Here is a 54,870-nt window from a genome sequence, read left to right as displayed (position 1 = left end):
GCGGTGTACGTCGTCAGTTTGTCGCCCGCCGGGACCTGTTTGCGGTTCTCCGTCCAGACCATCAGCTCGCTGACGCCCTTGCCGTCGCCCACGCCGTTCAGCCAGAGGTCGTACGCCACGTCGTAGACGCCGATGCCCGGACCGCGGCCGGCGAACGTCGACTTGATCACCGAATAGTCGTTGAACGGCTTCCCGTTCTGGTCGGCGATGTCCTTGTGCACGTTCGGATAGGTTTTCACCGACGTCGAATCCGGCTGGACGGAATCGACGTACCAGTTGTCGTACGCGCAGGCGCGCAGTGTTTCCGGACCCGCCTCGCCCGCGTTCCACATGTTGTTGTGGACGTAGTAGCCGCCATCCGACCAGCCGCCGTCAGGGTCGCTCGTCGTGAACTCCGGGCTGCCGCAGTTGCGTGCCGGGGTCACCGACGGCGGGGCCGGCGTGGGGGTCGGTGTCGGCGTAATAGCAGGTCGGGACGTCGACGACGGCACCGAAGTCGCGGGCGCGAGCGACGCGCTGGACGTCGGCGGCAGTGGTGGAGCCGCGCCGGCGACCGGCGTGGCGCCGTCGTGGCCGCAGCCCGCGAGCAGCAGCAAGGGAATGACCAACAACGCGGTTCTTCGTCGCATTTTCCCGCCCCACGGCCAGAATCAGGCAGAACATTAACACGGAAATCCGGAGAATCAGCCGGGTTCCAGGTCACGGGATGTGATCGGACGGCCCGGGAGTTCGGTTCCCGGCTGCGCGCTGAGGCCGTCGATCATGATGCCGACGCAGCGGCGGGCCGCCATTTCGGCGACGTCCGCGGTCTTCGCGCGCATCTGGCGCAGCAGCGTCGCGAACAGGATCGCGATGTCGCCGGCGCCGACGTCGTCGCGGAGCTTGCCCTCGGCCTGTGCGCCGTGCACGAGCCGGTCCACCACCGACAGGATCTCGTCCCGCAGCAGCCGGACCTGCGGATCGTTCTTCAGGATCACCAGCGCCCGGTGCGACACCATCGCCAGCTGGATGCTCAGCTGCAGCTCCACCGACTGCCGCAGCAGCCGCTCGAGCGCGCGCCACGACGACGTCTCCTCGGCTTCGATCCGCTTCGCGTCGATCAGCACCTGCTCGAAGTTGTCCATCGCGACCGCGCGCACCAGCGCGTCCCGGTCCGGGAAGCGCCGGTAGAGCGTGCCCACGCCGACGCCGGCGGCGCGGGCGATCTCCTCCATCGGCACCTCGGGACCGGACACGGCGAAGATGCTCTTCGCGGCGGCCAGGATCTGGTCGCGGTTGCGCCGCGCGTCCGCCCGCAGGGTGGTCTCGGGGTCTGCCGTCATGCCGTTCGCTCCTCGCTGAATCGCGCGGAGTGATTCTCGCACGGTCAGGCGGCCACGCACTGGCTCCGCAACCAGTCACCCGTTAGCTAGTGGACGACTTCCCTCCGCTTCGGTACGTTGGGACGTAGAACCGGAATGTAATCCTCCGCATACGTTACGTCCGCTTTAGGGGGCCCGAAATGACCGAAGTCGCTGAACCCACCACGAAGGACGAAGTCTTCCCGCTGGAACGCACCTGCCCGTTCGCGCCGCCGGCGGCCTACGGGAAGCTGCGCGCGGCGGGCCCGGTCCAGCGCGTCGAGCTGCAGTCCGGCCAGGAGGCCTGGGCCATCACCCGGCTCGAGGACGTCCGGCAGATGCTCACCGACCCGCGGTTCAGCTCCGACCGGTTCAACCCCGGCTTCCCGTTCCTGACCAAGCAGGGGCGGCCGGTCCGCCGGAGCAACTTCACCGCGTCGCTGATCAACATGGACCCGCCCGAGCACGGGCCGGCCCGCCGCGAGGTCGTGGGCGAATTCACCGTCCGCCGGATGAAGGCGCTCGAGCCGCGCATCCAGCAGATCGTCGACGAGCACATCGACGCGATCCTGGCCGGCCCGAAGCCCGCCGACCTCGTCACCGCGCTCTCGCTGCCGGTGCCGTCGCTGGTCATCTGCGAGCTGCTCGGTGTGCCCTACGGCGACCACGAGTTCTTCCAGGTCCGCAGCTCGACGCTGCTCAACCGGGACGTCGACCAGGAGGTCCGGGTCCAGGCCGTCGACGAGCTGCAGGAGTACCTGGACCAGCTCGTCGGCAAGAAGGAAGCCGACCCGACCGACGACCTGCTCGGCCGCCAGGTCCTCAAGCAGCGCGAGGAGCACGGCGACGTCGACCACGACTCGCTGGTCTCGCTGGCGTTCCTGCTGCTCATCGCCGGACACGAGACGACGGCTAACATGATCTCGCTGGGCACGGTCGCGCTGCTGGAGAACCCGGACCAGCTCGAGATCATCAAGAACGACCCCGGCAAGACGCTCGACGCCGTCGAGGAGCTGCTGCGGTACTTCACGATCGCGGAGTTCGCGACCTCGCGCGTCGCCACCGAGGACGTCGAGATCGGCGGGCAGCTGATCCGCGCCGGCGAAGGCGTGCTCGGCCTCAGCTACTCCGGCAACCGCGACGAAGCCGCGTTCGAGAACGCCGACGAGCTCGACCTCGAGCGCGGCGCGCGCCACCACGTCGCCTTCGGCTTCGGCCCGCACCAGTGCCTCGGCCAGAACCTGGCCCGGATGGAACTGCAGATCGTGTTCGACACGCTCTTCCGCCGCCTCCCGGAGCTGAAGCTGGCCGCGCCGGTCGACCAGCTGCCGTTCAAGCACGACTCGTCCATCTTCGGGCTCTACTGCCTGCCCGTGACCTGGTGAGGACGCCATGACCACCGTCGAAGAGCCCGTCCACGAGTTTCCGATGACCCGCACGTGCCCGTTCGCGCCGCCGCCGGCGTACGAGGAGATCCGCGAGGAGGACGCCGTCTCGCGGGTCCGGCTGCCCGACGGCGGCCAGGCCTGGGTGGTCACCCGGCTCGAGGACGTCCGGACGGTGCTGAACAACCGGCGCTTCAGCGCCGACCGGCAGCACCCGGACTTCCCGCAGCTGGTCAAGGGCGGGTTCCGGCGCCAAGGCGACGAGCGCACCATGATCACCATGGACGCGCCGGAGCACGGGCCGGCCCGCAAGGCCGTGCTGGGCGAGTTCACCGTCCGCCGGATGGAGGCGCTACGGCCGCGGATCCAGCAGATCGTCGACGAGCGGATCGACGCGCTGCTGGCCGGGCCGAAGCCCGGTGACCTGGTGGAAGCGCTTTCGCTGCCGGTGCCGTCGCTGGTGATCTGCGAGATGCTCGGCGTCCCGTACGGCGACCACGACTTCTTCCAGGAACACACGGCGAAGCTGATCAAGCGCTCGACGTCGCCGGAGGACCGGCGGGCGGCGTTCGACACCATCCGCGGGTACATGGCCGACCTCATCGCGACGAAGGAGGCGAACCCGCCGGACGACCTGCTCGGGCGGCAGATCGTCAAGCTGCGCGAAGACGGCACCTACCGGCGGGAGCAGCTGGCCGCGACCGGGTTCCTGCTGCTGGTGGCCGGGCACGAGACGACGGCGAACATGATTTCGCTGTCCACCGTGGCGTTCCTGCGCAACCCCGGGCAGCTCGCGGTGATCAAGGACGACCCGGGCAAGACGCTCGACGCGGTCGAGGAGATGCTGCGCTACTGGACGATCGTGGACGCGGCCACCGCGCGCCTCTGCGTCGAGGACGTCGAGGTCGGCGGCCAGCTGATCCGGGCGGGCGAGGGCGTGCTGGCGCTGGGCTATTCGGCCAACCGCGATCCGCGCGCGTTCGAGAACGCCGACGAGCTGGACATCGAGCGCGGCGCACGCCACCACGTCGCCTTCGGCTTCGGGCCGCACCAGTGCCTCGGCCAGAACCTGGCCCGGATGGAACTGCAGATCGTGTTCGACACGCTCTTCCGCCGGATCCCGTCGCTGGCGCTGGGCGCGGACGTCGACGACCTGCCGTTCAAGGACGACGCGAACATCTACGGCCTGTACCGGCTGCCGGTGACCTGGTAGAGATCGACCGGACGGCCCTCCCACCACAGGAGAAGAACCATGAAGATCATCGCGGACACCGGCAAGTGCGTCGGCGCCGGTCAGTGCGTGCTCACCGAGCCCGAACTGTTCGACCAGAGCGAGGACGACGGCACGGTCATCGTGCTGAACGAGACGCCCGAGGGCGAACTGGTCGAGAAGGCCCGCGAAGCGGTGCACGTCTGCCCCAGCCAGGCCCTCTCGCTGCAGGAGTGACGTGGCCCGGTCGTGAGTGTTGAGGGCGGTTCCAACCGCCCTCAACACTCACGACGGAGGTATCCACATCGGTCTTGGTCATCCACAGATTTGCCGCGCGTGTCCGATCGGACGCCGAGGACCGTTCGGCCATCTCACAGCTCCCGCACCACCGCTACCGGGCCGCGATCCGGCGCGGGCTCGACCTGGTGCGCAACGGTTTGATGTCCGCACTCGATGTCCCGGTCCTTCGGCGGCAGCAGCGCCGCCGACTTGCCCGACCCCGACGGCCCGACCAGCACCAGAAAACTCACCGTCCGGCACCGCGAGGTCGAGACCGTCGACGGCGCGAACTACTTCACCGCTCCCATCGACAGCCCGCGGACGAGGTGGTTCTGCGCGATCCAGCCGACGATCATCACCGGCAGCGAGGCCAGCAGCGCGGCGGCGGAAAGCTGGGCCCAGTACAGGCCCTCACTGGTGATGAACCCGACGAGGAACACCGGCACCGTGCCGGCCCGCGCCGCCGTCAGGTTGACCGCGTAGAAGAACTCGGTCCAGGAGAAGATGACGCAGATCAGCGCGGTCGCCGCGATCCCGGGCGCGACCACCGGCATGATGATCTTGCGCAGCAACGTCGGCAGGTTCGCGCCGTCGATCCGCCCGGCCTCGATCATCTCGTGCGGCACTTCCAGGAAGAACGACCGCATCATCCAGATGGCCAGCGGCAGGTTCATCGACGTGTACAGGATGACCAGCGCCCACACCGTGTCCAGCAGCTCGGTGTTCTGGGAAATGATGTACAGCGGGATGATCGCCGCCACGATCGGCAGCATCTTCGTCGAGAGGAAGAAGCCGAGCGCGTTCGACGTCTTCTTCACCGGCGCCAGCGACAGCGCGTACGCCGCCGGGATGCCCAGGAGGAGCACCAGCACCGTCGAAAGCACGGTGACGAACGCGGAGTTCGACACGTAGGGCAGGAACCCGCCTTTCAGCACGTTGGCGATCTGGTCGAACGTCGGGCTGAAGAACAGCTTCGGCGGATCGGTGTAGGCGTCGGACTCCTGCTTGAACGCCGTGAGGATCATCCACAGCAGCGGGAAGACGAACAGGATCGCGATGATCCACGTGACGACGGTGAGCGAACGGGGGCCGGCCTTGCCGCGGGCGAGCGTGGTCACTTGATGCCTCCATCCACCGAGAACGTGCGGAACATCAAGCGCAGCGCGAAAGTCGCGACGATCATCGTCAGGATCACCACGACCACGCCCATCGCCGACGACTGGCCGACGTCGAAGCCTTCGAACGCGCGCTGGTAGATGTAGTACGGCAGGTTCGTGCTCGCGGTACCCGGACCGCCCTGCGTCATCAGGAAGATCGCGTCGAAGCTGTTCACGATGTAGATCGCGCCCAGCAGCGTCGCCAGCTGCAGGAACCGGGACAGGTGCGGCAGCGTGATGGACACGAACGTCCGCCACCGGCTGGCACCGTCCACAGAGGCCGCTTCCAAGACGTCCTTGGGCTGGCTCTGCAGGCCAGCGAGGATGAGCAGCATCATGAACGGCGTCCACTGCCAGACGATCTGCGCCATCACCGACGCCAGCGGGAACTCCGAAAGCCAGTCGACGTCGGTGCCGAAGACGAAGTGCAGCAACCCGTAGGTCGGGTCGAACATCGTCGTCTTCCACAGCAGCGCGCCGGCCGCGGGCAGGATCAGGAACGGCGTGATCAGCAACGTCCGGACCACGCCGCGGCCGAAGAACTTCCGGTCGAGCAGGATCGCCAGGCCGAGGCCCAGCAGCAGCGCGACCAGCACGCACACCACCGTCAGCACCACGGTGTTGAGCAGCGCGACCAGGAACGTCGTGTCGCTGAAGACGTCGATGTAGTTGTCGAGACCGACGAAGTGCCGCGAACCCGGGCGGACCAGGTTCCACGACTGGAACGAGTAGAACACGGTGAGCAGGAACGGAAGCTGCGTCACCGCGATGACGAAGACCAGCGCGGGCAGCAGCGGCAGCCGCCGCTTGGCCGCGGTGCTCAGGCCGCGCTTCTCCACGGCCTTCGCGTGAGCCTGGGACTTGGGCGTGTCGACCGAGAGCGTGGACATCACTGCACCGCCTTGTAGGAGTCGCCCACGGTCCGGGCGTAGTCCTGGGACTGCTTCAGCGCGTCGTCGACCGACTCGCGCCCGGCGATCGCCGCCGACAGCTGCTGGCTCACCCGGGTGCCCAGGTCCTGGAACTCGGGGATGCCGACGAACTGGATGCCGGGGTAGGGCACCGGGTTCGCCATGGCCTTCTGCTGGTTCGCGTCCGCGATCCCGTCCAATGTGGGCTTCGCGTACGCCGCGGCCGCTTTGGCGTAGTCCGGGATGTCGTAAGTGGACTGACGCACACCCGGCGGGACGCGGTTCCAGCCGTAGGTCGCCCCGACCTTCCGCACGTACGCCTTGTCGGTCATCCAGGCCATGAACTTCCAGGCCGCGTCCTTGTCCTCGGCGACCTTCGGGATGCCGAGCGCCCAGGTGTAGAGCCAGCCGCTGGCCTGGGTCTTGACCACCGGCGCCGGCGCGTACCCGGACTTGCCGACGATCTTGCTGCTCGACGGGTCCTCGTTCGTGCCCGCCATGACCGTGGCGTCGTACCACATCGCGGCCTGGCCTTGCGTGTACCGCGTGCCGCACTCGGAGAACCCGGCGCTGGAGGCGCCGACCTCACCGTGGTCGCGGATCAGGCCGACGTAGAAGTTCGCGGCTTCCTCGAACTCCGGCGACGTCAGCTTGGCGTTCCAGTCCTTGTCGAAGTACTGGGCGCCGAAGGTGTTGGCCACCGTGCTGAACGGCGCGAGGCTCTCCCCCCAGCCGGGCTTGCCGCGCAGGCAGATACCGGCGACGCCGTCGGCCTTGTCGTCGAGCTTCGCGGCGAAGTCGGCGACCTGCTGCCACGTCGGTTTGACCGGCATGGTCAGCCCGGCCTTCTCGAAGAGGTCCTTGCGGTAGGCCAGGAACGACGACTCGCCGTAGAACGGCACGGCGTACATCTGGTTCTCATACGACAGCGACTGCTTGATGCTGGGGATGAAGTCGCCTTCGTCGTAGCCCTGGGTGGCCGCCATGTGCGGTTCGAGGTTCTCGAGCCAGCCGTTGGCCGCCCACTGCGGGGCCTCGTAGTTGCTGATCATGACGACGTCGAACTCGCCGCCCTCGGTGGCCGTCGACGCGGTGATCTTGGCGCGGGCCTGGTTTTCCGGCAGCGAAACGAACTTGAGGTTGATGCCCGTCGCCTTCTCGAACTCCGGCGCGAGCGAAATCGCGTCCTTCATCTGCGGGTTCGACACGATCGCGATGACGAGCGTGGAGCCGCCGGTGCCGACCGAGCCGGCACCCGCGCACCCCGTGGCCACCAGCGTCGTCGCGGCGAGGAGGGTGAGCAGCTTACGCACGGCCACCTCCGGGGAGTACCTGGACCTTGAGGCCCGCGCCGCTGCGCATCTTGGCCAGCGCGTCCGGGTACTGCTCGAGCGGCAGCCGGTCGGTGAGCAGCTCTCCGGTGTCGATCGCGCCGTCCGCGACGAGGTCGAGCGCGACGCCGTAGCTGTCGAGCACGGCCATCGAGCCGACGATGGTGATCTCGTCGTTGTAGATGCGGAACGGCGAGAGCGCGACGCGGGCTTCGGCCGGTGCGACGCCGAAGACGAGCAGCCGGCCACCGCGTCGGGTGGCGTCGAACGCCGCTTCGATGGCGGGCGCGGCGCCGGTGCAGTCGACGGCGACGTCGAACTTCTCGTCGTTCAGCTCGCCGACGTCCGCCGCGGTGGCGACGGCGCCGAGCCGGGACGCGCGCGGCAGCCGCTCGGCGTTGCGGTCGACCACCGTGACGTGCGCGCCGGCCCGCTGCAGCAGCTGCTGCATGATCAGGCCCATCGTGCCGGCCCCGACGACGAGGAAGCGCTCTCCGGCTTCGACCCCGACCCGGCGCACGCCGTGCACCGCGCAGGAAACAGGTTCGACCAGCGCGCCCTGTTCCCAGGTCATCGCGTCGGGCATGCGGTAGCAGTTCGCCGACGGGACGGCGACGTACTCGGCGAAGGCGCCGTCGACGGTGTCGCCGGTGGCGTTCCAGTTGGCGCAGAGGTTGCCGTGGCCGGAGCGGCACGGGCCGCAGTAGCCGCAGAACAGCGAGGGGTCGACGGCCACGCGGTCGCCGACCTGCCAGCCGCCCGGCACGTCCGAGCCGAGTTCGACGATCTCCCCGGCGAACTCGTGACCGGGGACGATCGGGTACGGGGTGGGCGGGAAGTGCCCGTCCGCGATGTGCAGGTCGGTCCCGCAGATCCCGCAGGCCCCGACCTTGACGACCACCTCGCGTTCCCGCGGCTTCGGATCGGGCACCTCACCGACCCTGATCTCGCCGGGCCGGTCGATGATGGCGGCACGCATGCCTAGCCCCTTTCCTCGCGCTCATATGAGCGGCAGTGACCTATGGCGTCGAGAACATGTGAAGGCATTACAGGTCTGACGTGTGTGATTCGTCAACCTTTTGCAGGAATTTCTGACTATAGTGCTCATATGAGCACGTCCAACAAACCGGTGGCCTTGACCGAAGCCATGCTGCTGGCGACCGTCGCCCGGCGCTTCTACGTGCAGGGACGTTCCAAGCTGGAGATCGCCGACGAGTTCGGTGTCAGCCGGTTCAAGGTCGCGCGGATGCTCGACACCGCCAGGGAGTCCGGGCTCGTTCGAGTGGAGTTCTCACTGCCCGCGCCGGTCGACCTCGCCCTGTCCGACGAGGTGCGCTCGGCGTACGGCCTGCAGCGAGCCCTCGTTCTCGAACGCTCAACCGAGCGAGAACCGCGAGAGGTCGTCCGCGCGAAGATCGGGGCGCTGGCCGCCCGGCTGCTGGAAGAGATCGCCACTCCGTCCGACGTCATCGGGTTGTCGTGGGCGCGCTCGGTCAACGCGATGACCGAGGCGATCCGGAAGCTGCCGCGCTGCCCGGTCGTCCAGCTGTGCGGGGTGCAGGCGGGGGTGGACATGCGCGGCCGCTCGGTGGAGACGGTCAGCCGCGTGACGAGCGTGTCCGGCGGCGACGCCTACCCGATCTTCGGCCCGCTGGTGCTGCCCGACCGGCGCACGACGGAGACGTTGCGGCGCCAGCCCGGGATCGCGGAAACGTTCGGGCAGTTCCGGAACCTCACCAAAGCCGTGGTCAGCATCGGGGCGTGGCAGCCCGGCGAGTCGACGGTGTACGACGCGCTGGACGAGGCCGAGCGCGCGGCGATCGCGGCCCGCGGGGCGACGGCGGAGGTGGCCGCGCGGCTGTTCGACGCGGCCGGGAACGCGTTGTCCACCGGGCTGGCGCACCACGTGCTGGCGATCAGCCACGAGGAGCTGATGGCGGTGCCGGAGGTGATCGCGCTGGGCTACAGCAAGCCGAAGGCGGCGGCGGTGGACGCGGTGCTGCGGTCCGGGATGGCGTCGACGCTGATCACCGACGCGGCCGCCGCGGTCCCCCTCCTGGCCCTGGCCGCGAAGAACCCGGTCGCGACCACCTGAGGCGTACGGCCGCCGCGGGTTCGTACTCCGCCGGGAGTACGCGCGGCCTCCCGGGCTCCGGGGCGAAACCCGGGTCGCGCCCGATGTGCCGTGGTCGCCGGTTCGGCGAGCCTGAACGGCGTGAAGACTTCTCCCCGCTGGCGCCAGGCCGTCGTCTGGCTGCACGTCGTGTCGTCCGTCGCCTGGATGAGCCAGGCCCTCGCCTTGGTCGTGCTGACCGCCACGGGCGCGCCCGCGATGGCGGAGCGGCTCGACACCGTGCTGCTCGCGCCGATGGCGAACGCCTCCGCGTTCACCGGCCTCCTGCTCGCCGGCGCGACCGCGTGGGGCTACTTCCGGCACTGGTGGGTGCTCACGAAGTTCGTCCTGACACTGGTGCAGCTCTACGCCGGAATCTTCCTGCTCTCCCCCGCGCTGCACGGATCCGCGGACACCGGCGCGGTCGCCTGGCCGCAGATCGCGGGGGCGGCGGCGATGGCGAGCGCGCTGGCGTTCCAGGCGTGGCTTTCGGTCGCGAAGCCGGGCCGCAAGACGCCGTGGTCGCCGGCCGCGAAACCGCCGACCGCGCCGACGTGGGTGTTCGTGGCCGGGGTCGCCGCGCCGGTTTTCGATGTCGTCGCGGGGCTCTTGCTCGGCTACCCGTTGCCCGCGTTGTCCCTGGTCATGCTGATCGCGCTCGGTTTTGAGCGGCGACGACGGCGTCGCCGTGCTCGGCAGCCCACCGCCCGAAGCCCTCGATCGGCGCCAGGAAGCTCGTGCCCAGCGACGTAAGCGCGTACGCGCCTTCGCGGCGCTCGACGAGCCCGTCGGACTCCAGGCGCCGCACGGCTTCGGTGAGCACCTTGGCGCTGATCCCGCCGATCTCGCGCCGCAGGTCGGCGTGCCGGCGCGGGCCGTGGCGCAGCGCCCACAGCACCACCGGGTTCCAGGTGTTGGCGACCAGGTCGAACGCGAGCCGCGTCCGGCAGTCGGCGAGGAAGTCCATGGTTACCGTTCGGTTCCTTCCCGGGTTCCTACCGTCGTGCTGGTACCAGCCAAGCACAAGGAGGACGCATGCGGATCGGGATCTTCGGCACGGGCGGGATGGCGGACGCGCTCGGCACGCAGTGGGCGAGGGCCGGCCACGAGCTTCGGGTGAGCGGCCGGTCCGACCCCGCCGCGTTGGCGGCGCGACTCGGCGCTTCCCCCGGTTCTTGGCGCGAGACGGCGGAGTTCGCCGACGTGCTGCTCCTGGCGGTGCCGTCGTCCGCGGTCGGCGAGGTCGTCGCGGCGGCGGGTCCCCTGGCCGGGAAGGTGCTGGTGGACTGCACCAACGACCCGGCGCTGACCGGGGCACCGGTGGCGGCGCGGATCGCCACGGACGCCCACGTGGTGAAGGCGTTCAACCTCGCCCACGTCGACGTCTGGCGGATGACACCCCCGGTGTTCGGCGGCCGCCCGCTGTCGGTTCCGTTGTGCGGCGACGACCCGGCTGCGCTGGAAGCGGTGAGCACGCTGGTGCGGGACGTCGGCGCGAAGCCGGTGGTCGCGGGTGGTCTGGACCGCGCGGCCCTGCTGGAGGCCACCGCGGCGTTCGCCATCGGGCTGTGGTTCGCGGGCGAAGACGCCCAGGCGATCCTGACCCCGGTGGGGTGAGGGCCAGGAGGAACAGCCGGCATCGACGAACTCGACGCCAGGAGGCGAAACATTTCCGGTCCCGGACGCGACCTAGGACTCGACGAATCGTCAGCCGAGGGGCGGCCGGGCAGGATGATCATTCAATGGTGCGTCAAAGGGGTTCACCTGCCCAGCGACCACGAAGCCAAACAGGTGATCGACAAGGGATGCGGTCTGCTCTGCAACTGGTGGCGAAGAGTCGACGAGATCAGCCCACCGGAGATCAGGGACAAGCTCACGCCGGCGAACTTGGACCGGCACGTCAATCATTTCGACGAAATCGACCCCTCGACCGGGAGTCCCTTCTCAGAGCACAGCCCGTTCATCTCGCTCTCCGCGGGCACGGTCGAACGGGACGTCTTGACCACGACGAACCTCGTGCACCGCGCCCGCAAGACGGCGCTCGATTTCGGCACCCAGTCCGGTCGACATGACTTCGCATACCTCTACACCTGTTGGGTCATCTTGGCGCCGCGCAGCGCGGTGGGAATAGAAGGAGTGGCCGAGGAGATCCGTGATCTCAACGCTTATCGACGATACTCGGCCTACCAAACCGAGGGCGAGGTAACTGCCAAGATCATCGTGCCCGACAACCAGATCAGCCATTGTGAAAAATGGGAGCTTCACCGTAAGAGGAAGCTGTTCGTCAAGGCCTGGACCTGGCGCAACCCGCGATTCACCCCACCGGAGGTCTTGACGAACGTCCGGGAGCTGATCTGAGTGTCACTTGAACACCTAGAACACCTCGGGCTCGATCCGGAGCAGGTTCGCAGGACGGCACAGTTCCATGAAGCCTACGCGAGGACCGCGGAGTTCGAACTCGAGTCCGCATACCCGGCGAATTCGTCGAAAGATCGCTCGCGGGAGGACGACCTCACGTTTATTCTGATCGCCGATGCGGCGAGCGCGTGGCGCGAAGCCGGACAGTGGGCACTGCTCTTGGATCCGGCGAAGGCGCGTCAGCTCCTCCAGCGTTCCGGGAACCTCTTCCGCCGGCTGGGCCAGGCTTTCGGAATGTACCTCGGGTTGGTGGCCACGGGACAGGGTCAAGACGCGGACCGCGGTGTTCTGGCTCAAGCCGTCATACAGGCGTCCGGACTGCGAACCAAAAGAACCGAAACCAGAGGGGTTCCCGGGCCACTGCCCGGCATCCACCTTCAGCAACAACAGCAGGCGTACCTGGTACTGACTGCCGGTGCCGTCGCGAGCAGGGCGGAGACCTTGCAAGCGAGGGTGGAAGATGATCCTCTCACTGAACCTCTCATCGGCATGCTCACCTCCTCTCCACACCGCTCTGGTGTACTGCCCGTGGGCAGTCTCGGCACCCCGATCCACCGCTTCTGGTCGGTGGCCGGACGGTTGCTCCGAGGCGGTCCCGAAGACGTCTACGAAATCGCCCGGCACGTGGTCGCCATGTGCCGGGCGTACGAAGAGACGATCAGCCTCGCCCGGACCAACACCTACCTGTGGGGGCACGGAGCGGCTCCAGTGGACATCGCCGACCTGGACATCGGTGGGATCGCCGCGTTGACGAGCAGGACTTTCGGCCGGGACACCCTGCTGAGCGCGTTGGCCGACGTGCCGGACGGGCGTGGCCTCAGCCCCATCGGTCGCGTGCCGATCGAACTGGGCGCCGCCCTGGCCGGTGGCTCCGACGACAGTTTCGGGAGGCAATAGCGGTGGACACGAAACTCGTCCTTGCTGGTCATCGGCTTGGTCCTGGTGATCGGCGTGCTTACCCTCCTCTGGCGCGGGCAGCACGGCCGCGAGCACAGCACCCTCAGGGTCTCGCTCGGGGAAATCTTCAAAATGGACCTCAGCCTTTCACCCGTGAACACGGCAAAGGCCGAAGAGGCGGCGCTGGAAGCCGCCAAGGACAAGGGGCGGGGAGCCGTCCGGCCCGATCTGGCCTCGATCGGCACGACGAGCGTGCTCGCCCGGGTCCTGTGGGTCGACGACGTTCCGGACAACAACGTGTACGAGACGATCGCCCTCGAACGCATCGGCAAGCTCGTCACCGTCGCGACGTCGACAGAGGCCGCACGCACCTACCTGACGCACCTGGAATTCGCCATCGTCGTCACCGACCTCACCCGCGCCGGGGACCCGAGGGCCTGTCAGGAGTTCCTCCGAGAGACAAGAGCAGCTGGGAACACAATCCCCGTCGTCGTCTACACCTTAGACGCCGCCGCGGTCTCGGAGTAATTGCTCGCGGCAGAAGCCAACGCCGTGGTCGACCTACCGGAAGAGCTGGTCAAAGCGGCGAAGTCGCTTGCTATGGGGCAACGCTCCAGCTGAGCGCAGAGACCGTGTTCGATGGCGGCAACGAAGATCCGGCCGGCGCGGACCGCGTAGCTCAGCCCACGGCGTCGACGTTCCCCGCGGCCAGGTCCGGTGCCCGCGCCTGCAGCGGCGCCCCGCCGCGGGGTACCAGCGTCACCTCGCCCGAACCGAGGTCCGTCACCACCGTGCTCAACGTCAGCAGCTCGTCGCCGCCGGTCGCGGTGCGGTGGACGTCGTTCGTCAACGTCGAGACCAGCCACTTCGCGTCCGGGGACGTCGGGGCCAGGTGCGCGCACACCTCCGCGCGGTCGAGGCTCTCCTCCCCCGCGACGTCCAGGTGCGGTAGCTGGCGGAAGTGGTTGGTGTGCCAGGAAAGCCCACTGGTCACAGTGGACACCGCGGTGTCGTGGCCCGCCTTCTCCACCACCGTCACCGCCGGCGCGCCCAGCCGGCCCATCGTGTAGGCGAAGCCGCCCGCCGAAGCGTGGGAACGCAACAGGGAAACCGCTTCCGGCACCGAAGTCGCGCGCTGGGCCGTGCGGGCCACGAAGTGGCGGCCGGCGCACGGCGACGGCGTCACCACGCTCACGCTGTCGATGCCCCACACCAGTCCGTGCGTCGTCAGCGTGAACGTGTTCGACGGCAGGAAACCCGGGTACCACCAGACGCACACGCCGGGCTCGCCGTCGAGCAGCAGCGTCAGCAGGCGGCCGATGCCGTCGAACACCGGGGCGCCGTCCTCGTTGTGGCCGAGCAGCGACGGCGAACCCGCCCACGCGAGGTCCGTGCAGCCGGTGCCGTCGCCCGCGCCGAGGTCGCCGCGCAGGTTGGCCAGCAGCAGGTCGTCGAACGGGACGCCCGCGCCCGCGGCCAGCGCCGTCAGCTCGGCGTACGCGTCCGGGTGCTCGACCTGCGACGCCGCTTCGATCGCCCGGAACCGCACCGGCGACCGGCGGGCCCGCGCGGCGACCGGCCACGACGGCAGTCCGTCGAGGACGGTCCGGATGTCGTCGGCGGCGTACGCCCCCAGCTCGCGGAAAGCGGCTTCCCGGGGCCCCCGGACGATCGTCCAGCGCACGTCGCCGATCCGGTGCTCCCGCACTGTCGCCACCATGTGCTCACGATGACTGAGAGGTCGGGAATCCGCAACGATCGGTGCCATCCGGGGCTTCGCCCCGGGCCGGGGGCTTCGCCACCCGGAACCCCCGAAAGCGTCAGTGGGCCCCTACCGCAATCACCCGGAGCACCGCGGACCCAGCCTCGTCCGACGCGGCCAGGTCCACTTCGGCGCTGATGCCCCAGTCGTGGTCGCCGGCCGGGTCGTCGAAGATCTGCCGCACCTTCCAGACGTCCGGCTGCTGCTCGATCAGCAGCAGGGCCGGGCCGCGCGCGTCCGGGCCGGTGCCGAGCGAGTCGTACTCCTCGAAGTAGTCCTCGATGGCTTCCTGCCACGCGTCGGCGTCCCAGCCCGAAGCCGCGTCCAGCTCGCCGAGCGGGAACCACGCCCGCCGCCCGAACAGCTCGACGCGGCGGAACAGCTCGTTGCGCACCAGGACGCGGAACGCGCGCTCGTTGCGCGTGACGGCCGGGGGTTCGGACGGCGGCCGCGTCGACACCGGGCCCTCTTCGTCCGGGTGCCGCAGGGCTTCCCACTCGTCCAGCAGGCTCGAGTCGACCTGCCGGACCAGCTCGCCGAGCCACTCGATGAGGTCCTGCAGCGGCTCGGTCTTCGCCTCGTCCGGAACCGTGTGGCGCAGCGAGTCGTAGACGTCCGTGAGGTAGCGCAGCACCAGCCCTTCCGACCGGGCGAGCTGGTAGAAACCGATGTACTCGACGAAGTTCATCGCGCGCTCGTACATGTCGCGCACCACGGACTTCGGCGAGAGCTCGTAGTCGTCGACCCACGGGTGGCCCTGGCGGTAGCTGTGGAACGCGCCCTGCAGCAGCTCTTCCAGCGGCTTCGGGTAGCTGACGTTCTCGAGCAGCTCCATCCGCTCGTCGTACTCGATGCCCTCGGCCTTCATCGCGTTCACGGCCTCGCCGCGCGCCTTGAACTGCTGCTGCGACAGCACCGGCCGCGGGTTGTCCACAGTGGATTCCACGGTGGACACGACGTCGAGCGGGTAGCTCGGCGAGTCCAGTTCGAACAGGTCGATCGCGGCCAGCGCGAACGGCGAAAGCGGCTGGTTGAGCGCGAAGTCGAACTGCAGGTCGACGGTGAGCCGGATGATCCGGCCCTGCTCGTCCGGCTCGTCCAGCCGTTCGACGACGCCGGCGGCGAGCAGTGCGCGGTAGATCGCGATGGCGCGCAGGATCAGCTTGCGCTGCGACGCGCGGTCCTCGTGGTTGTCCTCCAGGAGGTGCCGCATCGAGTCGAAGGCGTTGCCCGGCCGCGAAATCACGTTGAGCAGCATCGAGTGCGTGACCTTGAAGCTGGACGTCAGCGGCTCGGGCTCGGCCGCGATCAGCCGGTCGAACGTGCTCTCGGTCCAGTTGACGAAGCCCTCCGGCGCCTTCTTCCGGACGATCTTCTTTTTCTTCTTCGGGTCGTCGCCCGCCTTCTCCAGCGCCTTCGCGTTCTCGACGACGTGGTCGGGCGCCTGCACGACGACGTAGCCGTCGGTGTCGTAGCCCGCGCGCCCGGCGCGGCCGGCGATCTGGTGGAACTCGCGCGCCTTGAGGTGGCGCTGGCGGACGCCGTCGTACTTGGTCAGCGCGGAGAAGACCACCGTCCGGATCGGCACGTTGATGCCGACGCCGAGGGTGTCGGTCCCGCAGATCACCTTGAGCAGCCCCGACTGGGCCAAGGTCTCGACCAGCCGGCGGTACTTCGGCAGCATCCCGGCGTGGTGCACGCCGATGCCGTGGCGGACCAGCCGCGAGAGCGTCTTGCCGAAGCCGGCGGCGAACCGGAAGTCGCCGATCAGCTCGGCGATGGACTCCTTTTCGGCCTTGGTGGTGACGTTGATGCTCATCAGCGTCTGCGCCCGCTCGATGGCCGCGGCCTGCGAGAAGTGCACGACGTACACCGGCGCCTGACCGCCGTGGAGCAGCTCCGACATGGTCTCGTGCAACGGCGTCAGCGCGTACCGGAAGGTCAGCGGCACCGGGCGCTGGGCCGACGTGACGACGGCCGTCGGCTTGCCGGTGCGGCGGGTGAGGTCCTTTTCGAAGAAGGACACGTCGCCCAACGTCGCCGACATCAGGACGAACTGGGCCTTCGGCAGCTCGAGCAGCGGCACCTGCCACGCCCAGCCGCGGTCGGGCTCGGAGTAGAAGTGGAACTCGTCGGCGACGACCTGCCCGACCGGCGCTTCGGCGCCGAAGCGCAACGCGATGTTCGCCAGGATTTCGGCCGTGCAGCAGATGATCGGGGCGTCGGGGTTGACGCTGGAGTCACCCGTCATCATCCCGACGTTGTCGGCGCCGAAGATCTCGATGAGCTGGAAGAACTTCTCCGAGACGAGGGCCTTGATGGGCGCGGTGTAGTAGCTGCGGCGGCCCTGGGCGAGCGCGGTGAAGTGCGCCCCGACGGCGACGAGGCTCTTCCCGGAGCCGGTCGGCGTCGAGAGGATGACGTTCGATCCGGAGACGACCTCCATCACCGCCTCCTCCTGCGCCGGGTACAGCTCGATGCCCCGATCGGCCGTCCAGGTCGTGAACGCTTCGAACAGGGCGTCGGGGTCGGGATCCGCAGGCAGGAGGTCTGTGAGAGTCATCAGGGGTCCATCGTGCCATCCGCTCGTCGCAAAGTCGGCAGGGGCGATCGCATCACGAGTGGTAAACCCGTAGGCTTCGCGTTACCGCGCTTCGACCGGCAGATACGGTGTCGCGCGCACACGGGCGGTACTCCGGAGGGCTTAGGAATGGCACAGGACATCATCCCGATCGAACTCGGGCTGCCACAAGGCGACGTCGTCACCTTGTGGGCCCCGCGCTGGCGGGAAGACGGCGAGGAGTGGGAAGCGTTCCTCGGCGACGAGGACGACCTGTACGCCTTCCCGGACGCCGCGCACCTGGCCGCCTTCGTCCGCACGTCCGAGCGGCACGACCTGCTCGACCACCCGGCGTGGGACGCGGTGCCGTCGCTGAACGTGCCCGAGCTGATCCCGGACGAGGACCACACGTACGACCTCGTCGGCGTGCCCGAGCTCGTCGCCGAGGAGCCGGACGTCTGGCACATCGCCGAGCTGGCCGAGATCGTCGGCATCGTGCGCTCGCTCGCCGACGTCTGCGACCTCGAAGAGGTCCACGAGATCCTCGACTCGACCGAGGGCTTCTCGCTGCTCGACCAGGGCACCCTCCCGTTCACCGGGAGCGTCGGCGTGCAGGTGTGGAACGACCTGTCCGAGACGGTGTCGACGAAGTGGGACACCGTGCTGGACGCGATCGACGGCCTGGTGACGGCGCCGGACGTCGACGAGAAGGTGCTGGAGCAGACCGCCGAGGAGCTGGCGGCGTTCCACGAGGAGTCCGCCGAGGCCGAGGCCGGCGCGGAGGGCGAAGAGGACCTCGAGGCGATCGACGCCGCGGACTCGGACGACGAGGACGACGACGAAGACGAGGAAGAGGGCCCGGTCGGCTTCTGGGCCGAGGTCGGCATCGACCCGATCAAGATCATCACCTCCGGCGCGGAGTACTACACGCTGCGCTGCTACCTCGACGACACCCCGGTCTTCCTCGGCAGCGAGGGCGAGATCGACGTGTTCACGTCCGAGAAGGCGCTGGCGCGGGCCCTGGCCGACGGCAAGGACCTGGCCGACACGGACCTCGCCGACGTGTCCACGTGGGACGAGGTGCTGGCGAAGGCCACGGCCGGCGAGCTCGAGATCGAGGTCGACGCGGAGAACACGTACGTGTTGACCGGCCTCGACGCGGACATCGCGGAGGGCCCGGAGGCGATCGACCCGACGCAGCTGGAGCTGGCGGTCGAGCTGATCACGGACGCGGCCGACTGGGCGGGCGACGAGAGCGTCGAAACGGCGCTGGCGTCGAACGAAAGCCTGGGCTGGCTGGTGTCGTTCGTGCTCCGCCCGGACCCGACGCGCCTCGAGCCGAGCGCGCCGTTCGACGCCGAGCAGAGCGCTTGGCGCAAGCTCGTCGAGACGTTCGAGAACCGCCTGACGGTGGCTTGATCTTTCACTCCGGAGGCCGCTTCCCCGCTGGTTCGGGGAGGCGGCCTTCGTCGTGTCCGGGGGTGCCCGGATGTCATGAAAGGGTCGTTCATGACGTCGCCGCCCGGACGCGAAGCAGCGGTCCACAGGCCCAGCCGGTTGTGGACAACCTGGGTCGGCCCGGCCGTGGACGGCCGGTTTTCGTCAGTGGCCGCCGATACGCTGGAGACGGGGGGCGCCCCCGCGGGCGGGTGTCAGGACTCGTGGTGCTCCGCGCGGACCGGGACCACCGCCACCGCCAGGGCCGGGAAGATCGCCGCCACGCAGAACGCCAGTGCGTAGCGGCTGTCGCCGATCACCAGGCCCAGCAGGGGCGGGGTCAGCGAGGCCGCGATGTTCTGGCCCGTGTTCTGCGTGCCCATCGCGCGGCCCGACCAGGCCAGGCCCGCCAGCTCGGCCGAGGCCGTGAAGCCCAGGCCGTTGTCGGCCACCGTGATGATCCCCGCCAGCGCCAGTGCCAGCAGCACCAGCCAGAGCCACGAGACGTCGCCCAGTGCCACCAGCAGCATCACCGCGCAGCTCAGCACCGCCAGCTGCCGCATCGGGCGCAGGCGGCTGCCGACGCGGTCGGACCACCAGCCCGAGCCGAGGCGGCCCAGCGCGCCCAGCACCTGGACCACCGCCAGGTACCAGCCCGCCGACAGCGCGCTCCAGTGCTGCACCGACACCAGGTACACCGGCGCGAACGCCGACACCGCGAACTGCGGGACCACCAGCAGCGCGCTCGCCCCGTGCACCCGCCACAGCGTCGCGTGCCGGTACGGCGAAGGCGGCTTGACCCCGCCGGCCGCCCGAGGGGGCCGGGGCGGGTCCGTCACCAGCCACGCCACCAGCAGCGCGACGACGATCGCGAGCCCGGCCGGCAGCAGCACGGCCGCGCGGAACCCGAAGTGCGCGGCCAGCGGCGGCAGCCCCAGCGCCGCGACGCCGACGCCGAGCGGCTGGGCCGTCTGGCGGATCCCCATCGCGACGCCGCGCTCGGACTTCGCGAACCAGCCCATCACCACGCGGCCGCTCGCCGCGTTCACCGAGGCCGTGCACGCACCGGCCGCGAGGAACACCCCAAAGAGCAGCCCGACCGAGTGATCACCGACTCCGGCGTACACCAGGAGTAACCCCGAGGCACCCAGTCCGAGAGCCATGATCAGGCGCTCTCCGTAACGGTCCGCAGCCGCGCCCCACACGATCAGGGTGAACAACAGCCCGATGCTCGGGGCCGCGACGACCGTGCCGGCCTCCGCCAGCGTGAGCCCCTCCCCCGCGCGCATGGCGGGGACCAGGAACGGGAGGCCGTAGAGGAACGAGCAGCTCGCGGTCTGCGCGGCGAGGCCGAGCGCGAGGATGAGCCACCGCCGTGAACTCGCCTGCACCCGCTCCACCGAGCCGTCCACGACCTGCGCCATCTTCGCCACCGTCCCAAATACCGGGAAAGAATTCCTACATGGTGAACGATAGTTGGCATGGCTAAGGATCGCAACCACCGTTCGGCGGCCGCGGTCCTCCCGGCGCGCGGGTCAGGCCAGCGCGGCGTACCCGGGCTTGATGACGCCGTCGATCAGCGCGATCCGCGCGTCGAAATCGATGAACGCGGATTTCATCGCGTTGATGGTGAACCAGCGGAAGTCGTCCAGGCCATACCCGAAGGACTCGTGCAGCGCGGCGAATTCGCTGGTCATCGTGCATCCGCTCATCAGCCGGTTGTCCGTGTTCACGGTCACCCGGAAGCGCAGCTTGGCGAGCAGGCCGATCGGGTGCTCGGCGATCGAGCGGACCGTGCCTGTTTGGACGTTCGACGTCGGGCAGATCTCCAGGGGGATGCGGCGGTCGCGGACATACGCGGCCAACCGTCCAAGGTGGACCGTGCCGTCCGCGTCGGTCTTGATGTCCTCGGCGATGCGCACGCCGTGCCCGAGCCGCTCGGCGCCGCAGTGCTGAATCGCCTCCCAAATGGACGGCAAACCGAACGCTTCGCCGGCGTGAATGGTGAAATGCGCATTGTTCTGGCGCAGGTATTCGAACGCGTCGAGATTGCGGGTCGGGGGAAATCCGTCTTCCGGGCCCGCGATGTCGAACCCGGCGACGCCGGCGTCGCGGTAGCGGACGGCGAGGTCGGCGATCTCGAGGGCGCGGGCGTGCTGGCGCATCGCGCAGAGCAACGTCGCGACGCGGATGCTGCCGCCGTTCGCGGCCACGCGGCGAGTGCCCTCCGTGAACCCCGCTTGGACGGCCTCGACCACCGCATCGAGTGACAGACCGCGTTCGACGAACAACTCCGGTGCGTAGCGCACCTCGGCGTAGACGACGCCGTCGGCGGCCAGGTCCTCGACCGCTTCCGCGGCGACCCTGACCAGCGCATCCTCCGTCTGCATCACCCCGCAGGTGTGCGCGAAGGTCTCGAGGTAGGACACGAGCGACCCGGAATCGGCCGCCCGGCGGAACCAGCTGCCCAGCTCGGCCGGGTCGCTGGTGGGCAGTCCGGTATAGCCGGTTCGCTCGGCCAGTTCGGCGACGGTGGCCGGGCGGAGACCGCCGTCCAGGTGGTCGTGCAGCAGCACCTTGGGCGCGCGGCGGAGCGTCTCGCCGGTCAGAACAGGGCTTTCGTCAGGCATCCCCCAACGGTAACCTCGTTGTCATTCCCCTACATGGCCGTAACCCTCAGCCTCGGGCTAACCCTGAGCGTCGAGGATCGGGCAACGAATCGGCCATCCGGGGGCAGCCTCCGCAATAGGCTCTTCACGGGGGCCATACAGACAGCAATTTTTGCAATCGATAAGCTTCGTGGCACGTCCCTCCATTTCCCCGCCGACGAAGGACACAGCAGTGACCACTGACAACCACATTGCCGCGGCCCCGTCCTTCGACCGGATGCGCAACATGCTGGTGCGCGCGGCCGAAGTGCGTGAGAGCGAGCAGCAGCAGATCTTCGACGCGCTCGACGACATCTACGCCCGCCTCGCGCCGGTGGACTCGCTGGGCGCGGTCCGCAAGCGGCTGTCCGAGCTCCCCGACCGCACCGAGGTCGGCGTGCTGGCCGAGCGCCTCGACGAGACGATGTCCCGGCTCGAGGCCCAGGACAACGCCCTCTCGGCGCTGACCCGCGCGGTGGAGAGCATCGTCGACAAGCTGGCCAAGCCGTTCGCGCAGCTCGACGGCAGGCTCGACGGCATGGCGGCGCGCCTCGAGGGCGTCGGCGGCCGGATGGACGGGCTCGAAGACAAGCTCCAGAACATCCACCGCCGGCTCGACGAGCTGGGCGGCCACCTGGACAAGCAGGACGCGAAGCTCGACTCGATCCCGCAGTCGGTCACCGGCCCGGTCCGCGAGCGGATCGAGCAGGCCGAGCACACGCTGCGCGAGCGCGTCGACGGCTCCGACCACGAGCTGCGGGGCAAGGTCGACGAGCTCAGCCGCGTCACGCAGGAGCGCGTCGGCGAGCTGGGCCGCACCACGCACGAGCGGATCGACGCGAACACCGAGGCGCTCAAGGTCGCGCTGACCGAGACCGGCGAGATGATCGACGCCTCGGACCGCCTGGAGAACCTGGGCAACCGCCTCGAAACGGTCACCACCCGCCTCGACGACCTGGCCGGCCGCCTCGACAAGGTGGAGGACGGCTTCCTCTCCGGCATCGGCGACCTCGACGGCGCGCTCAAGGCCGGGCTGTCCAAGGTCGAGGGCACGCTGTCCAAGCAGCCGGACACCGACTCGGTGGACACGCTGGTCCGCAAGAGCAACGACGAGAGCGTCCGCCGCATCGGCGGCCAGCTCGACGAGGCGATGGCGACGTTCGCGGAGCTGATGCTCGGCGGCGGCCCGGCCGTCCAGCAGATCGCCCCGCCGCCGCCGGCCCCGCGCCAGCCGCGTCGCACCTCCCGCAACGGCCGCGCCCCGAAGCCGGCCGACGTCAAGGCCAAGACGGGCGAAGGCGCCGAAGAAGCCACGGAGTAACCCAGCCCCACGAAGAGGCCCCCACCGGTCCGCCGGCGGGGGCCTCTTACGTTCCGAAACGCCACTTTCCCTACGAAAGCTCCGCTTCGGGCCGGGCCAGAGCCGCACTTTCACGTGAAAGTGCGGCTTGGGTCCGGGCCGGAGGCGGAGCTTTCGTAGGGAAAGATGCGCGAGGGTCACTCGGGTGGGTGATCATCTTCGCGATGGTTGTCACACCGTGCCGCGGATCGTCTCCCGCACGATCGGCTCCGGCGCCGACGCGGCCGATGCGACCGCGAAGCAGCCTTCCAGCGCTGACAAGGCCGCCGGGACCGCTTCCGGGGTGTCCGTGTGCAGTTCCAGCAGCGGCTCACCCTCGGTGACCGCGTCGCCGGGCTTGGCCAGGCACAGCACGCCCGCCGCCGCCTGGACCGGGTCCTCCTTGCGGGCCCGGCCCGCGCCCAGCCGCCAGGCCGCGACGCCCACCGCGTACGCGTCCAGGGATGCCAGCACGCCCGAAGCCGGCGCGACCACCGTGTGGACGTGCGACGGCTTCGGCAGCGGCGCCGACGGGTCGCCGCCCTGAGCGGTGATCATCCGGCACCAGACCTCGTACGCCTCGCCGGAGGCCAGCACCGCGGCCGGGTCCGTGGAAATGCCCGCCAGCGCCAGCATCTCCCGGGCCAAGGCGAGCGTCAGCGAAACCACGTCCGCGGGGCCGCCGCCCTTGAGCACGTCGACGGACTCCGCGACCTCGACCGCGTTCCCGACCGCGCGCCCCAGCGGGACGTTCATGTCGGTCAGCAGCGCGGTCGTCGGCACGCCGTGGTCGACGCCGATCGACGTCAGCGTCGAGGCCAGCTCCCGGGCCTGCGAAAGCGTCTTCATGAACGCGCCCGACCCGAACTTCACGTCCAGGACCAGCCCGGACGCGCCTTCCGCGATCTTCTTGCTCATGATCGAACTGGCGATCAGCGGGATCGACTCCACGGTCGACGTGACGTCCCGCAGCGCGTACAGCTTCTTGTCCGCCGGCGCGAGCCCGGACGTCGCCGCGCAGACCACCGCGCCGACGTCTTCGAGCTGCCGCGCGATCTCCGCGGTGGTCAGCGAAGCCCGCCAGCCGGGGATCGACTCGAGCTTGTCGAGCGTGCCGCCGGTGTGCCCGAGCCCGCGCCCGGACAGCTGCGGCACCGCCGCACCGCAGGCGGCCACGAGCGGCGCCAGCGGCAGCGTGATCTTGTCGCCGACCCCGCCGGTCGAGTGCTTGTCGACCGTCGGCCGGGAAACGTCCAGGGAGAGCCGCTCCCCCGACGAGATCATCGCGCCGGTCCACCGCGAGATCTCCCCGGAGTCCATGCCCCGCAGGAAGATCGCCATGGCCAAGGCGGACATCTGCTCCTCGGCCACAAGACCGCGCGTGTACGCGTCGACGACCCAGTCGATCTGCTCGTCCGAAAGCCGGCCTCCGTCGCGCTTGGTGCGGATGACGTCGACCGCGGCGAAGGCGCTCACGGCAGGTCGTCCGGGCCGAAGGCGTCCGGCAGGACGTCGGACATCGGCAGGATCCCGCTCGGCGTGTCCACCAGGCACGTGGACCCGCCGAGCTCGAACAGGATCTGCCGGCAGCGCCCGCACGGCATCAGCAGGTCACCGGCACCGCTGCGGCACGCGACCGCCACGAGCCGGCCGCCGCCGGAGAGCCGCAGCTGGCCGGCCATCGTGCACTCCGCGCAGAGCCCGAGCCCGTAGGACGCGTTCTCGACGTTGCACCCGGTGACCACGCGGCCGTCGTCGACGATCCCGGCGACGCCCACGTGCAGGCCCGAATAAGGCGCGTACGCGTGGGAAGCGGCCTCAATCGCCTGGGAACGCAGCGCATCCCAGTCCACAGTGGACGTCATCAGTCCTCACCCCGCCGGTACGGCTGGCCGTCGGCCTTCGGCGGCCGCAGCCGCTGCGAAGCCACCGCCAGCACGATCAGCGTCACGAAGTGCGCGGTGTACGGGATCAGGTCCGACGGCAGCGTGTCGTTGGCGTAGTAGATCGCGTACAGCACGCCCGCGCCGACGACGCCGAGCCCGGCCGCGATCCACTGCCGCCGGAACAGCTGCACGACGACGATGACGCCGACCAGGATGACCGCGCCGTACAGCAGCGCGAGCACCGCTTCGCCGCCGCCGGAGAGCTGCAGGCCGTCCGCGTAGCCGAACAGCGCCGCGCCGCCGAGCAGGCCGCCCGGGCGCCAGTTGCCGAAGATCATCGCCGCGAGGCCGATGTACCCGCGGCCGTTGGTCTGGTTTTCGAGGTAGTCCGCGCCGCCGCGCAGCAGCACCAGCGACGCGCCGCCCATCCCGGCGAAGGCGCCGGAGATCAGCATCGCGATGTACTTGTGCCGGTAGACGTTGACGCCGAGGGACTCCGCGGCCACCGGGTTCTCGCCGCACGAGCGCAGCCGCAGGCCGAACCGGGTCTTCCAGAGCACCCAGAAGCTGACCGGCACCAGGATGATCGCGATCATCGTCAGCGGCGCCACCTCGGTGACCAGGCCGCGCAGGATGCCGGCGACGTCGGAGATGCCGACGCGCTGCTCCTTCTCCAGGTCGCCGAGCCAGTCCGAGAGGCCGCTCGCCGAGTAGGTGTCGAACTTCGGCACCACCGGCGACTGCCGCGGGTTGCCCGACAGCGGCTCGAAGATCAGGTTCGCCAGGTACTTCGTGACGCCGAGGCCGAGCAGGTTGATCGCGACGCCGGAGACGATGTGGTTGACGTTGAACGTCACCGTCGCCACCGCGTGCAGCAGGCCGCCGAGCGCACCGAAGACGAGCGCGGCCAGCAGCCCGGCCCACACCCCGCCGTAGTACGCGCCCCAGGCCGCGCCCCACGTGCCGAGGATCATCATGCCCTCGAGGCCGATGTTGACCACGCCCGCGCGCTCGGCCCAGAGGCCGCCCAGCGCGCAGAGCAGGATCGGCAGGGCCAGGCGCAACGCCGTCTGCGCCGTGTTCGACGACGTCAGCGCGGAAACGCCGGTGGAGTACGACGCCGTCGAGAGCACGGCGATGGCGATGACCGCCCAGATGACCCCGCGCAGCCAGCCCGGGATCCGGGACCGCTTGCGGTGCACCGGCATCGTGCCGGAGCTGCCCGCGTCGGGCCGGGAAATGTCGGTGACGGCCATCAGACCGCACCCCCTTCGGCGACCGTGGAACCCTTGCGGCCGGCGAGTGCCCGGCCGACCCGGCGTTGCTCGGCGGCCAGGTCGGCGCGCCGCACGATCTCGTACGCCACGACGACCGACAGCACGATGATGCCCTGCATGATCGTCGCGATCTCCTTGGACACGTTGATCTGCTCCAGCGACACCGCGGAGGTGTCGAGGAACGCCCACAGCAGCGCGCCGAGCGCGATGCCGCCGGGGTGGTTGCGGCCCAGCAGCGCGACCGCGATGCCGGTGAAGCCGTACATCTGGGTCGAGGTGATGCCGTAGCTGAAGTCGCGGCCGAGCAGTTCCGGCATCGCGACCAGGCCGGCGACGCCGCCGGAGAGCAGCATCGCGATCAGCGTCATCTTCTTGGCGTTGACGCCGCCCGCGGCGGCCGCGGTGGTGGATTCGCCGGAGGCCTTGAGCTCGAAGCCGAACCGCGTGCGGTTGAGCATGAACCAGTAGGCGCCGCCGATCAGCGCGGCGATGAAGACGAACCCGAACAGCGTGCCCGAGCCGAGCGGGATGCCCGGGATCCGGCCGGACGGCTCGATCACGCGGGTGCCGATGTTGTTGCCGGTCTGCACGCCGAACTGGTCGGCGTTGATGAGGAAGGCGATGATCCCGCCGACGATCGCGTTGAGCATGATCGTCGCGATCACCTCGCTCACCCCGCGGGTGACCTTGAGGATCGCCGGGATCGCCGCGTACGCCGCACCGGCGACGACGGCCACGATCAGGATGACCAGCGTGTGGAGCACCGGCGGGAGCTTGAGGGCACCGCCGGCGATGGCCGCGACGACCGCGGCGAACCGGTACTGGCCCTCGACACCGATGTTGAAGAGGTTCATCTGGAAGCCGATGGCTACAGCGAGCCCGGACAGGTAGTAGACCGTCGCCAGGTTCACCGTGTCGACCGCGGTGGAGCCCTTGAACATCTGGCCGATCATCGTGCCGTACGCGTTGAGCGGGTCGGCCCCGGAGATGATCAGCGCGATCGCCGACAGCAGCACGGCGAAGACGATCGCCAGCAGCGGTGGCAGCAGTTTCGTGCGCCAGGACGTCATGCTTCGTCACCCTCCCCGGCGCCGGTCATCGCCGAGCCCAGTTCCTGCGGGGTCACGGTGGCGGGGTCGGCCTCGCTGACGAGGCGCCCGCGCAGCATGACCCGGATCGTGTCCGACAGGCCGATCAGCTCGTCGAGGTCGGCGGAGATCAGCAGCACCGCGAGCCCGGCGGCGCGGGCCAGGCGGATCTGCTCCCAGATCAGCGCCTGCGCGCCGACGTCGACACCGCGCGTCGGGTGCGAAGCCACCAGCAGCACCGGGTTGCCGGACAGCTCGCGCCCGACGATCAGCTTCTGCTGGTTGCCGCCGGAGAGCGCGGCGGCCGGGACGTCGATGCCCGGCGTGCGGACGTCGTAGTCGCGGACGATCCGCTCGGTGTCGGCGCGGGCGCCGGCGATGTCGAGCAACTGTCCTTTCGAGACCGGTTCGCGGGTCTGGTAACCCAGGATCCGGTTGACCCACAACGGTTGCTGGAGCAGCAGGCTGTGCCGCGTGCGGTCTTCGGCGATGTAGCCGATGCCGGCTTCGCGCCGCGCCAGCGTGCCCGCCTTCGTGAGGTCGCGCGCTTTGCCGTCGGCGTCGACCAGCTCGATCGTGCCGCCGGACGGCTTGCGCATGCCCATGATGGTTTCGACGAGCTCGGTCTGCCCGTTGCCCTCGACGCCGGCGATGCCGAGCACCTCGCCCGCGTGCACGGTGAAGGTGACGTCGTCGAGCGCGTTGCGGTCGGAGCCCTCGGCACCGAGCGTCAGCCCGGTCAGCCGCAGCACGTCCCGGTCGGTGACCGTGGACTCGCGGGTCTCCGGGCTGGGCAGCTCGGACCCGACCATCATCTCCGCGAGCTCGCGGGAGGTGATGGTCTTCGGGTCGGCGGTGCCGACCGTGGTGCCGCGCCGGATCACCGTGACGGTGTCGGCGATCGCGCGCACCTCGTCGAGCTTGTGCGAGATGAAGAGGAACGTGTAGCCGTCGGCCTTCATCTCCCGGACGGTCGCGAACAGCGCGTCGACCTCCTGCGGCACCAGCACCGCGGTCGGCTCGTCCAGGATGATGATCTTCGCCCCGCGGTAGAGCACCTTGACGATCTCGACGCGCTGGCGGTCGGCGACGCCGAGCTCCTCCAGCAGCGTGTCCGGCTCGGCGTGCAGGCCGGTCCGCTCCGCGAGCTCGGCCAGCCGCGCGCGGGCGGCGCGGCCGATGCCGTGCAGGCCCTCGGCGCCGAGGAAGACGTTCTCGCCGACGGTGAGGTTGTCGGCGAGCATGAAGTGCTGGTGCACCATGCCGATGCCGGCCCGGATCGCGTCCTGCGGGTTGCGCAGCTTCACCTCGTCGCCGTTGATCGCGATGGTGCCCTCGTCCGGCGGCTGCATGCCGTAGAGGATCTTCATCAGGGTGGACTTGCCGGCGCCGTTCTCGCCACAGATGGCGTGCACCTCGCCGGCGGTGACGGTGAGGTTGACGTCGGAGTTGGCCACCACGCCGGGAAAGCGCTTGGTGATCCCGGTCAGCTGGACGGCGGGGGCGCCCCGGTCGGGGACGGCTTCGGCCGGGGCCTCGGCAGTGCTCATGGGCGGGAGAATTCCATATCTCGTCCAAACGCGTGAGGGGCCCGGAGGAAAAGTTCCTCCGAGCCCCGACGCGTTGTCAGTTACTTCTGCGGCTTGTCCGAGACGGTGATGGCACCCGAGATGATCTGGGCCTTGTAGCCGTCCAGAACGTCCTTGATGTCGTCGACCTTGCCACCGGAGGTGGCGTAGCCGACGCCGTCGACCTTGAGGTCGAACCGCTTCGGCAGGGTCGTCAGGTCGCCCTTGGCGAGCGCCTGGACGTAGTCGAAGACGGCGACGTCGACGCGCTTGAGCATGGACGTGATGATGACGTCCTTGTCGGCGGCGACGGTCTTCTGGTTGTACTGGTCGGAGTCGACGCCGATGGCCAGCGCGTTGCCCGCCTTGGCGGCGTCGAACACGCCCTTCCCGGAGGCGCCGGCGGCGTGGTAGATCACGTCCGCGCCCTTGGCGATCTCGGCCGCGGCCTTGACGTTGCCCTTCGCCGGGTCCTGGAACCCGGAGAAGTCACCGGCCGGGGTCAGGTAGTCGTCCTCGATCTTGATCTTGGACGAAACCGTCTTCGCGCCCTGCAGGAAGCCGGCCTCGAACTTCTGGATCAGCGGGGTGTTGACACCGCCGACGAAGCCGACGTGGCAGCTCTTGCTCTTGTACGCGGCGGCGACGCCGGCCAGGAACGAGCCCTGCTCCTCGGCGAAGACCAGCGGCGTCACGTTCGGGAGCGTGATCGAGTCGTCGTCGACGATCGCGAACTTGGTGTTCGGGTACTTGGCCGCGACGACCTTCACCGACGGCGCGTACGCGAAGCCGACCGCCACGATCGGGTTCATGCCCGAAGCGGCCATCTGGTCGAGGCGCTGCTGCTTGGCCGACTCGGCCTCGCTGGCGGACGCGGTGCTCTCGTTGACCGTGGTCACGCCGAGCTCGGCCTTCGCCTTGTCGGTGCCCGCGGCGGCGGCGTCGTTGAAGGACGCGTCACCCCGGCCGCCGACGTCGAAGGCTAGGCCGATCTTCAGCGCGCTGCCGTCGACCTTGCCGCCGGCCGCGGTCGAGCTGCTGGCGGCGGCGGGCGCCGCGGGCGGCTTCTGCGCGGTGACGCAGTCGGAACCGCCCGAAGAGGCCGCGGTGTTGTTCGAGCTGCTACCACCGCTGGAGTCCTTGGCGCACCCGGCCAGGGCGAGCACCCCGGCCATGGCCGCAGCGGCCAGCGCGGTTCCACGCATGCGACGCAACGTGTTTCTCCCTCCCCGCTGATCCAGCGGATGGTCAAGGGCACGACCCGGCCCTACTGCCGGGTCGACCGCCAGACCGTACCCGGCGGACAGGAAAGCGCCATAGGAAAGGCACGCTACGTAACACAAACGTTTACTCACGAGTCGCACGCGCGACCGGGCGAGCACCCACTGTGATCAAAAGGCTCACCGGGCGCTTCTTTCGGCCGAAACCCCGCACCGCGGGACGGCCGAATTGCCGTTTGCTGTCACCCAGTGTGCCAGGCCGACCGAGGAGTGGACCACCCCGATCACTCTGTGAGACGAACCCGGATCCACTGCTCGTCCGAATCGTTCCAGTGCCGGATCGGGCGGTCACCACTCGATCAGGTGTCAGCCGGACGGGCAAGCCGGGGCCGGACCGGCGCGGTGCGTCCACAGTGGACGACCCAAGCTGTGACGGCGCCCACAACCGGTGTGCGCCCAGGTGTCTGGTCCATCACAGAGAGGAACCCGGAGGTGAGCCGACCGTCCGGGTCGGGTCTAGCATCCTTTTCATCCACGCTCGATGACCCTTGATCTCGGCATTGCCGCCGTAGTCGTCCCAGGTGGACGACGACGATCAGTGCGGACCTCACCGGTCACCCGGGCACATAGTCAGACGTTGGAGGCCGTTCACCGATGTCCACCACGGCGAGCACTGCCACCTCGGCAGGGGCGAGCGATCGGGCGGGTGCCTCACGCCGGCAGGGAACCTTCTACCGGGGCGACCCCGGCATGTGGTCCTGGGTGCTGCACCGCATCACCGGCGTGCTCACATTCTTCTTCCTGTTCGTGCACGTGCTCGACACCGCGCTGGTGCGCGTGTCGCCGAACACCTACGACCAGGTCATCGAGACCTACAAGACCCCGATCGTCAACCTCCTCGAGGTCGGCCTGGTCGGCGCGGTCCTCTTCCACGCGCTGAACGGCATCCGCGTCATGCTGGTCGACTTCTGGTCGAAGGGCCCGAAGCTGCAGAAGGCGATGCTGTGGGTGATCGGCGTGGTCTGGGTCGTGGTGATGGTCCCCGGTGCCTTCTTCATGCTGAAGCGCACCGTCGAAACGCTCTTCGGGGGTAACTGACATGGCCGACCTCGCCCTCGCGAACCCCCGCGCGCCGAAGCGTCCCGCCGCCCGCCGGAGCAACTTCGAGCTCTACAGCTGGCTGTTCATGCGGATCTCCGGCCTCGCGCTGATCATCCTGGTGCTCGGCCACCTGCTGATCATGAACATCCTCGACGGCGGTGTGCACCGGATCAACTGGGGCTTCGTCGCCGGCCGCTGGGCTTCGCCGTTCTGGCAGTTCTGGGACCTGGCCATGCTCTGGCTCGCCGAGATCCACGGCGGCAACGGCCTGCGCACCATCATCGACGACTACGCGCGCAAGGACAGCACGCGGTTCTGGCTGAAGATCGTGCTGTACGTCTCGATGGTGCTGATCCTGGCCGTCGGCACGATGGTGATCTTCACCTTCGACCCGAACATGCCCGCGAACTGACACCCGGAGACCCCCCACCATGCAGTTCCACAAGTACGACGTGGTGATCGTCGGCGCCGGCGGCGCCGGGATGCGCGCGGCCATCGAGTCCGGCCAGCGCGCGCGCACCGCGGTCCTCACCAAGCTCTACCCGACCCGGTCCCACACCGGCGCGGCCCAGGGCGGCATGTGCGCCGCGCTGGCGAACGTCGAAGAGGACAACTGGGAGTGGCACACCTTCGACACGATCAAGGGCGGCGACTACCTGGTCGACCAGGACGCCGCCGAGATCATGGCGAAGGAGGCCATCGACGCGGTTCTCGACCTCGAGAAGATGGGCCTGCCGTTCAACCGCACGCCCGAGGGCAAGATCGACCAGCGCCGTTTCGGCGGGCACACGCGTGACCACGGCAAGGCCGCGGTCCGCCGCGCCTGCTACGCCGCCGACCGCACCGGTCACATGATCCTGCAGACGCTCTACCAGAACTGCGTCAAGTACGGCACCGAGTTCTTCAACGAGTTCTACGTGCTCGACCTCGTGACCAGCCCGGACGAGAACGGCAACCCGGTCGCCTCCGGCGTCGTCGCCTACGAGCTGGCCACCGGCGAGCTGCACGTCTTCCAGGCCAAGTCGATCGTGATGGCGACCGGCGGCGCGGGCAAGATCTTCAAGACGACGTCGAACGCGCACACCCTCACCGGTGACGGCCTCGGCATCATCTTCCGCAAGGGCCTGCCGCTGGAGGACATGGAGTTCTTCCAGTTCCACCCGACCGGCCTCGCGGGCCTGGGCATCCTGATTTCCGAAGCCGTCCGCGGCGAGGGCGGGATCCTGCGCAACGCCTCCGGCGAGCGGTTCATGGAGCGCTACGCCCCCACCATCAAGGACCTCGCGCCGCGCGACATCGTGGCGCGCTCGATGGTGCAGGAAGTGCTGCAGGGCCGGGGGTGCGGGCCGAACAAGGACTACGTCGTCCTGGACGTCACGCACATCCCCGAGGAGACGCTGAACGCGAAGCTCCCGGACATCATGGAGTTCTCCCGGACCTACCTGGGCGTCGACCCGGTGAAGGAGCCGGTGCCGGTGTTCCCGACGTGCCACTACGTCATGGGCGGCATCCCGACCAACATCCACGGCGAAGCGCTGCGGGACAACGAGAACGTCATCCCGGGTCTCTACGCCGCGGGCGAGGTCGCCTGCGTGTCCGTGCACGGCTCGAACCGCCTGGGCACGAACTCGCTGCTGGACATCAACGTGTTCGGCCGCCGCGCCGGCATCGCCGCCGCGGAGTACGCGCTGGCGCACGAGCACGTCGAGCTGCCCGCGGACCCGACGGCCCTGGTCGAGGAGCAGCTCGCGGGCCTGCTGTCGGAGCACGGCGACGAGCGCGTCGCCGACATCCGCAAGGAAATGCAGCAGACGATGGACTCGCACGCGTCGGTGTACCGGACCGAGGACACGCTGAAGCAGGCGCTGACCGACATCCAGGCGCTGAAGGCCCGCTACCAGCGGATCACCGTGTCGGACAAGGGCAAGCGCTACAACACCGACCTCCTCGAGGCCGTCGAGCTGGGCTTCCTGCTGGAGCTGGCCGAGGTCCTGGTCGTCGGCGCGATCGCGCGCAAGGAGTCCCGCGGCGGCCACGCCCGCGAGGACTACCCGACCCGCGACGACACGAACTTCATGCGCCACACGATGGCCTACAAGCAGGGCACCGGCCTGGCGTCCGACATCCGGCTCGACTACAAGCCGGTCACCTTCACCCGCTACGAGCCGATGGAGCGGAAGTACTGATGACTGCGGCAACCACTGAGGACGCTCCCGCTGCTTCGGACGAGCACACGCCGATCACCGTCACGCTGAAGATCCTGCGGTTCAACCCGGAGGTCGACACGGAGCCGCACTGGGAGTCCTACGACGTCCCGGCGCAGCGCACCGACCGCCTGCTGAACCTGCTGTTCTACGTCAAGGACTACATCGACGGCACGTTCTCGTTCCGCCGCTCGTGCGCCCACGGCGTGTGCGGGTCCGACGCGATGCAGATCAACGGCATCAACCGCCTGGCGTGCAAGGTCCTGATGAAGGATCTCCTGTCGGCGTCGGGCAAGCCGACCACGATCACGATCGCCCCGATCAAGGGCCTGACGACGTTGAAGGACCTGTACGTCGACATGGACCCGTTCTTCGAGGCGTACCGGGCGATCAAGCCGTACCTGATCACGTACGGCAACGAGCCGACGCGGGAGCGCATCCAGTCGCAGGCGGACCGGGACCGGTTCGACGACACGACCAAGTGCATCCTTTGCGCGTGCTGCACCTCGTCGTGCCCGGTGTACTGGAACGACGGGTCCTACTTCGGCCCGGCGGCGATCGTGAACGCCCACCGGTTCATCTTCGACTCCCGCGACGAGGGAGCCGAGGAGCGGCTGGACATCCTCAACGACGGCGAGGGCGTCTGGCGCTGCCGGACGACGTTCAACTGCACGGACGCCTGCCCCCGAGGGATCCAGGTGACGAAGGCGATCCAGGAAGTGAAGCGCGCCCTGCTGTTCAAGCGCGTCTGACCTCCGCTCCGCCCAGTTCGTTTGTCATGAGGGGCACCCCCATGGTCTTTAAGGCCATGAGGGTGCCCCTCATGGCTTTTGCGGGCCTGTGGACAACGGTGAGAGTTGTCCACAGTTCGGTAGAACGACCTGGTGCCCGGGACTCGCAACCGATCACCATGAATCCATGCCCAGACGCGGGAAGTGGGAACAGCATCCCGAACTGCTGACGCACCGGAGCCGAGAAGGCGTGATCACGGCGCGCGACTTGCAATCGCTCGACATGGACCCGCGGACGATCTACCGGAAGTGCCTGCCCGGAGGTCCCTGGCAACGGCTACTACCCGGGATCATCCTCCTGCACAACGGCGGCGTAACCCACCGCCAGCGAGCCCTGGCAGCCCTCCTCTACGGCGGCCCCGGGGCTATGATCACCGGCGCAGACGCATGTCGCTGGTACGACCTTCGCGTACCGGACGAGTTTCCCGCTCAAGACATCCACCTTCTGATCCCGCACGAACGCAGGGTATTGAGCTCCGAATACGTTGTCGCCGAGCGCACCAGACGGCTTCCCGGCGCCTGGATCCGGCGCGGGCTCCCCCTTGCTCCTCTGGTGCGCGCGACGACCGACGCGGTCCGGCGGATCCGTGCCGAGGAACCGATCAGCCACCTGCTGGTGGAAGCCATCCAGCATGGCCGCTGTCTGCCTGCGGAGCTGACGAGCGAACTCGATGTGGGAACAAAACGCGGCACCGCGATCCCGCGCCGGTTGCTGAAGGAGTGGACGGACCTCCGCTCGGTGGCCGAGATCCACGCCAAGAAGCTGTCAGCCCGGCTTACGACCGAGCCAACCCATTGGAACACAGGCGTGCGGACGGCCAGTGGTTTCGTCGGGCGCCCGGACGCGTGGTGGGACGAAGTCGCGCTCGCTTGGGAAATCGATTCGTTCGAATTCCACTACACGCGCCATGACTACGCCCGGACCCTCCGCCGGAACAACCGCTACGCAGCCGCTGGGATCAAGGTCGTCCAGACGCTCCCCACTCGGATCAGAGACGCCCCCGAAGAGGTGTTGCATGAGCTCGAATCCGCATACGCCGCAGCCGCTGCACGCTCGCGTCCCCCGGTCTACTTGGTGGAAGAAGAAGCCGCGTGACAACGCCATGAGGGGCACCCTCATGGACTTTAAGTCCATGAGGGTGCCCCTCATGACCGAAACTCCTACCTGACCGCGTCCAGGGCGTTGACCAGGCCGTGGCCGTAGTACGAGTTGTTCTTCGCCGGGCCCGTGCACTCCGTCTCCGTCGACGCGCACTTCACCACGTCCGCCTCGCCCGTGAGGATGCGGGCCAGCAGCTGCGGGGGAAGGCCGCGGAACTTCGAGGCCAGCAAGGCCGCCACGCCCGCCGCGTGCGGGGATGCCATCGACGTGCCGCACTTCGAGCCGTACTGGCCGCCGAACACCGTTGTCGACAGGGGGCAGGCAGGGCCTTCGCCGGCTGGTGGGGCCTGGACGAAGTCGCCGCCCGGGGCCGTCACGTCGATCTCGCCGTAGTTGCTGAACGACGACTTCGTGCCCGCGTAACCCACCGACGACACCGTCACCACGCCGTCGATCGCCTTCGGCAGGATGCCGCAGGACGAGTCCACCGGGTGCGGGCGGTTCGGGTCCGTCGTCTGCTTCGTCGTGTCGAAGCCCGAGTTGCCCGCCGCCGACACGTTCAGGACGCCGTGGTGGGTCGAGAACTCGATCGCGCGGCGCACCGCCTCGTACGCGGCCGCGTCGCCCGGCTCGCGGGAGCAGAAGAACATGCCCGGGTCGATGTAGTAGCTGTTGTTCGTCACCTGGAAGCCGTGCTTGGCCGCCCACACGAACCCGCAGACCGCCGACTCCGGGAAGATGTAGCCGTCGTCGTTGACGACCTTCACCGAGGCCAGCCGGACGCCCGGGGCGATGCCCGTGAAGCCCGCCGCCGGGTCCTTGCCCGCGATCGTGCCCGCCACGTGCGTTCCGTGGTCGGACGTCGTCGGTGCCCACGACGCCGGCGTGAGGTCCGGCGCGCCCGTGATGCAGCCCGCCGACGAACGAGCGTCGACCGCCGCCTTCAGGGCCGGGTGCGTCGCGTCGATGCCCGAGTCGAGCACGCCGACCGTCACCGAGCGGCTGCCCTGGTTGATCTTGTTGGCCTCGGGCGCGTGGATCGCCTTCATGTCCCACTGCTGCGCCGACAGGTCACCTGCGGCGGCCGTCGACCGCGTGTCCTCCAGCGTCCGCACCGCGCCCAGCGAACGGGCGGATGCCGTCGCACCCTGGGAGGCCACGTCCTTGCCGCCCGAGTAGGCCCGGTAGACGCCGATCTTCTGCTGGAAGTCCGCGTTGCGCGAGCTGGCGATCGCGACGCCGATCTCGGCGTAGTACGCGACCTTCGTGCCGCACTTGGCCGCCAGTTCCTTGTCGACGGCCGACGCGCGCGTGCCCGGCTGGTACGTCACCACGTAGGTGTACGGCGTGCTCGTCGTGTCACAGGTGACCGGCGCGGCCTCCGCGGCCGGCGCCGCCGCGAACAGGCCGCCCCCGACGGCCAGCACGAGCGGGGCCGCCATTCGGCGTAAACGGGACATTCCACCTCCAGAGTCAGTGGCGTCAACCTAAACCGGCCCCGGAGAGCGCGCCACCGACCAAAGTCAGGAGGCGGTGCGGGTGCGCACCCCGCGCCAGCCCAGCACCCCGATGATCGTGCCCAGCACGAACGAGACGACGGTCAGCACCGCGTGCACGACGAAGTACGCGGTCGGCGAGCCGTCCGCGGTCCACGCCCGGTCGCTTTCCCACAGGTTCTTGGCGAACGTGATCCAGATGATCCACGACCACACGCCGAAGGCCAGCAGGAACAGCGAGGTTCGTCGGGAAAGGCGCATGCCCCTGAGTATGCGCCGACGGCAACGGCGCTAGATTGCGTGGGTGCACTCCGCTGTCTCCCGGTCGCTCAAGGTCTTCACGACGACGCTCGCCGCCGCCCTCCTGGCCCTGGGCACCCCCGTCGCCGCGGGCGCCGCGCCGCAGCAGCAGGGCCAGTGCGCCAACCACCTCGCTCCCCCACCGCCGGTCGACACGTCGGAGAAGCCCGCGCCCGGCAAGCAGGCCCCGGCGCCGCTGGCCGTGCCCGCCGCCCCGGTCGGCGGCCCGCGGATGGCCGAGTGCGGCCTGATCACCCCGGACGGCGCGCTCAACCCGCCGGACGGCAACACGGCGGCGTCCTGGCTGGTGCAGGACCTCGACACCGGCGCCGTCGTCGCGGCGAAGGACCCGCACTCCCGGCAGCGGCCGGCGTCGCTCATCAAGACGCTGCTCGCGCTCGTCGTCGTCACGCAGCTGACGCCGCAGCAGGTCCTGGTCGCGACGAAGGAGGACGCCGAGCAGGAGTGCACCTGCGTCGGGCTCGCCGCCGGCGGCCAGTACACGGTCGACCAGCTGCTCCACGGCCTCCTGATGCACTCGGGCAACGACGTCGCGCACGCCTTGGCGACGGCGCTCGGCGGGCCGGACTCCGCGGTGGCGAAGATGAACGCGCTGGCGGCCCGGATCGGCGCGCTGGACACGCGGGCCGCGACGCCGTCGGGCCTCGACGGGCCGGGCATGTCGACCTCGGCTTACGACCTCAGCCTGATCTTCCACTACGCGATGAAGCAGCCCGAGTTCGCGAAGGTCGTCGCGACGAAGAACTTCGAGATCCCGCCGGCCGGCGGCAAGCCCGCGATCCCCATCTTCAACGACAACAAGCTGCTCGGCGTCTACCCCGGCTTCCTCGGCGGCAAGACCGGCTTCACCGACGACGCCCGCCACACCTACGTCGGCTCCGCGCAGCGCAAGGGCAAGCGGCTCGCGGTCGTGATGCTGCGCGCCGAGCAGAAGCCGACGAAGGTGGTCGACCAGGCCGGGAAGCTGCTCGACTACGGCTTCGCGCTGGAGGACGACCGCGCCGAACCGGTCGGCCAGATCAGCTACCAGGCGCCCGCGACCAGCGCGCCCGGGACCGACCCGTCGGTGCTGGCCGACGGTGACACCGGCAACAGCGGGACGTCCTCCACGGCCGCCGGCACCAAGGAAGACCCGTTCGGCGTCACCGGGTGGATCATCACGCTGCTCGTGTTCCTGGTCATCGTCGGCGGGTTCGTCGTCGGGCACCAGCGCAAGAAGGCCGCGAACTAGCGGAACCCGGGCCCGGGCTCCGGGGTCACCTTGTCGGTCGTGATCGCGCCGCCGCAGTGCCCGCAGGCCACGAACGTCTCGGCGATCTCGCCGCAGTCGTGGTGCCGCAACAGGATCGGCGGCCCGGCCGGCCCGGCGAGGTGCCGGTCGCCCCACTGCATGAGCGTGACGACGGCGCCGAACAGGTCGCGTCCGGCCGGGGTCAGCCGGTATTCGGGCACCGGGTCGACGCGGTCGAGCACGCCCGCGTCGACGAGGGTCTTCAGGCGGGCGGACAGCGTCGGGCGCGGGATCGACAGCGTGCGCGCGAACTCGCCGTAGCGGCGCACGCCGAAGAACGCCTCCCGCAGGATGAGCAGGCTCCACCGCTCGCCGACGAGGTCGAGCGCGCGCCCGACGGAATCCGCGGTGAACCGGTGGCCGAGGTCGGTCACAGCTGCTCCGTGCGGGCCGGGACGCCCAGCAGCAGCTTGCCCGACAGCTCGAAGCTGGCCGGGTTGACCTGGAAGTGGGCGGTGGCGGTGTGGGCGTCGCGGAACCGGCGCTGCAGCGGCGAAGTCTCGTAGATCGCAGCGCCACCACCGAGGTCGTACATGCTTTCGGCGACCTTCGCGGCCGTGCGCGTGACGTGCGTGGCGGCGAGCCGGAGGCCCAGCTTGAGCGCGTCCGGCACCGGTTCGGTGCCCTGCGCGGCCTGCCAGGCGTCGTCGATGCTGGCGTAGAAGAACAGCCGCGCGGCGCGCAGGGCGGCTTCCGCCTCCGCGACGGCGGCCTGGGTCTGCGACCGCTCGGCCAGCGACCGGCGGGAGCCGAGCGGTTTGCGGGTGGCGGCCAGCTCGACGAGGTCGTCGATCGCGCCGCGCGCGTTGCCGAGCGCGGCCGCGGCGACCGACAGCGCGAAGAAGCCGAAGAGCGGAAACCGGTGCAGCGCAACGGCTTCCGGCGGCGGCCCACCCATGACCGAGAAGACGCGGTGCTCCGGGACGAACAGCGCTTCGGCGACGCAGTCGTGGCTGCCGGTGCCGCGCAGGCCGTTGGTGTGCCAGGTGTCGAGGACGGTGATCCCGGCCTTCGGCAGCGCGGCGACGTAGAGCTGTCCTTCGTGGACGAACCCGGCGAAGAGCCAGTCGCAGTGCGGGATCCCGCTGCAGAACGCCCACCGGCCGGACACGACGTACCCGCCGTCGACCCGCTCGCCGGTGCCGCGCGGCGCCCAGACCCCGGCAGCGACGGTGCGCGGGTCGCCGAAGACCTCTTCGGCGCACTTTCGCGGGGCGTAGGCCGAGAGCAGGCTGCTCGTCACGGCGATCGAGACGCACCAGCCGGCCGACGCGTCCCCGCGCGCGACCGTCTCCGCCGTCTCGAGGCTGACGGCGGGCGGCGCTTCGGGCCCACCGAGGTAGCCGGGGACGCCGCTGCGCAGGAGCTGGGCGTCGGTCAGCTTCGCGACGAGCTCGGCGGGCAGCGCACGCTGCCGTTCGGTGACCGGCGCGAGTGTCTTGGCGAGCGCGGCGCACTCGCGGGCGGCGTCCAGCACGAAACCTCCGGTTCGGATTTCTTACCGGTTCAGTTTCTTTACCGCCCTGCTCGCTGTCAAGGCTTGCGACGGCCCCCGAACCACGCGAGCAGAGCGCCGGCCCCGAACGCACCCGCGACGGCACCGAGCCCCGGCCCGCGCTGCACGGTGACGCTCTGTTCGAGCCGCACCGGCGGCGGGGGCTCGACGACCTTGCGCTGGTTCTCCGTCGCCGTCGCCGTCCACGCCGTCACGAGCAGCAGGAAGCGGGAGACGAGGTTCGCGAACACCAGCAGGCCGATGACCGGCCCGAACAGCGCGAACGCCGGCGACTTCGTCACGCTGGCGAGGTAGACGGTGGCGGCCTGCTGCAGGATGACGAACCCGACGGCGGCGAAGGCGGCACCCTTCACGGCACTGCGCAGGGCGACGCGTTCGCGTGGCAGCCGGGCGATCACCCAGAGGAAGACGAGGGTGTTGGCGGCCAGGCCGAGCACGATGGTCGCGCCGCGGAGCAGGACGATCGCCCAGGTCTGCTGCTCGAGCCCGACGAGCTCGAGCAGGAACTGCCCGACCCCGCCGCCGACCGCGGTCAGCGCGAACGAAACGACCAGCGCCACACCGAGCCCGACCAGCGCGACGAGGTCCTTGCCGGTCTGCTTGAGGAACGGCTGCGGCTGCTTCTCCTGGCCCCACTGCGCGGTGAGCGCGTCACGCAGGTTCGCCATCCAGCCGATGCCGGAGTAGAGGGCGATGAGCAGACCGAAGATCCCGACCCCGCCACCGGACTTGAGCGCGGCGTCCACGATGCCCTTGACCAGGCTGCGCAGGCCTTCGGGCACGGAGTTGTTGATGCTGTCGGAGATCTGCTTGATGATCGCCGGGTCGTTGTTGACGACCAGGCCGACCACCGCGAAGGCGACCATCAGCAACGGGATGACCGACAGCACGCTGAAGTAGGTGATCGCGGCGGCGTAGTGGTTGCCGTACCGCTCGGTGAAGGCTTCGTTGGCGCGGATCAGGTGATCGAGCCACGGGTATTTCCTGCGCAGGCGCGGCAGGAGCTTTTCCTTCTCTTCGTTCGGCACTGTAAAACGCTAACCACGCCCGGTGACTCCTGCAACGCGAGCGGCTCAGGTGAGGGAGGCGACCAGGCTCGGCGGGCACCCGCAGCGCCTCCTGACCGCCGGTTGTCCACATCCCGCGGGGGTTGTGGACAACCGGCCCGCGCAGCGCCGCGAAAGCCTGGATCGTCGGTGGGCGCCAGCCGCCGAGCGTTGCTCGGACCCGGTCGACGTCCGGGGCCAGGGTGGGTGGGTGGTCGTCGGCGTAGCGCCGGGCGAGCGTCGACTTGCCGCTGCCCGGCGGGCCGTCGAGCAGGAGCAGCTTCACCGCACCGGCGGGAGGAAACCGATCCGCTGGTAGGTCTTGGCCAGCGTCTTCGACGCCACCTCGCGGGCGCGCTCGGCGCCGGCGGCGAGGACCTTGTCCAGCTCCGCGACGTCGTCCAAATAGGACTTCACGCGGTCCTGGATCGGCGTGACCCACTCGACGAACACCTCGCCGAGGTCCTTCTTCAGGTCGCCGTACCCCTTGCCTTCGTAGGCGGCTTCGAGGTCGGCGATCGGCCGCTCGGTGAGCGCCGAGTAGATGGTCAGCAGGTTCGAGACGCCCGCCTTGTTCTCGGCGTCGAACTTGACCTCACGGCCGGTGTCGGTGACCGCCGAGCGGATCTTCTTCGCCGAGCGCTTCGGGTCCTCGAGCAGCTCGACGAGGCCGTTCGCGGTGGACGCCGACTTGCTCATCTTGCTCGTCGGGTCTTGCAGGTCGTAGATCTTCGCCGTGTCCTTGATGATGAACGGCTCGGGCACGACGAACGTTTTGCCGAGGCGGTTGTTGAAGCGCTGCGCGAGGTCGCGCGTGAGCTCGAGGTGCTGGCGCTGGTCCTCGCCGACCGGGACGGCGTCGGCCTGGTAGAGCAGGATGTCCGCGGCCTGCAGGATGGGGTAGGTGAAGAGGCCGACGCTGGAGCGGTCCGAGCCCTGCTTGGCGGACTTGTCCTTGAACTGCGTCATCCGGCCGGCCTCGCCGAAGCCGGTCTGGCATTCGAGGACCCAGCTCAGCTGCGCGTGCTCCGGCACGTGGCTCTGCACGAACAGGGCGCTGTGCCGCGGGTCGATGCCGATGGCGAGCAGCTGCGCGGCCGAGACGCGGGTGCGCTGCCGCAGCACCTTCGGGTCTTGCTCGACGGTGATCGCGTGCAGGTCGACCACGCAGTAGAACGTCTCGTGCGTGTCCTGCATCCGCACCCACTGGCGCAGGGCACCGAGGTAGTTCCCGAGGTGGAACGAGTCAGCGGTCGGCTGGATCCCGGACAGGACCCGCGGACGGCGTGCGGCTGCGACGGTCTGCTCTTCGGACACACCGGGATTCTTCCAGGCCGAGCCGAGCGACAGGCGGCGAGGGCCCTCGGCGGGCGGGTCCGGGGTGGGGGCGGGCCGGGTTCGCCGCGGACAGGCGGCTCGACGGCGACGGATGGCTTGGCAGGTCAGCGGCCCTGGCAAGCAGGCACCCGGGGTTCACGGCAGCTTGCGCGGCGACGGTTCGACCGCGGGCGACGAACGGCTCGGCAGGTCAGCGGCCCCCGGCAAGCAGGCACCTGGCTTCACGACGGCTTGCGCGGCGGACGGTTCGACCGCGGAGCGGCGAACGGCCCGGCAGGTCAGCGGCCCTGGCAAGCAGGCTCGCGGCGGGCGGTTCGACCGCGGGGCGGCGAACGGCCCGGCAGGTCAGCGGCCCTGGCATGCGGGCTCGCGGCGGCCAGGCGGCACCGGATGGCTTGACAGGTGAGCGACCTCGACAGCTCAAGGGGACGGGCTCGGCCAGCTGCCACACGGGCATGCGCGAGTTCCGGCCTGCGAATCCGCCGACGTGCGCGGCGACTCCCGCAGTCAGGTGGGCGCTTGCGGCGCCGGGGTCAGGCGTGCGGGTGCTGGGTGAGGAACGGGCGGGTCGGCGTGGCCTCGGGCTCGCCGAGGACGGCCTCCGCCATCGCCGTGACCGGGCCCGGGGCTTCGGGGGCCGCCGGGGCGGCTTCGGCGACTCGGTTCTTGCGGCGCTGGCGCAGCACGCCCAAGGTCATGCCCACGATGCCGAGTGCGACCGCGACCAGGCCCACCGGGCCGAGTACGCCGAAGCTCTCCGCGGTCGTTTCGGCCTGTGCGGTCGTCGTGACGTCGGCGAACGCGCTTCCGCCGCCTGCGACGAGCAGGGTGGCCGGGATCAGCGCGACCACTGCGGCCGCGCGGAAGCCGCGCAGCGTGGACCGCAACAGGAGATGACCTGGGTTGCGCACCGGAGTGCCTCCCGCGATTGACGAGCGAAACGCTCACCCATACGAGTGAGACGCTGCGTGCTGCTGGTCAAAAAGCTACCGAGCGTGTCAAGACCTGGCGGCCCGATCGGCTCGGGGGCCGAGAGTAGCGCCCAACCAGGAACACGGTCCGGGCACCCCTGCGGATCACTCCAACCACCCAAGTGGGTGTTGCGGAAGACGGAACGCTCGTACTCAAAGTAGAGCTTGGCCGATCTGTGTCCGCTCAGCTGTCGCCCGTTCGTCGCAATATCGGCTCACGCCGTGCCATTCGCCGCAGCGCTCGCTGGTCCGATCGCGTCGTCTTAATCGGAAAACTTTTCACTCAATAGTGATTGGTCTATACCTCTTGGAGTAGCCCGTTCGGCTCGGTCGGACCGCGCACGACCGGCGTGATCAAGAGGAGTCCCGGATGTCGATTGCACGGTTCTTGAAGCGCACCGGAGTGGCGGTGAGCGTGCTCGCCGCGGCGGCCGCCGCCGTCGTGCTGCCGGCCACCAGCGCGTCCGCCGCGGCGGACGCCTCGTTCGTCGTCAGCGAGGCCCAGTTCAACCAGATCTTCCCCGACCGCAACAGCTTCTACTCCTACAGCGGCCTGACCGACGCGCTGTCGGCCTACCCCGGCTTCGCCAACACCGGCGACGACACGGTCAAGAAGCAGGAAGCGGCGGCGTTCCTCGCGAACGTCAACCACGAGACCGGCGGGCTCGTCTACATCGTCGAGCAGAACACCGCCAACTACCCGCACTACTGCGACGCGAGCCAGCCCTACGGCTGCCCGGCCGGCCAGGCCGCCTACTACGGCCGCGGCCCGATCCAGCTCAGCTGGAACTTCAACTACAAGGCCGCCGGTGACGCGCTCGGCATCGACCTGCTCGGCAACCCGTACCAGGTCGAGCAGAACTCGGCCGTCGCCTGGAAGACCGGCCTCTGGTACTGGAACACCCAGACCGGGCCGGGCACGATGACGCCGCACGACGCGATGGTCAACCAGCGCGGGTTCGGCGAAACGATCCGCAGCATCAACGGCTCGATCGAGTGCAACGGCGGCAACCCCGCCCAGGTGCAGAGCCGGATCGACAAGTACACGCAGATCACCGGGATCCTCGGGGTCCCGGCCGGGAGCAACCTTTCCTGCTGAGCCGGGCGCGGCGAGAAGGGCCTTCCCGGTTGGCGCCGGGGAGGCCCTTTTCGCGCCGGGCTAACCGTTCCAGGCCGGGAAGTCGACGTCGTAGGTCGCGGTGACCGGCGCGTGGTCGGACCAGCGCTGGTCGTACGCGGCCGCGCGTTCGACCACGACGTCGACGACCTTCTCGGCGAGGCCCGGCGTCGCGAGCTGGCAGTCGATGCGCCAGCCGGAGTCGTTGTCGAAGGCCTGGCCGCGGTAGGACCACCAGGTGTAGGGGCCGGGGCCTTCGGGGTCGAGCCGGCGCTGGACGTCGGTGTAGCCCGCCTCGGTGTAGACCCGGCCGAGCCATTCGCGTTCCTCGGGCAGGAAGCCGGAGTTCTTGCGGTTGCCGCGCCAGTTCTTGAGGTCGGCGTTGGCGTAGGCGATGTTCCAGTCGCCGACGACCACGACCTCGCGCCCGGCCGCGGCGGCCTTCGCGCGCAGCTCGACGAGGTAGGGCAGGAACGCCGCCATGAAGCGCTCCTTCTCGTCCTGGCGTTCGGAGCCGACGTCCCCGCTGGGCAGGTACAGGCTCGCGACGACGACGCCGGGCAGGTGGACTTCGAGGTAGCGCCCGCTGTCCTCGAACTCGGGCTCCCCGAAGCCGACGCGCACCTCGTCGGGCTCGACGCGGCTGTACACGGCGACGCCGTTGCGCCCCTTGGCGGCCGACGGCGCGTGCGCCGCGAACCACCCTTCGGGCTCGACGACCGACGCGGGCAGCTGATCCGCGGTGGCGCGCACCTCCTGGCAGCAGACGACGTCGGCCTTCGTGGCGGCGAGCCACTCGACGAAGCCCTTCTTGGCGGCGGCACGCAGGCCGTTGACGTTCACGGTGGAGACGGTCAGCACGTCCTGCACGCTACCGGCCGGGCGGGCGCGTCCGGGCCGGCGGGGCCGGTCGGCGAAAACCGCTCCGCGCCGGCGCACGCGCTCTGCGAGACTGCCGCGCATGAGCCAGTTGACCGTGCTCGGCAGTTGCGGTGCGTGGCCGGAGCCCGGCCGGGCGTGCGCCGGATTCCTGCTCTCGCACAACGGTTTCCGCGTCGTGCTCGACCTCGGGTACGGCGCCGCCTCGCGCCTGTTCGCGCACTGCGGCGACCGGCTGCCGGACGCCGTCGTCGTGACGCACGAGCACCCCGACCACTGCGCCGACGTGAGCGCGCTCGGACGGGCCTGGCACTACACCGGACCGCCCGGTGAGCGGCTGCCGCTGCACTGCACGCCCGGCACCGTCCGGCGGCTCGAGGCGATGGAGCCGCGGCCGCACCCGGCGGAGCTGTTCGCCGTGCACGATCTCGGCGCGCCGGCCGAGGTCGGGCCGTTCCGGCTCACGTCGTACCCGCTGCCGCACTACCTGCCGAACTTCGGCGTGCGGCTCAGCGCGCCCGGGCTCACCGTGGCCTACACCGGGGACACGGGGCCTTCGCCGGTGCTGGCCGAGCTCGGCCGGGACGCGGACCTGGTCATCTGCGACGCCACCCTCCGCACCCCACCGGCGGAGGGGGAGCCTCGCTATCTGATGACCGCCGCCGAAGCGGGGTACTGGGCGGAGGAAGCTGGGGCCCGGCGGTTGCTGCTGACCCACTTCTGGCCCGGTACCGATCGCGCCGCCGCGGCCGAGGAGGCCCGTGCCGAGTTCGGTGGTGAGGTGCTGGTCGCGGAGGAAGACCTCGCGATCGCGCTCTGATCCGCGCCTCGCTCGCGCCGCCGCAGACGCCTGAGCCGAGTCCCGGGCGAGCTACCAGTCGCGGACGCGGACCTCGCGAACACCCTCTGACCCTCGCCTCGCTCACACCGCCGCAGACGCCCGAGCCGAGACCGGAGCGAACTGCCAGACGCGAACGCGGACCTCGCGAACGCCCTCTGATCCGCCCCTGGCCCGGCACCAAGACCCCAGCCGCTCACGTAGAGTCCCCGCGCCAAGGCCCCGGTCGCCCAGGAGGACCTCGCGATCGTGCTCCGACCCCCGTCGAAGCACGTTCCCCACGCTCGATCCCACCCAGGCCGCACCAGCACCCGACACCGTCGCCCGGCTTCCGCTGCCCGCGGAACTCCCCCTGGAGACCCCGCGGACGTCACTTCCGGCTCGTGCCGCATTCAGTTGTCGCCCGTCCCCGGGCGTTCCCCTCCTCTCCGGCGGACAAGCCCGCCACCTGTGCGTTTCGACGTGATCAGTTCTAGCACCCACCACCGACAAAAACGGGCCCTTGACGCCTCAAGCTATGAGACTTAGCTTTAAAGCTATGCAGGATAGCCAAGATGTCCCCTAGAGCCGGCCTGACCACCGACGCCGTGGTCACCCTCGCCCTCACCGTCGTCGACGAAACCGGCCCCGACTCGCTCACCCTCGCCAAGGTCGCCGAACGCGCCAACGTCGCCGCGCCCTCGCTCTACAAGCACGTCAAGAGCCTCGCCGACCTGCGGCGGCTGATCGACCTCCGCGTCGTCAAGGAAATGGCCGACGCCCTCCGCAGCGCCGCAACCGGGCGCCAAGGCGGGGAAGCCGTTGCCGCATTGGCCGACGCCTACCGCGACTACCTGCGGAAACACCCCATGCGCACCCAAGCGCTCGTCACCGCGCCGGACGCGGCCGACGTCGAACTCAGCACCGCGACCCACGCCGTCGCCGAAGTCGCTTTCGCCGTGCTCCGGCCGTTCGGCTTCGACCACGACCGGGCCGTGCACGCCACGCGCTGCATCCGCGCCGCCGTGCACGGGTTCGCCGGGCTGGAAGCCTCCGGGGGGTTCGGGCGGCCGGAAGACATCGGCGAGAGCTTCGAAGTGCTCAAGGAAATGCTCGTCCAGGGCCTCGGTAACTACGCAAAACAGGACAGGAAATGACCTTCATCCTCGCCGTGCTCTTCTTCACCGTCGGGCTGGGTGTGCTCGACGCCCGCTTCCCGTGGACGGAGGCCCGCAGATGATCGCCGGGCACTTCGGGCTGGCCGCCGCCGTCAAGGCCGGGCGGCCGGCGATCCCCGTCTGGACGCTCATGCTCGCCACCGCCTGGCTCGACGTCGTCTTCGCGCCGCTCTACCTGAGCGGCATCGAGACGGTCGACGGCGCGGGCTACGGCGGCGGCGTCATCCACGCCGACTACACGCACTCCCTCGTCGGCGCGCTCGCGCTCGCCGCCCTCTTCGGCGCGGTCGCGGGCAAGTGGCTGGGCCGCGAAGCCGTGACATCCGCGGCTTCGCCCCAGGCCGGGGGCTCCGCCACCCGGAACCCCCGCAAAGAAGTCGGGCTGGTCCTCGCCGGTGTCGTGTTCTCGCACTGGGTGCTCGACCTCGTCGTGCACCGCGCCGACCTGCCGATCCTGCCCGGCAACGCCGGTGACCTGCCCACGTTCGGCTTCGGGCTCTGGCGGCTGCCCACCGTCTCGGCCGTCGTCGAGCTGCTGATGCTCGCGATCGGCATCGGCCTCTACTGGCGCGCCGCCGCGAAGCGCGATCCGAAGCGCGCTCGCACGCTGGGCCTGTCGGCCGCGGTGTTCGGTGTCGCCACCCTCGCGGCCGACCTGCTCGGCGTCTGACAGTTCGAGCCCGGACGGCTCAAGTCCGGCGGATCAGCAGGTGGAGCCCTCGACGGGCTGGGTGAAGGCGGCCGCCACCCACTTGTCGTCGGCCACCTTGCGGAAGCCGTTCTGCACGCCCGGCAGGGCGTCGAACTGCGCGTCGCGCAGGTACTTGCCGACGATCTTGGCGTTGCCGTCCGCCGTCTCGCGGGCGTTCAGGACGTCCGCGGTCACGGTCACCTTGCAGCCGGTGGCCGAAGCACCCGAAGCCTGCTTCCCCGTGTTCATGGCGTACACGACGATGACCAGGACGATGGCGCCCAAGATGATCAGAGTCTTCTTCGACATGCCTTCCTCCAACCGAGAACCCCGTCCTCCGCCAAGGGTAGGCAATCCTTTACCCGGACCGACAGCGCCGTACGCAGCAACCACCCGGAGGCGCCAACGAAGTCACCGCGAAGTGACGCGCTGTGCACGAAGAAAGCCCCCTTCCCGACGAATCGGGAAGGGGGCTTCTCAGCGACTGGGAACTCAGCCCTGGGCGATCTTCTTCGCCAGGTTGTCGTCCAGCGTCGCGAGGAACTCCTCGGTCGTCTGGAACGGCTGGTCCTTGCTGATGAGCAGCGCGAGGTCCTTGGTCATCTGACCGGCCTCGACCGTCTCGACGACGACCTGCTCCAGCGTGTTCGCGAAGCCGATCAGCTCCTGGTTGCCGTCCAGCTTGCCGCGGTGCTCGAGGCCGCGGGTCCAGGCGTAGATCGACGCGATCGGGTTGGTCGACGTCGGCTTGCCCTGCTGGTGCTGGCGGTAGTGCCGGGTGACCGTGCCGTGCGCGGCCTCGGCCTCGACGGTCCGGCCGTCCGGCGTGCGCAGCACCGACGTCATCAGGCCGAGCGAGCCGAAGCCCTGCGCGACCGTGTCGGACTGGACGTCACCGTCGTAGTTCTTGCACGCCCAGACGTAGCCGCCCTCCCACTTCATCGCCGCCGCGACCATGTCGTCGATCAGGCGGTGCTCGTAGGAGATGCCCTTGGCGTCGAAGTCGGCCTTGAACTCGGCCTGGAAGATCTCCTCGAACACGTCCTTGAACTGGCCGTCGTAGGCCTTGAGGATCGTGTTCTTGGTGGAGAGGTACACCGGCAGGCCGCGGTCGAGGCCGTACTGCAGCGACGCGCGCGCGAAGTCCTCGATCGACTTCTTGAAGTTGTACATCCCCATGGCGACGCCGCCGCCCTCGGGGAACTGCGCGACCTGGAACTCCATCGGCTCGGAGCCGTCGTCCGGGGTGTAGCTGACGGTCAGCTTGCCCGGGCCCGGCACCTTGAAGTTGGTGGCCTTGTACTGGTCGCCGTGGGCGTGGCGGCCGATGATGATCGGCTTCGTCCACGTCGGCACCAGCCGCGGGATGTTCTGGATGACGATCGGCTCGCGGAAGATCACGCCGCCGAGGATGTTGCGGATGGTCCCGTTCGGGGACAGCCACATCTTCTTGAGGCCGAACTCTTCGACGCGCGCTTCGTCCGGGGTGATCGTGGCGCACTTGACGCCGACGCCGTGCTTCTTGATCGCGTTCGCGGAGTCGACCGTGACCTGGTCGTCGGTGCGGTCCCGCTCCTCGATACCCAGGTCGTAGTAGTCCAGGTTCACGTCCAGGTACGGGTGGATCAGCTTGTCCTTGATGAACTGCCAGATGATGCGGGTCATCTCATCGCCGTCGAGTTCGACGACGGTGCCCTGGACCTTGATCTTGGCCATGAGCAGCGGTGCTCCTTCCGCGGATCTTCGCGTTCTTCTTTTAAGTCTCGCCGGTAGCGGTACAAGCGTACTGCTTGACCGAGCTGGATGGTTCCAGTAGTGGCCGGTATCAAGTCTCCACCCGCCGGTTGTGGCGCAGCTCACGGGGCCGCGCCGACCGCTCGGCCCGGCCGACCGCTCGTCGAGCGAGCGTCGCGTTCCGCGGTGAACCAAGGCACGATGCCACCCGTGAACCCATCATGCGGGAGGTGACGGCCATGTCGACCCATCGGTACGCCGACTACGAAGACGACTACGAGGACTACGAAGACAGCACCGACGTCCGCGACGAACGGCCGCGCCGAGGTGCCGCGCACGTCGTCAGCGCGCTGGGCGGGCTCGTGCTCACGCCGGTGGCCCTCGGGCTGCTGAGCTGGGGCGGCCTGCGCCAGCAGCAGCTGATCCAGGCCACGCTCAGCACCAACCGCGACGCGCTGGGCATCGCGCTGCTGGCCGGCGGGGCGATCCTGCTGCTGGTCGTGGCCGCGCTCGGCGCGCTGTCCGCGGTCGGCCCGATCCTGGGCGGGCTGATCTACGGCGTGCTGCCCGGCGTCGCCGCGATGGCCGTGCCGGAGTGGGGGTTCCGGCTGGTCAACCTGATGCCGAAGAGCGACATCGCGTACGGCGTCATGGACTTCCTCTTCATCGGCGCACTGCTCGGGGTGGGCTTCCTGCTGGTCGGCAGCGGGCTGGCGAACGCGCTGGTGCGGCGGCGCCGCGAGAGCTGAACCCCGCCGGTGGCAAAATCGGCGGATGGGACTGTTCACCGTCGCGGAAGCGCGTGACGAACTGGCGCGGCTGCGGCCGGTCCTCGACGAACTGGTGCGCGTCCGCGCCGACGCGGCCGAGCTCGCGGCGGCACTGCGCCCGGGCGGCCGGGCCACCGAGCTGGGCGGGCTGCCGGAGTGGAAAGCCGCGCAGGCGCGCCTCGACGACCTCATGACGACGGTGCAGCGCACCGGCGCCGAGCTCAAGGGGTTCGCGCCGCTGCTGGTCGACTTCCCGGCCGAGCTCGACGGCACCGACGTGCTGCTGTGCTGGCTCGAGGGTGATCACGAGCTGGGCTGGTACCACCGCACCGACCTGGGGTTCGCCGGTCGTCGCCGGCTGAAAACGGCTGGTGGGCCCGGCTAGGTTGGGTCGGTGGACCACGACTCGAGGGCAGCCCTCTTCGACAGCACGGCCGAGCACTACGACGAAGACACCTTCCACGCTTCGGTGGCCGAGGCGCTGGTTTCGCCGCTGCCCGGCTCGCCGGGGCTGGTGCTCGACGTCGCCACCGGGACCGGCTTCGCGGCGTACGCGGCGTTGTCGCTGAAGCCGTCGCGCGTACTGGCTGTCGACTTGTCGCCGGCGATGCTCGCCCGCGCTTCCGCGAAGGCGCCTTCGCTGGATCCGGACAGGGTGATCTCGTGGCAGGTCGCGCCCGCGGTGCCGATGCCGGCCGCGGACGGGTCGGCCGGCGTCGTGCTGTGCGCGTCCTCGCTGCACTTCCTCGGGGCGGTCGCCTTCGCGGACTGGCTGCGCGTGCTCCGGCCGGGCGGGCGGCTGGCGTTCTCGGTCGTTTCGGGGGCGCGGTTCAAGCCGTCGGGGCGGTTCGCGGACTTCGTGCCCCGTGACCTGTCGTTCCCGACCGACGAGGCCGGGGCGGCGGCGCTGGCGTCGTCGGCGGGGTTCGTGGACGCTTCGGCGCGGACGTTCACCATGACTGGCGGGGATCGGGTGCGGAGCGTGTTCCTGGTGCACGCGACGGCGCCGTGAACCTCGAACGGTTCGCCGACGGGCACCTGACGGACGTCACCACGGACGGCAGCCGGGTTTCGCTGCGGCTCGAGGCCTACGTGGAGTACCGGCTCGTGCCGGGTGAGATCTCGGTCGTCGAGGTCTTCGAGCTGAGCGCCGACCCGGCCGAGCTGGAAGCGGCCGAGCCGCCGTCGGCGGACCACGCGCTGGAAGAACCGTGGAGCTGGGAACACGACGGCCTCGTGACGGTCGAGTTCTTCGCCCCGCTGCGGATCCGCGTGACGGGCGCCGCCTTCGAGCTGAAGTCGCTGGGGGTCGAGCCGCGGCCGGTGCCGCCCCGGCCGGACCCGAGGCGCTGCACCTTCGAGTCCGCCGACGCGCTCGACCTCGCGACGCTGCTGGATCCGGGCGTCGTGTGGCGCACCTACGGCGGCGAGCCGGGCACGCCGGCCGACCCCGGCGGCTGGTTCCTCCAGCGCCGGGACCGGCTGGCGAATTCGCTGACCGGCGTCTTCTGCCGGGCGACGGACCCGGTGGTGTTCGAGCGCCACGACGCCGACGACGAGCTGTGGCGCGCGGTGCAGCTGCTCGGCCGCGACACGCGCCGGGTGTCGTCCGGGAACTGCGTGTTCGAGCCCGCGGACTGGGTCACCTGGGTGACCACCGGGGCGCTGCCACCGGTCGAGCGGCTCAGGCCGTGAAGTGGACCTCGCCGCGGGTGGCCGGGCCGTCCGGGCTGCCGCAGTGCTGGACGAACGTCAGGTCCACGCCGGTCGCGTCGAGGCGGTCGATGGTGAAGTCCGCGTAGTCGTCGCCGCAGCCGAAGCCGGCGGTGACCGCCCAGAAGCCCGGGGTGCTCAGCGCCGGGTCGTCCTGGCCGCGGTAGCGCGCGCCCGTGTACGTCCCGGTGTGGAGGGTTTCCCCCGCCGGGGCGCTCAGCACGACGCGCAGGTAGTCGAAGTTCGCGTCGACGTCGACCGTCAGCTTCCCGTCGCGCTGCCACACGGTGATTTCGGCGCCCGGCGACGTGTAGTGGGCGCTGCCGGTCATCGGCCAGGCGCCCGCTTCCGAGGTGTAGTCCACCGTTCGCAGCGGGTCCGCCGAAGCGACCGGGACGAGCGCCAAGCCCAGCCCGGCCGCCGCCGTCAGGACCACGCCGGCGCGATGCAGTGATTTCACGGATTCTCCCCATTTCCGGCCGCTTTTTCGCGGCACGCCGATCATGCTGGCAGCGCGCCTGGGCGCCGTACAGGGGGTTTCTACTCAGCGGTGCAGCGACGCGCCCTTGAGGATCTTGTCGACCGCGTTCTTCGGGCCGTGCACCGCGAGCCCGGCCAGCGCGAGCTTCTCCCCCGGCACCGCGCGCACCGCGGCCCGGTTGTCGGCGTCGTTGCCCGTGTGGAACAGCTCGTCGGTGAAGATCGAAATCCGCAGGCCGCGGCCCAGCGCCCGCGTGTGCGCCGCGGTCAGCACGTCCGCGCCACCCGAAAACACCATGACCGGCTGGCCGAACATCGGCAGGTACTCGGTGCCGTCGGCGTCCGCGTAGGGCTCGCCCATCAGCTCCGGGGTCACGTGGGCGATGCCGCTCACCAGGAACGCGGTGACGTTCAGCCGCTGCCAGGACGCCAGGTCGTCGCGGAGCAGGACGGCGATCTTCGTGTCGAAGGAACTCATGACCGAAGACTCACCCGCCGGCCACCCGCGCGTCTTGTACGTTCTTGACATGGCGCACGTCGAAGCCTGGCGGCCGGCGGTCCCGGGGATCGCCGAGGTCTTCCACGCCCGCTTCACGACGCACGCCTACCCGTTGCACACGCACGACACGTGGACGCTGCTGATCGTCGACGACGGCGTCATCCGCTACGACCTCGACCGCCACCACCACGGCGCGCTCGGGCCCGCGGTGACGCTGCTGCCACCGAACGTCGCCCACGACGGGCGGGCCGCGACCAGCCACGGCTTCCGCAAGCGCGTGCTGTACCTGGACACGTCGGTGCTCGGCGACGACCTGATCGGGGCCGCGGTCGACCGGCCGAGCCTCGCCGACGACCTGCTGCGCACCCGCATCCACCAGCTGCACGAGTCCCTAGCCCACCCCGGTGACGCACTGGAGGCCGAGAGCCGGCTCGCGCTGGTGGCCGACCGGCTGCAGACGCACCTGGGCCGGCCGGCGCGCCACGAACCGAAGCGCGGGCTGGCCGACGAGCTGAGGGACCTCCTCGACGCGAAGCTGCCCGAAGCGCTGACGCTCGCCGAAGCCGGCGAGACGCTCGGCGCGCACCCGGCGTACCTCGTCCGCTGCTTCGGCGCGAAGTTCGGGCTGCCACCGCACCGCTACCTGACGGGCCGCCGCGTCGACCGCGCGCGCCGCTTGCTGCTCGACGGCGCCCCGGCGGCCGAGGTGGCCGCGGCGGCCGGGTTCAGCGACCAGGCCCACCTGACGCGGCACTTCAAGCGGTACCTGGGTACGACCCCATCGCGGTACCCGAAGGCTCGTTGACCTGCGCGCAATCCGGATGTGCGGATCCTCGCGAGGATCGGCCGCAGTGGGACCGGTCGTCGAGCACTTGACGGAGAACCACAAACCGGAAAGCGCCGGAATGAGGTAACTCCGCCACCGAACCGCTCCGCACGGTTCGGCCGGGCGGGTGAACACCGTAACAAAGGTTTTTCGCACGACGACGCCAGCCAGGCGAATCGCCGTTCACCGGGGTAATCGGAGCGCGAAATGACTGACAAGCACGGCTTTCTCCTGCGCAGGGTGTTGAGCCTCACCGCCCTGCTCTTCCTGATGTCCGCGGCCCTCGCCGGAACTTCGTCGGCCACGGGAACCACGCTTTGCTCGGGTTACGGCGGCTGCGCCTCCGCCGGCCGGAGCGACAGCGGGTACAGCGGCAGCGCCGGCACGTCGTACTGGGGGATGTACCCCGGCCACAACTGCACGAACTACGCCGCTTACCGGCTAATCCGGAACGGCGTGGATGCCAGCTACTTGCGCGGCCACGGAAACGCCTACGAATGGGGCGGGCAGGCCCAGGCGCACGGAGTCGCGGTCAACGGCACACCAGCCGTCGGCGCGGTCGCGTGGTGGGCCGCAAACTCCAACGGATCCGGTTCGCTCGGACACGTCGCCTACGTCGAGGAGGTCGGCAACGGCTACATCCTGACCTCCGAAGACAACTACGGGGGCGATTTCCATTGGGTCAGGCTCACACCCGGCGGTTACTATCCGACCGGTTTCATCCATTTCCGGGACATCTCGCCGTCGGTAGGTGACGGCACATTTGTCAATTACGCCGGAAACGTCTACCGGATCGCTGGAGGCGCACCACTGTACGTGTCGACGTGGTCGGCCTTCGGCGGCACCCAGCCGACGGTCGCACTCAACCAGGCCCAGTTCGATTCCTTGCGGCAACAGCCTGCGGACGGAACCTTCGTCACCGGCGCCCAGACAGGGCAGGTCTACCGCATCGTGGGCGGCGCACCGCTATACGTCTCCACCTGGTCCGCGTTCGGCGGCACCCAACCCACAACGGTCGTCGACCAAGCCACCCTCGACAACGCCGGTGCGGGCAGCGTCTGGAACCACCTCCGCTACCAACCCGCAGACGGCACGTTCGTGACAGGCGGCCAGACCGGCCAGGTCTACCGCTTCGCAGGCGGCGCACCCCTGTACGTCTCCAC

The 54,870-nt window shown here is 69.6% G+C and carries 57 protein-coding genes and 1 pseudogene (2 of these 58 running past the window's edge); 27 read left to right on the top strand and 31 right to left on the bottom strand.

The window, feature by feature from the left end; genetic code table 11:
- Positions 1 to 629: the 5' portion of a hypothetical protein gene (locus AB0B33_RS08925; RefSeq protein ID WP_360768563.1), read on the bottom strand. It extends 238 nt beyond the left edge of the window; only the first 629 of its 867 coding nucleotides appear in the window; it begins with the start codon at positions 627 to 629; the stop codon falls past the left edge of the window.
- Positions 630 to 683: 54 nt separating this feature from the next.
- On the bottom strand, positions 684 to 1,322 hold the full coding sequence (locus AB0B33_RS08920) for a helix-turn-helix domain-containing protein (RefSeq protein WP_360768560.1): 639 nt from the start codon (positions 1,320 to 1,322) through the stop codon (positions 684 to 686).
- A 179-nt stretch (positions 1,323 to 1,501) separates the two neighbouring features.
- Here AB0B33_RS08920 and AB0B33_RS08915 point away from each other — a divergent pair, with 179 nt between their 5' ends.
- Genes AB0B33_RS08915 through AB0B33_RS08905 form a run of 3 tightly spaced genes read left to right on the top strand, consistent with a single transcriptional unit; the run spans position 1,502 to position 4,172 of the window.
- On the top strand, positions 1,502 to 2,725 hold the full coding sequence (locus AB0B33_RS08915; protein ID WP_360768557.1) for a cytochrome P450: 1,224 nt from the start codon (positions 1,502 to 1,504) through the stop codon (positions 2,723 to 2,725).
- 7 nt (positions 2,726 to 2,732) lie between these two features.
- Positions 2,733 to 3,938 carry a cytochrome P450 gene (locus AB0B33_RS08910; protein ID WP_360768554.1) on the top strand — a complete coding sequence of 402 codons (1,206 nt, stop codon included), beginning with the start codon at positions 2,733 to 2,735 and terminating at the stop codon, positions 3,936 to 3,938.
- A gap of 39 nt (positions 3,939 to 3,977) precedes the next feature.
- The gene (locus tag AB0B33_RS08905; protein ID WP_086858280.1) at positions 3,978 to 4,172 is read left to right on the top strand and encodes a ferredoxin; all 195 of its coding nucleotides are present in this window, start codon (positions 3,978 to 3,980) and stop codon (positions 4,170 to 4,172) included.
- Between the two features lie 134 nt (positions 4,173 to 4,306).
- Here AB0B33_RS08905 and AB0B33_RS08900 read toward each other — a convergent pair whose 3' ends face one another.
- Genes AB0B33_RS08900 through AB0B33_RS08880 form a run of 5 tightly spaced genes read right to left on the bottom strand, consistent with a single transcriptional unit; the run spans position 4,307 to position 8,592 of the window.
- Positions 4,307 to 4,465 carry a hypothetical protein gene (locus tag AB0B33_RS08900; RefSeq protein ID WP_360768551.1) on the bottom strand — a complete coding sequence of 53 codons (159 nt, stop codon included), beginning with the start codon at positions 4,463 to 4,465 and terminating at the stop codon, positions 4,307 to 4,309.
- 39 nt (positions 4,466 to 4,504) lie between these two features.
- Positions 4,505 to 5,332, bottom strand: coding sequence for a carbohydrate ABC transporter permease (locus AB0B33_RS08895; RefSeq protein WP_360768548.1), 828 nt, complete (start codon positions 5,330 to 5,332; stop codon positions 4,505 to 4,507).
- Positions 5,329 to 6,261, bottom strand: a complete 933-nt coding sequence (locus tag AB0B33_RS08890; RefSeq protein WP_360768546.1) for a sugar ABC transporter permease — start codon at positions 6,259 to 6,261, stop codon at positions 5,329 to 5,331. The genes AB0B33_RS08895 and AB0B33_RS08890 overlap by 4 nt, the downstream gene beginning before the upstream one ends.
- On the bottom strand, positions 6,261 to 7,601 hold the full coding sequence (locus tag AB0B33_RS08885; protein ID WP_360768543.1) for a sugar ABC transporter substrate-binding protein: 1,341 nt from the start codon (positions 7,599 to 7,601) through the stop codon (positions 6,261 to 6,263). Before AB0B33_RS08885 ends, AB0B33_RS08890 begins: the two co-directional genes overlap by 1 nt.
- Positions 7,588 to 8,592 (bottom strand): zinc-dependent alcohol dehydrogenase family protein, encoded by a 1,005-nt coding sequence (locus tag AB0B33_RS08880; RefSeq protein WP_360768540.1) that lies wholly within the window; start codon positions 8,590 to 8,592, stop codon positions 7,588 to 7,590. The genes AB0B33_RS08885 and AB0B33_RS08880 overlap by 14 nt, the downstream gene beginning before the upstream one ends.
- Positions 8,593 to 8,721: 129 nt before the next feature.
- Here AB0B33_RS08880 and AB0B33_RS08875 point away from each other — a divergent pair, with 129 nt between their 5' ends.
- Together AB0B33_RS08875 and AB0B33_RS08870 are read left to right on the top strand one after the other, a co-directional pair.
- A complete protein-coding gene (locus tag AB0B33_RS08875; protein ID WP_360768538.1) occupies positions 8,722 to 9,708 on the top strand; it encodes a sugar-binding domain-containing protein in 987 nt (328 codons plus the stop codon).
- Positions 9,709 to 9,828: 120 nt separating this feature from the next.
- Positions 9,829 to 10,479, top strand: coding sequence for a hypothetical protein (locus AB0B33_RS08870; protein WP_360768535.1), 651 nt, complete (start codon positions 9,829 to 9,831; stop codon positions 10,477 to 10,479).
- Here AB0B33_RS08870 and AB0B33_RS08865 read toward each other — a convergent pair.
- Positions 10,370 to 10,693, bottom strand: a complete 324-nt coding sequence (locus AB0B33_RS08865) for a helix-turn-helix domain-containing protein (RefSeq protein WP_360768533.1) — start codon at positions 10,691 to 10,693, stop codon at positions 10,370 to 10,372. The genes AB0B33_RS08870 and AB0B33_RS08865 overlap by 110 nt on opposite strands.
- 68 nt (positions 10,694 to 10,761) lie before the next feature.
- On the opposite strand from AB0B33_RS08865, the gene AB0B33_RS08860 reads away from it, so the two are divergent.
- From AB0B33_RS08860 to AB0B33_RS08845, 4 genes are all read left to right on the top strand, one after another.
- Positions 10,762 to 11,343, top strand: coding sequence for an NAD(P)-binding domain-containing protein (locus AB0B33_RS08860; protein WP_360768531.1), 582 nt, complete (start codon positions 10,762 to 10,764; stop codon positions 11,341 to 11,343).
- 114 nt (positions 11,344 to 11,457) lie between these two features.
- Positions 11,458 to 12,084: a hypothetical protein gene (locus AB0B33_RS08855; RefSeq protein WP_360768528.1), complete on the top strand. Its 627-nt coding sequence runs from the start codon at positions 11,458 to 11,460 to the stop codon at positions 12,082 to 12,084.
- Complete coding sequence (locus tag AB0B33_RS08850) at positions 12,085 to 13,041, top strand: hypothetical protein (protein WP_360768526.1); 957 nt, start codon at positions 12,085 to 12,087, stop codon at positions 13,039 to 13,041.
- A gap of 21 nt (positions 13,042 to 13,062) precedes the next feature.
- Positions 13,063 to 13,569, top strand: coding sequence for a response regulator (locus AB0B33_RS08845; RefSeq protein WP_360768523.1), 507 nt, complete (start codon positions 13,063 to 13,065; stop codon positions 13,567 to 13,569).
- Between the two features lie 151 nt (positions 13,570 to 13,720).
- Here the strand turns inward: AB0B33_RS08845 and AB0B33_RS08840 are convergent, their stop codons facing one another.
- Together AB0B33_RS08840 and AB0B33_RS08835 are read right to left on the bottom strand one after the other, a co-directional pair.
- Entirely contained in the window at positions 13,721 to 14,761 is a 1,041-nt protein-coding gene (locus tag AB0B33_RS08840) for a C45 family peptidase (protein WP_360768520.1), read from the bottom strand.
- A gap of 100 nt (positions 14,762 to 14,861) precedes the next feature.
- Positions 14,862 to 17,366: a DUF3516 domain-containing protein gene (locus tag AB0B33_RS08835; RefSeq protein ID WP_360768518.1), complete on the bottom strand. Its 2,505-nt coding sequence runs from the start codon at positions 17,364 to 17,366 to the stop codon at positions 14,862 to 14,864.
- 147 nt (positions 17,367 to 17,513) lie between these two features.
- On the opposite strand from AB0B33_RS08835, the gene AB0B33_RS08830 reads away from it, so the two are divergent.
- Positions 17,514 to 18,782, top strand: coding sequence for a primosomal protein (locus tag AB0B33_RS08830; RefSeq protein WP_247014805.1), 1,269 nt, complete (start codon positions 17,514 to 17,516; stop codon positions 18,780 to 18,782).
- 233 nt (positions 18,783 to 19,015) lie between these two features.
- Here AB0B33_RS08830 and AB0B33_RS08825 read toward each other — a convergent pair whose 3' ends face one another.
- Entirely contained in the window at positions 19,016 to 20,224 is a 1,209-nt protein-coding gene (locus AB0B33_RS08825) for an MFS transporter (RefSeq protein ID WP_360768515.1), read from the bottom strand.
- Between the two features lie 111 nt (positions 20,225 to 20,335).
- Positions 20,336 to 21,430: an adenosine deaminase gene (locus tag AB0B33_RS08820; RefSeq protein WP_247014809.1), complete on the bottom strand. Its 1,095-nt coding sequence runs from the start codon at positions 21,428 to 21,430 to the stop codon at positions 20,336 to 20,338.
- 211 nt (positions 21,431 to 21,641) lie between these two features.
- Between AB0B33_RS08820 and AB0B33_RS08815 the strand changes: the two genes are divergently transcribed.
- Positions 21,642 to 22,769, top strand: a complete 1,128-nt coding sequence (locus AB0B33_RS08815; RefSeq protein ID WP_247014811.1) for a PA containing protein — start codon at positions 21,642 to 21,644, stop codon at positions 22,767 to 22,769.
- 210 nt (positions 22,770 to 22,979) lie between these two features.
- On the opposite strand, the gene AB0B33_RS08810 is transcribed toward AB0B33_RS08815, so the two are convergent.
- The 6 genes from AB0B33_RS08810 to AB0B33_RS08785 all read right to left on the bottom strand — a co-directional run bounded on the left by AB0B33_RS08810 (position 22,980) and on the right by AB0B33_RS08785 (position 29,811).
- A complete protein-coding gene (locus AB0B33_RS08810; RefSeq protein ID WP_360768511.1) occupies positions 22,980 to 24,263 on the bottom strand; it encodes a thymidine phosphorylase in 1,284 nt (427 codons plus the stop codon).
- Positions 24,260 to 24,652 (bottom strand): cytidine deaminase, encoded by a 393-nt coding sequence (locus AB0B33_RS08805; RefSeq protein WP_247014815.1) that lies wholly within the window; start codon positions 24,650 to 24,652, stop codon positions 24,260 to 24,262. The genes AB0B33_RS08810 and AB0B33_RS08805 overlap by 4 nt, the downstream gene beginning before the upstream one ends.
- Positions 24,652 to 25,929, bottom strand: a complete 1,278-nt coding sequence (locus AB0B33_RS08800) for an ABC transporter permease (protein ID WP_360768509.1) — start codon at positions 25,927 to 25,929, stop codon at positions 24,652 to 24,654. The genes AB0B33_RS08805 and AB0B33_RS08800 overlap by 1 nt, the downstream gene beginning before the upstream one ends.
- Entirely contained in the window at positions 25,929 to 27,020 is a 1,092-nt protein-coding gene (locus AB0B33_RS08795) for an ABC transporter permease (RefSeq protein WP_247014819.1), read from the bottom strand. Before AB0B33_RS08795 ends, AB0B33_RS08800 begins: the two co-directional genes overlap by 1 nt.
- Complete coding sequence (locus tag AB0B33_RS08790; protein WP_360768506.1) at positions 27,017 to 28,588, bottom strand: ABC transporter ATP-binding protein; 1,572 nt, start codon at positions 28,586 to 28,588, stop codon at positions 27,017 to 27,019. The genes AB0B33_RS08795 and AB0B33_RS08790 overlap by 4 nt, the downstream gene beginning before the upstream one ends.
- 80 nt (positions 28,589 to 28,668) lie before the next feature.
- A complete protein-coding gene (locus tag AB0B33_RS08785) occupies positions 28,669 to 29,811 on the bottom strand; it encodes a BMP family ABC transporter substrate-binding protein (RefSeq protein ID WP_247014823.1) in 1,143 nt (380 codons plus the stop codon).
- Between the two features lie 669 nt (positions 29,812 to 30,480).
- On the opposite strand from AB0B33_RS08785, the gene sdhC reads away from it, so the two are divergent.
- The 5 genes from sdhC to AB0B33_RS08760 all read left to right on the top strand — a co-directional run bounded on the left by sdhC (position 30,481) and on the right by AB0B33_RS08760 (position 35,018).
- Positions 30,481 to 30,924, top strand: coding sequence for a succinate dehydrogenase, cytochrome b556 subunit (sdhC, locus tag AB0B33_RS08780; RefSeq protein ID WP_247014825.1), 444 nt, complete (start codon positions 30,481 to 30,483; stop codon positions 30,922 to 30,924).
- Between the two features lies 1 nt (position 30,925).
- Positions 30,926 to 31,339: a succinate dehydrogenase hydrophobic membrane anchor subunit gene (locus AB0B33_RS08775; RefSeq protein WP_247014827.1), complete on the top strand. Its 414-nt coding sequence runs from the start codon at positions 30,926 to 30,928 to the stop codon at positions 31,337 to 31,339.
- Positions 31,340 to 31,358: 19 nt separating this feature from the next.
- Positions 31,359 to 33,113, top strand: coding sequence for a succinate dehydrogenase flavoprotein subunit (gene sdhA, locus AB0B33_RS08770; RefSeq protein WP_247014829.1), 1,755 nt, complete (start codon positions 31,359 to 31,361; stop codon positions 33,111 to 33,113).
- On the top strand, positions 33,113 to 33,883 hold the full coding sequence (locus tag AB0B33_RS08765) for a succinate dehydrogenase iron-sulfur subunit (protein WP_247014831.1): 771 nt from the start codon (positions 33,113 to 33,115) through the stop codon (positions 33,881 to 33,883). Before sdhA ends, AB0B33_RS08765 begins: the two co-directional genes overlap by 1 nt.
- Positions 33,884 to 34,049: 166 nt before the next feature.
- The gene (locus AB0B33_RS08760; RefSeq protein ID WP_360768501.1) at positions 34,050 to 35,018 is read left to right on the top strand and encodes a hypothetical protein; all 969 of its coding nucleotides are present in this window, start codon (positions 34,050 to 34,052) and stop codon (positions 35,016 to 35,018) included.
- A gap of 65 nt (positions 35,019 to 35,083) precedes the next feature.
- Here AB0B33_RS08760 and AB0B33_RS08755 read toward each other — a convergent pair whose 3' ends face one another.
- Complete coding sequence (locus AB0B33_RS08755) at positions 35,084 to 36,484, bottom strand: S8 family serine peptidase (RefSeq protein ID WP_360768499.1); 1,401 nt, start codon at positions 36,482 to 36,484, stop codon at positions 35,084 to 35,086.
- Positions 36,485 to 36,547: 63 nt separating this feature from the next.
- Positions 36,548 to 36,781, bottom strand: a complete 234-nt coding sequence (locus AB0B33_RS08750; RefSeq protein WP_360768496.1) for a hypothetical protein — start codon at positions 36,779 to 36,781, stop codon at positions 36,548 to 36,550.
- A gap of 43 nt (positions 36,782 to 36,824) precedes the next feature.
- Here AB0B33_RS08750 and AB0B33_RS08745 point away from each other — a divergent pair, with 43 nt between their 5' ends.
- Entirely contained in the window at positions 36,825 to 38,072 is a 1,248-nt protein-coding gene (locus AB0B33_RS08745) for a D-alanyl-D-alanine carboxypeptidase family protein (RefSeq protein WP_360768493.1), read from the top strand.
- Here AB0B33_RS08745 and AB0B33_RS08740 read toward each other — a convergent pair.
- The 6 genes and pseudogenes from AB0B33_RS08740 to AB0B33_RS08715 form a co-directional block, all read right to left on the bottom strand.
- Positions 38,069 to 38,506 (bottom strand): winged helix-turn-helix transcriptional regulator, encoded by a 438-nt coding sequence (locus AB0B33_RS08740; RefSeq protein ID WP_247014842.1) that lies wholly within the window; start codon positions 38,504 to 38,506, stop codon positions 38,069 to 38,071. The two genes, AB0B33_RS08745 and AB0B33_RS08740, sit on opposite strands and share 4 nt — an antisense overlap.
- Positions 38,503 to 39,609 carry an acyl-CoA dehydrogenase family protein gene (locus tag AB0B33_RS08735; protein WP_360768490.1) on the bottom strand — a complete coding sequence of 369 codons (1,107 nt, stop codon included), beginning with the start codon at positions 39,607 to 39,609 and terminating at the stop codon, positions 38,503 to 38,505. Before AB0B33_RS08735 ends, AB0B33_RS08740 begins: the two co-directional genes overlap by 4 nt.
- A 56-nt stretch (positions 39,610 to 39,665) precedes the next feature.
- Complete coding sequence (yhjD, locus tag AB0B33_RS08730; protein WP_360768487.1) at positions 39,666 to 40,676, bottom strand: inner membrane protein YhjD; 1,011 nt, start codon at positions 40,674 to 40,676, stop codon at positions 39,666 to 39,668.
- 172 nt (positions 40,677 to 40,848) lie between these two features.
- A pseudogene (locus AB0B33_RS08725) lies at positions 40,849 to 40,980 on the bottom strand (ATP-binding protein); the annotation flags it as partial.
- A complete protein-coding gene (gene trpS, locus AB0B33_RS08720) occupies positions 40,977 to 42,011 on the bottom strand; it encodes a tryptophan--tRNA ligase (protein ID WP_360768484.1) in 1,035 nt (344 codons plus the stop codon). The gene trpS and the pseudogene AB0B33_RS08725, both read right to left, overlap by 4 nt.
- Positions 42,012 to 42,565: 554 nt before the next feature.
- Positions 42,566 to 42,919: a hypothetical protein gene (locus tag AB0B33_RS08715; protein WP_247014852.1), complete on the bottom strand. Its 354-nt coding sequence runs from the start codon at positions 42,917 to 42,919 to the stop codon at positions 42,566 to 42,568.
- Between the two features lie 454 nt (positions 42,920 to 43,373).
- Here AB0B33_RS08715 and AB0B33_RS08710 point away from each other — a divergent pair, with 454 nt between their 5' ends.
- Complete coding sequence (locus AB0B33_RS08710; protein ID WP_360768481.1) at positions 43,374 to 44,102, top strand: chitinase; 729 nt, start codon at positions 43,374 to 43,376, stop codon at positions 44,100 to 44,102.
- A 60-nt stretch (positions 44,103 to 44,162) separates the two neighbouring features.
- Here the strand turns inward: AB0B33_RS08710 and AB0B33_RS08705 are convergent, their stop codons facing one another.
- Positions 44,163 to 44,990: an exodeoxyribonuclease III gene (locus AB0B33_RS08705; RefSeq protein ID WP_360768478.1), complete on the bottom strand. Its 828-nt coding sequence runs from the start codon at positions 44,988 to 44,990 to the stop codon at positions 44,163 to 44,165.
- A gap of 91 nt (positions 44,991 to 45,081) precedes the next feature.
- Between AB0B33_RS08705 and AB0B33_RS08700 the strand changes: the two genes are divergently transcribed.
- From AB0B33_RS08700 to AB0B33_RS08690, 3 genes are all read left to right on the top strand, one after another.
- Positions 45,082 to 45,819: an MBL fold metallo-hydrolase gene (locus AB0B33_RS08700; RefSeq protein ID WP_360768475.1), complete on the top strand. Its 738-nt coding sequence runs from the start codon at positions 45,082 to 45,084 to the stop codon at positions 45,817 to 45,819.
- Positions 45,820 to 46,391: 572 nt separating this feature from the next.
- Positions 46,392 to 46,973 (top strand): WHG domain-containing protein, encoded by a 582-nt coding sequence (locus tag AB0B33_RS08695; protein WP_360768472.1) that lies wholly within the window; start codon positions 46,392 to 46,394, stop codon positions 46,971 to 46,973.
- A 79-nt stretch (positions 46,974 to 47,052) separates the two neighbouring features.
- Entirely contained in the window at positions 47,053 to 47,664 is a 612-nt protein-coding gene (locus AB0B33_RS08690) for a permease (RefSeq protein WP_360768469.1), read from the top strand.
- Positions 47,665 to 47,697: 33 nt separating this feature from the next.
- Here the strand turns inward: AB0B33_RS08690 and AB0B33_RS08685 are convergent, their stop codons facing one another.
- A complete protein-coding gene (locus tag AB0B33_RS08685; protein ID WP_086858088.1) occupies positions 47,698 to 47,994 on the bottom strand; it encodes a hypothetical protein in 297 nt (98 codons plus the stop codon).
- A gap of 183 nt (positions 47,995 to 48,177) precedes the next feature.
- Entirely contained in the window at positions 48,178 to 49,401 is a 1,224-nt protein-coding gene (locus AB0B33_RS08680) for an NADP-dependent isocitrate dehydrogenase (RefSeq protein ID WP_360768466.1), read from the bottom strand.
- A 257-nt stretch (positions 49,402 to 49,658) separates the two neighbouring features.
- Between AB0B33_RS08680 and AB0B33_RS08675 the strand changes: the two genes are divergently transcribed.
- The 4 genes from AB0B33_RS08675 to AB0B33_RS08660 are packed head-to-tail and all read left to right on the top strand — an operon-like array spanning position 49,659 to position 51,884.
- Positions 49,659 to 50,168, top strand: a complete 510-nt coding sequence (locus AB0B33_RS08675; protein ID WP_360768463.1) for a hypothetical protein — start codon at positions 49,659 to 49,661, stop codon at positions 50,166 to 50,168.
- A 25-nt stretch (positions 50,169 to 50,193) separates the two neighbouring features.
- Positions 50,194 to 50,574, top strand: coding sequence for a DUF2203 domain-containing protein (locus tag AB0B33_RS08670; RefSeq protein WP_360768460.1), 381 nt, complete (start codon positions 50,194 to 50,196; stop codon positions 50,572 to 50,574).
- 9 nt (positions 50,575 to 50,583) lie between these two features.
- Positions 50,584 to 51,201 carry a class I SAM-dependent methyltransferase gene (locus tag AB0B33_RS08665; RefSeq protein WP_360768457.1) on the top strand — a complete coding sequence of 206 codons (618 nt, stop codon included), beginning with the start codon at positions 50,584 to 50,586 and terminating at the stop codon, positions 51,199 to 51,201.
- Entirely contained in the window at positions 51,198 to 51,884 is a 687-nt protein-coding gene (locus AB0B33_RS08660) for a hypothetical protein (protein WP_360768454.1), read from the top strand. The genes AB0B33_RS08665 and AB0B33_RS08660 overlap by 4 nt, the downstream gene beginning before the upstream one ends.
- On the opposite strand, the gene AB0B33_RS08655 is transcribed toward AB0B33_RS08660, so the two are convergent.
- Positions 51,874 to 52,362, bottom strand: coding sequence for a hypothetical protein (locus tag AB0B33_RS08655; protein WP_247014873.1), 489 nt, complete (start codon positions 52,360 to 52,362; stop codon positions 51,874 to 51,876). The two genes, AB0B33_RS08660 and AB0B33_RS08655, sit on opposite strands and share 11 nt — an antisense overlap.
- An 84-nt stretch (positions 52,363 to 52,446) precedes the next feature.
- The gene (locus tag AB0B33_RS08650; RefSeq protein WP_360768451.1) at positions 52,447 to 52,860 is read right to left on the bottom strand and encodes a DUF2000 domain-containing protein; all 414 of its coding nucleotides are present in this window, start codon (positions 52,858 to 52,860) and stop codon (positions 52,447 to 52,449) included.
- A gap of 49 nt (positions 52,861 to 52,909) precedes the next feature.
- Between AB0B33_RS08650 and AB0B33_RS08645 the strand changes: the two genes are divergently transcribed.
- Positions 52,910 to 53,686, top strand: coding sequence for an AraC family transcriptional regulator (locus AB0B33_RS08645; RefSeq protein ID WP_360768448.1), 777 nt, complete (start codon positions 52,910 to 52,912; stop codon positions 53,684 to 53,686).
- 228 nt (positions 53,687 to 53,914) lie between these two features.
- Positions 53,915 to 54,870 carry the 5' portion of a CHAP domain-containing protein gene (locus AB0B33_RS08640; RefSeq protein ID WP_360768446.1) on the top strand. 832 nt of this gene lie beyond the right edge of the window, so the window shows 956 of its 1,788 coding nt (coding positions 1-956); its start codon is at positions 53,915 to 53,917; its stop codon lies beyond the right edge, outside the window.

It is taken from the genome of Amycolatopsis sp. NPDC049159 (assembly GCF_040648295.1).
Taxonomy (GTDB): Bacteria; Actinomycetota; Actinomycetes; order Mycobacteriales; family Pseudonocardiaceae; genus Amycolatopsis; species Amycolatopsis pretoriensis_A.
This window is presented reverse-complemented; position numbering and strand designations above follow the sequence as displayed.

Excerpts from the sequence above, each read along its gene's own strand:
- AB0B33_RS08920 (WP_360768560.1), bottom strand. The coding sequence starts at position 1,322 with ATGACGGCAGACCCCGAGACCACCCTGCGGGCGGACGCGCGGCGCAAC.
- AB0B33_RS08915 (WP_360768557.1), top strand. The coding sequence starts at position 1,502 with ATGACCGAAGTCGCTGAACCCACCACGAAGGACGAAGTCTTCCCGCTG.
- AB0B33_RS08910 (WP_360768554.1), top strand. The coding sequence starts at position 2,733 with ATGACCACCGTCGAAGAGCCCGTCCACGAGTTTCCGATGACCCGCACG.
- AB0B33_RS08905 (WP_086858280.1), top strand. The coding sequence starts at position 3,978 with ATGAAGATCATCGCGGACACCGGCAAGTGCGTCGGCGCCGGTCAGTGC.
- AB0B33_RS08890 (WP_360768546.1), bottom strand. The coding sequence starts at position 6,261 with ATGTCCACGCTCTCGGTCGACACGCCCAAGTCCCAGGCTCACGCGAAG.
- AB0B33_RS08880 (WP_360768540.1), bottom strand. The coding sequence starts at position 8,592 with ATGCGTGCCGCCATCATCGACCGGCCCGGCGAGATCAGGGTCGGTGAG.
- AB0B33_RS08875 (WP_360768538.1), top strand. The coding sequence starts at position 8,722 with ATGAGCACGTCCAACAAACCGGTGGCCTTGACCGAAGCCATGCTGCTG.
- AB0B33_RS08865 (WP_360768533.1), bottom strand. The coding sequence starts at position 10,693 with ATGGACTTCCTCGCCGACTGCCGGACGCGGCTCGCGTTCGACCTGGTC.
- AB0B33_RS08860 (WP_360768531.1), top strand. The coding sequence starts at position 10,762 with ATGCGGATCGGGATCTTCGGCACGGGCGGGATGGCGGACGCGCTCGGC.
- AB0B33_RS08855 (WP_360768528.1), top strand. The coding sequence starts at position 11,458 with ATGATCATTCAATGGTGCGTCAAAGGGGTTCACCTGCCCAGCGACCAC.
- AB0B33_RS08840 (WP_360768520.1), bottom strand. The coding sequence starts at position 14,761 with ATGGTGGCGACAGTGCGGGAGCACCGGATCGGCGACGTGCGCTGGACG.
- AB0B33_RS08835 (WP_360768518.1), bottom strand. The coding sequence starts at position 17,366 with ATGACTCTCACAGACCTCCTGCCTGCGGATCCCGACCCCGACGCCCTG.
- AB0B33_RS08830 (WP_247014805.1), top strand. The coding sequence starts at position 17,514 with ATGGCACAGGACATCATCCCGATCGAACTCGGGCTGCCACAAGGCGAC.
- AB0B33_RS08825 (WP_360768515.1), bottom strand. The coding sequence starts at position 20,224 with ATGGCGCAGGTCGTGGACGGCTCGGTGGAGCGGGTGCAGGCGAGTTCA.
- AB0B33_RS08820 (WP_247014809.1), bottom strand. The coding sequence starts at position 21,430 with ATGCCTGACGAAAGCCCTGTTCTGACCGGCGAGACGCTCCGCCGCGCG.
- AB0B33_RS08805 (WP_247014815.1), bottom strand. The coding sequence starts at position 24,652 with ATGACGTCCACTGTGGACTGGGATGCGCTGCGTTCCCAGGCGATTGAG.
- AB0B33_RS08800 (WP_360768509.1), bottom strand. The coding sequence starts at position 25,929 with ATGGCCGTCACCGACATTTCCCGGCCCGACGCGGGCAGCTCCGGCACG.
- AB0B33_RS08795 (WP_247014819.1), bottom strand. The coding sequence starts at position 27,020 with ATGACGTCCTGGCGCACGAAACTGCTGCCACCGCTGCTGGCGATCGTC.
- AB0B33_RS08790 (WP_360768506.1), bottom strand. The coding sequence starts at position 28,588 with ATGAGCACTGCCGAGGCCCCGGCCGAAGCCGTCCCCGACCGGGGCGCC.
- AB0B33_RS08785 (WP_247014823.1), bottom strand. The coding sequence starts at position 29,811 with ATGCGTGGAACCGCGCTGGCCGCTGCGGCCATGGCCGGGGTGCTCGCC.
- sdhC (WP_247014825.1), top strand. The coding sequence starts at position 30,481 with ATGTCCACCACGGCGAGCACTGCCACCTCGGCAGGGGCGAGCGATCGG.
- AB0B33_RS08775 (WP_247014827.1), top strand. The coding sequence starts at position 30,926 with ATGGCCGACCTCGCCCTCGCGAACCCCCGCGCGCCGAAGCGTCCCGCC.
- sdhA (WP_247014829.1), top strand. The coding sequence starts at position 31,359 with ATGCAGTTCCACAAGTACGACGTGGTGATCGTCGGCGCCGGCGGCGCC.
- AB0B33_RS08765 (WP_247014831.1), top strand. The coding sequence starts at position 33,113 with ATGACTGCGGCAACCACTGAGGACGCTCCCGCTGCTTCGGACGAGCAC.
- AB0B33_RS08760 (WP_360768501.1), top strand. The coding sequence starts at position 34,050 with ATGCCCAGACGCGGGAAGTGGGAACAGCATCCCGAACTGCTGACGCAC.
- AB0B33_RS08755 (WP_360768499.1), bottom strand. The coding sequence starts at position 36,484 with ATGTCCCGTTTACGCCGAATGGCGGCCCCGCTCGTGCTGGCCGTCGGG.
- AB0B33_RS08750 (WP_360768496.1), bottom strand. The coding sequence starts at position 36,781 with ATGCGCCTTTCCCGACGAACCTCGCTGTTCCTGCTGGCCTTCGGCGTG.
- AB0B33_RS08710 (WP_360768481.1), top strand. The coding sequence starts at position 43,374 with ATGTCGATTGCACGGTTCTTGAAGCGCACCGGAGTGGCGGTGAGCGTG.
- AB0B33_RS08700 (WP_360768475.1), top strand. The coding sequence starts at position 45,082 with ATGAGCCAGTTGACCGTGCTCGGCAGTTGCGGTGCGTGGCCGGAGCCC.
- AB0B33_RS08695 (WP_360768472.1), top strand. The coding sequence starts at position 46,392 with ATGTCCCCTAGAGCCGGCCTGACCACCGACGCCGTGGTCACCCTCGCC.
- AB0B33_RS08690 (WP_360768469.1), top strand. The coding sequence starts at position 47,053 with ATGATCGCCGGGCACTTCGGGCTGGCCGCCGCCGTCAAGGCCGGGCGG.
- AB0B33_RS08685 (WP_086858088.1), bottom strand. The coding sequence starts at position 47,994 with ATGTCGAAGAAGACTCTGATCATCTTGGGCGCCATCGTCCTGGTCATC.
- AB0B33_RS08680 (WP_360768466.1), bottom strand. The coding sequence starts at position 49,401 with ATGGCCAAGATCAAGGTCCAGGGCACCGTCGTCGAACTCGACGGCGAT.
- AB0B33_RS08675 (WP_360768463.1), top strand. The coding sequence starts at position 49,659 with ATGTCGACCCATCGGTACGCCGACTACGAAGACGACTACGAGGACTAC.
- AB0B33_RS08670 (WP_360768460.1), top strand. The coding sequence starts at position 50,194 with ATGGGACTGTTCACCGTCGCGGAAGCGCGTGACGAACTGGCGCGGCTG.
- AB0B33_RS08650 (WP_360768451.1), bottom strand. The coding sequence starts at position 52,860 with ATGAGTTCCTTCGACACGAAGATCGCCGTCCTGCTCCGCGACGACCTG.
- AB0B33_RS08645 (WP_360768448.1), top strand. The coding sequence starts at position 52,910 with ATGGCGCACGTCGAAGCCTGGCGGCCGGCGGTCCCGGGGATCGCCGAG.